The 46,786-nt window shown below is 71.2% G+C and carries 46 protein-coding genes and 1 pseudogene (1 of these 47 only partly in view); 24 read left to right on the forward strand and 23 right to left on the reverse strand.

Annotated features, from left to right (window positions below):
• Nucleotides 1-131: the 5' portion of a CsbD family protein gene (locus tag QMG73_RS22470; RefSeq protein ID WP_281898707.1), read on the reverse strand. The gene continues 64 nt to the left of window position 1, outside the view; the window shows 131 of its 195 coding nt (coding positions 1-131); the start codon lies at nucleotides 129-131; the stop codon falls past the left edge of the window.
• A gap of 477 nt (nucleotides 132-608) precedes the next feature.
• Nucleotides 609-1,346: an SDR family NAD(P)-dependent oxidoreductase gene (locus QMG73_RS22475; RefSeq protein ID WP_281898708.1), complete on the reverse strand. Its 738-nt coding sequence runs from the start codon at nucleotides 1,344-1,346 to the stop codon at nucleotides 609-611.
• Between the two features lie 333 nt (nucleotides 1,347-1,679).
• Between QMG73_RS22475 and QMG73_RS22480 the strand changes: the two genes are divergently transcribed.
• On the forward strand, nucleotides 1,680-2,240 hold the full coding sequence (locus QMG73_RS22480; protein WP_281898710.1) for a histidine phosphatase family protein: 561 nt from the start codon (nucleotides 1,680-1,682) through the stop codon (nucleotides 2,238-2,240).
• On the opposite strand, the gene QMG73_RS22485 is transcribed toward QMG73_RS22480, so the two are convergent.
• From QMG73_RS22485 to QMG73_RS22495, 3 genes are all read right to left on the reverse strand, one after another.
• A complete protein-coding gene (locus QMG73_RS22485) occupies nucleotides 2,224-2,676 on the reverse strand; it encodes an Lrp/AsnC family transcriptional regulator (protein ID WP_281898712.1) in 453 nt (150 codons plus the stop codon). The genes QMG73_RS22480 and QMG73_RS22485 overlap by 17 nt on opposite strands.
• A gap of 170 nt (nucleotides 2,677-2,846) precedes the next feature.
• Nucleotides 2,847-3,974, reverse strand: a complete 1,128-nt coding sequence (locus QMG73_RS22490) for an acyl-CoA dehydrogenase family protein (RefSeq protein ID WP_281898714.1) — start codon at nucleotides 3,972-3,974, stop codon at nucleotides 2,847-2,849.
• A 20-nt stretch (nucleotides 3,975-3,994) separates the two neighbouring features.
• Nucleotides 3,995-4,717, reverse strand: a complete 723-nt coding sequence (locus QMG73_RS22495) for a TetR/AcrR family transcriptional regulator (RefSeq protein ID WP_281898715.1) — start codon at nucleotides 4,715-4,717, stop codon at nucleotides 3,995-3,997.
• Nucleotides 4,718-4,808: 91 nt separating this feature from the next.
• On the opposite strand from QMG73_RS22495, the gene QMG73_RS22500 reads away from it, so the two are divergent.
• On the forward strand, nucleotides 4,809-6,302 hold the full coding sequence (locus tag QMG73_RS22500; protein ID WP_281898717.1) for an MFS transporter: 1,494 nt from the start codon (nucleotides 4,809-4,811) through the stop codon (nucleotides 6,300-6,302).
• 46 nt (nucleotides 6,303-6,348) lie between these two features.
• Here the strand turns inward: QMG73_RS22500 and QMG73_RS22505 are convergent, their stop codons facing one another.
• Entirely contained in the window at nucleotides 6,349-7,449 is a 1,101-nt protein-coding gene (locus tag QMG73_RS22505) for a M24 family metallopeptidase (RefSeq protein ID WP_281898719.1), read from the reverse strand.
• 143 nt (nucleotides 7,450-7,592) lie between these two features.
• Here QMG73_RS22505 and QMG73_RS22510 point away from each other — a divergent pair, with 143 nt between their 5' ends.
• On the forward strand, nucleotides 7,593-10,859 hold the full coding sequence (locus tag QMG73_RS22510) for a discoidin domain-containing protein (RefSeq protein ID WP_281898721.1): 3,267 nt from the start codon (nucleotides 7,593-7,595) through the stop codon (nucleotides 10,857-10,859).
• Between the two features lie 23 nt (nucleotides 10,860-10,882).
• Nucleotides 10,883-11,860, forward strand: a complete 978-nt coding sequence (locus QMG73_RS22515; RefSeq protein ID WP_281898723.1) for an aldo/keto reductase — start codon at nucleotides 10,883-10,885, stop codon at nucleotides 11,858-11,860.
• On the opposite strand, the gene QMG73_RS22520 is transcribed toward QMG73_RS22515, so the two are convergent.
• Both QMG73_RS22520 and QMG73_RS22525 read right to left on the reverse strand, forming a co-directional pair.
• Nucleotides 11,844-12,191 carry a hypothetical protein gene (locus QMG73_RS22520; RefSeq protein WP_281898725.1) on the reverse strand — a complete coding sequence of 116 codons (348 nt, stop codon included), beginning with the start codon at nucleotides 12,189-12,191 and terminating at the stop codon, nucleotides 11,844-11,846. The genes QMG73_RS22515 and QMG73_RS22520 overlap by 17 nt on opposite strands.
• A gap of 30 nt (nucleotides 12,192-12,221) precedes the next feature.
• On the reverse strand, nucleotides 12,222-13,253 hold the full coding sequence (locus tag QMG73_RS22525; protein ID WP_281898726.1) for an alpha/beta hydrolase: 1,032 nt from the start codon (nucleotides 13,251-13,253) through the stop codon (nucleotides 12,222-12,224).
• 50 nt (nucleotides 13,254-13,303) lie between these two features.
• On the opposite strand from QMG73_RS22525, the gene QMG73_RS22530 reads away from it, so the two are divergent.
• The 3 genes from QMG73_RS22530 (at nucleotide 13,304) to QMG73_RS22540 (ending at nucleotide 14,822) form a co-directional block, all read left to right on the forward strand.
• Nucleotides 13,304-14,056 carry a methyltransferase domain-containing protein gene (locus QMG73_RS22530; protein WP_281898728.1) on the forward strand — a complete coding sequence of 251 codons (753 nt, stop codon included), beginning with the start codon at nucleotides 13,304-13,306 and terminating at the stop codon, nucleotides 14,054-14,056.
• A gap of 122 nt (nucleotides 14,057-14,178) precedes the next feature.
• Entirely contained in the window at nucleotides 14,179-14,496 is a 318-nt protein-coding gene (locus tag QMG73_RS22535; protein WP_281898729.1) for a helix-turn-helix transcriptional regulator, read from the forward strand.
• Nucleotides 14,493-14,822 carry a hypothetical protein gene (locus QMG73_RS22540; RefSeq protein ID WP_281898730.1) on the forward strand — a complete coding sequence of 110 codons (330 nt, stop codon included), beginning with the start codon at nucleotides 14,493-14,495 and terminating at the stop codon, nucleotides 14,820-14,822. Before QMG73_RS22535 ends, QMG73_RS22540 begins: the two co-directional genes overlap by 4 nt.
• Nucleotides 14,823-14,828: 6 nt before the next feature.
• Here QMG73_RS22540 and QMG73_RS22545 read toward each other — a convergent pair whose 3' ends face one another.
• Nucleotides 14,829-15,467: a GTP cyclohydrolase II gene (locus QMG73_RS22545; RefSeq protein WP_281898732.1), complete on the reverse strand. Its 639-nt coding sequence runs from the start codon at nucleotides 15,465-15,467 to the stop codon at nucleotides 14,829-14,831.
• A gap of 77 nt (nucleotides 15,468-15,544) precedes the next feature.
• On the opposite strand from QMG73_RS22545, the gene QMG73_RS22550 reads away from it, so the two are divergent.
• A complete protein-coding gene (locus QMG73_RS22550) occupies nucleotides 15,545-16,282 on the forward strand; it encodes a PIG-L deacetylase family protein (protein WP_281898734.1) in 738 nt (245 codons plus the stop codon).
• A gap of 187 nt (nucleotides 16,283-16,469) precedes the next feature.
• Here QMG73_RS22550 and QMG73_RS22555 read toward each other — a convergent pair whose 3' ends face one another.
• From QMG73_RS22555 to QMG73_RS22580, 6 genes are all read right to left on the reverse strand, one after another.
• A complete protein-coding gene (locus tag QMG73_RS22555; RefSeq protein ID WP_281898735.1) occupies nucleotides 16,470-17,891 on the reverse strand; it encodes a glycoside hydrolase family 30 protein in 1,422 nt (473 codons plus the stop codon).
• An 805-nt stretch (nucleotides 17,892-18,696) separates the two neighbouring features.
• Nucleotides 18,697-19,950, reverse strand: a complete 1,254-nt coding sequence (locus QMG73_RS22560) for an adenylosuccinate synthetase (protein WP_281898736.1) — start codon at nucleotides 19,948-19,950, stop codon at nucleotides 18,697-18,699.
• A 12-nt stretch (nucleotides 19,951-19,962) separates the two neighbouring features.
• Nucleotides 19,963-20,859: a hypothetical protein gene (locus tag QMG73_RS22565; protein ID WP_281898737.1), complete on the reverse strand. Its 897-nt coding sequence runs from the start codon at nucleotides 20,857-20,859 to the stop codon at nucleotides 19,963-19,965.
• 14 nt (nucleotides 20,860-20,873) lie between these two features.
• Complete coding sequence (locus QMG73_RS22570; protein WP_281898738.1) at nucleotides 20,874-21,626, reverse strand: NUDIX hydrolase; 753 nt, start codon at nucleotides 21,624-21,626, stop codon at nucleotides 20,874-20,876.
• Between the two features lie 74 nt (nucleotides 21,627-21,700).
• The gene (locus QMG73_RS22575) at nucleotides 21,701-22,306 is read right to left on the reverse strand and encodes a response regulator transcription factor (RefSeq protein WP_281898739.1); all 606 of its coding nucleotides are present in this window, start codon (nucleotides 22,304-22,306) and stop codon (nucleotides 21,701-21,703) included.
• A 5-nt stretch (nucleotides 22,307-22,311) separates the two neighbouring features.
• A complete protein-coding gene (locus tag QMG73_RS22580) occupies nucleotides 22,312-23,451 on the reverse strand; it encodes a sensor histidine kinase (RefSeq protein WP_281898741.1) in 1,140 nt (379 codons plus the stop codon).
• Between the two features lie 63 nt (nucleotides 23,452-23,514).
• Here QMG73_RS22580 and QMG73_RS22585 point away from each other — a divergent pair, with 63 nt between their 5' ends.
• Nucleotides 23,515-24,639, forward strand: coding sequence for an LGFP repeat-containing protein (locus tag QMG73_RS22585; protein ID WP_281898743.1), 1,125 nt, complete (start codon nucleotides 23,515-23,517; stop codon nucleotides 24,637-24,639).
• A 98-nt stretch (nucleotides 24,640-24,737) separates the two neighbouring features.
• Complete coding sequence (locus QMG73_RS22590) at nucleotides 24,738-25,265, forward strand: hypothetical protein (protein WP_281898744.1); 528 nt, start codon at nucleotides 24,738-24,740, stop codon at nucleotides 25,263-25,265.
• A gap of 60 nt (nucleotides 25,266-25,325) precedes the next feature.
• Here QMG73_RS22590 and QMG73_RS22595 read toward each other — a convergent pair whose 3' ends face one another.
• Nucleotides 25,326-26,252, reverse strand: coding sequence for a porin PorA family protein (locus QMG73_RS22595; RefSeq protein ID WP_281898745.1), 927 nt, complete (start codon nucleotides 26,250-26,252; stop codon nucleotides 25,326-25,328).
• A 71-nt stretch (nucleotides 26,253-26,323) separates the two neighbouring features.
• A complete protein-coding gene (locus QMG73_RS22600) occupies nucleotides 26,324-26,818 on the reverse strand; it encodes a MarR family winged helix-turn-helix transcriptional regulator (RefSeq protein ID WP_281898747.1) in 495 nt (164 codons plus the stop codon).
• A gap of 84 nt (nucleotides 26,819-26,902) precedes the next feature.
• Between QMG73_RS22600 and QMG73_RS22605 the strand changes: the two genes are divergently transcribed.
• On the forward strand, nucleotides 26,903-27,478 hold the full coding sequence (locus tag QMG73_RS22605) for an NADPH-dependent F420 reductase (RefSeq protein WP_281898748.1): 576 nt from the start codon (nucleotides 26,903-26,905) through the stop codon (nucleotides 27,476-27,478).
• Nucleotides 27,479-27,490: 12 nt separating this feature from the next.
• Here QMG73_RS22605 and QMG73_RS22610 read toward each other — a convergent pair whose 3' ends face one another.
• The 4 genes from QMG73_RS22610 to QMG73_RS22625 all read right to left on the reverse strand — a co-directional run bounded on the left by QMG73_RS22610 (nucleotide 27,491) and on the right by QMG73_RS22625 (nucleotide 31,028).
• Nucleotides 27,491-27,685: a hypothetical protein gene (locus QMG73_RS22610; RefSeq protein WP_281898749.1), complete on the reverse strand. Its 195-nt coding sequence runs from the start codon at nucleotides 27,683-27,685 to the stop codon at nucleotides 27,491-27,493.
• Nucleotides 27,686-27,777: 92 nt separating this feature from the next.
• A complete protein-coding gene (locus QMG73_RS22615; RefSeq protein WP_281898750.1) occupies nucleotides 27,778-28,125 on the reverse strand; it encodes a DivIVA domain-containing protein in 348 nt (115 codons plus the stop codon).
• Between the two features lie 165 nt (nucleotides 28,126-28,290).
• Entirely contained in the window at nucleotides 28,291-29,637 is a 1,347-nt protein-coding gene (locus QMG73_RS22620) for an MFS transporter (protein WP_281898752.1), read from the reverse strand.
• 659 nt (nucleotides 29,638-30,296) lie between these two features.
• The gene (locus tag QMG73_RS22625; protein WP_281898753.1) at nucleotides 30,297-31,028 is read right to left on the reverse strand and encodes a monooxygenase family protein; all 732 of its coding nucleotides are present in this window, start codon (nucleotides 31,026-31,028) and stop codon (nucleotides 30,297-30,299) included.
• Between the two features lie 235 nt (nucleotides 31,029-31,263).
• Between QMG73_RS22625 and QMG73_RS22630 the strand changes: the two genes are divergently transcribed.
• The 4 genes from QMG73_RS22630 to QMG73_RS22645 are packed head-to-tail and all read left to right on the forward strand — an operon-like array spanning nucleotide 31,264 to nucleotide 34,283.
• Entirely contained in the window at nucleotides 31,264-32,058 is a 795-nt protein-coding gene (locus QMG73_RS22630) for an alpha/beta fold hydrolase (RefSeq protein WP_281898754.1), read from the forward strand.
• Nucleotides 32,059-32,068: 10 nt separating this feature from the next.
• Nucleotides 32,069-33,340, forward strand: coding sequence for an MFS transporter (locus tag QMG73_RS22635; protein WP_281898755.1), 1,272 nt, complete (start codon nucleotides 32,069-32,071; stop codon nucleotides 33,338-33,340).
• Nucleotides 33,341-33,346: 6 nt separating this feature from the next.
• Nucleotides 33,347-34,057, forward strand: coding sequence for an alpha/beta fold hydrolase (locus QMG73_RS22640; protein WP_281898758.1), 711 nt, complete (start codon nucleotides 33,347-33,349; stop codon nucleotides 34,055-34,057).
• Complete coding sequence (locus tag QMG73_RS22645) at nucleotides 34,050-34,283, forward strand: 2TM domain-containing protein (protein ID WP_281898759.1); 234 nt, start codon at nucleotides 34,050-34,052, stop codon at nucleotides 34,281-34,283. The genes QMG73_RS22640 and QMG73_RS22645 overlap by 8 nt, the downstream gene beginning before the upstream one ends.
• Here the strand turns inward: QMG73_RS22645 and QMG73_RS22650 are convergent.
• Nucleotides 34,245-35,432: an aminotransferase-like domain-containing protein gene (locus QMG73_RS22650; protein ID WP_281898760.1), complete on the reverse strand. Its 1,188-nt coding sequence runs from the start codon at nucleotides 35,430-35,432 to the stop codon at nucleotides 34,245-34,247. The two genes, QMG73_RS22645 and QMG73_RS22650, sit on opposite strands and share 39 nt — an antisense overlap.
• The gene (locus tag QMG73_RS22655) at nucleotides 35,429-38,560 is read right to left on the reverse strand and encodes a BTAD domain-containing putative transcriptional regulator (protein WP_281898762.1); all 3,132 of its coding nucleotides are present in this window, start codon (nucleotides 38,558-38,560) and stop codon (nucleotides 35,429-35,431) included. The genes QMG73_RS22650 and QMG73_RS22655 overlap by 4 nt, the downstream gene beginning before the upstream one ends.
• Nucleotides 38,561-38,764: 204 nt before the next feature.
• Here QMG73_RS22655 and QMG73_RS22660 point away from each other — a divergent pair, with 204 nt between their 5' ends.
• From QMG73_RS22660 to QMG73_RS22700, 9 genes and pseudogenes are all read left to right on the forward strand, one after another.
• Nucleotides 38,765-40,153 (forward strand): MFS transporter, encoded by a 1,389-nt coding sequence (locus QMG73_RS22660; protein WP_281898764.1) that lies wholly within the window; start codon nucleotides 38,765-38,767, stop codon nucleotides 40,151-40,153.
• Nucleotides 40,154-40,632: 479 nt separating this feature from the next.
• A complete protein-coding gene (locus QMG73_RS22665) occupies nucleotides 40,633-41,223 on the forward strand; it encodes a sulfite oxidase-like oxidoreductase (RefSeq protein ID WP_281898782.1) in 591 nt (196 codons plus the stop codon).
• Nucleotides 41,193-41,936 (forward strand): annotated as a pseudogene (locus QMG73_RS22670) (ferredoxin reductase); the annotation flags it as partial. The gene QMG73_RS22665 and the pseudogene QMG73_RS22670, both read left to right, overlap by 31 nt.
• A gap of 140 nt (nucleotides 41,937-42,076) precedes the next feature.
• Nucleotides 42,077-42,337, forward strand: a complete 261-nt coding sequence (locus QMG73_RS22675; RefSeq protein ID WP_281898766.1) for a DUF6510 family protein — start codon at nucleotides 42,077-42,079, stop codon at nucleotides 42,335-42,337.
• Nucleotides 42,334-43,002: a phosphotransferase gene (locus QMG73_RS22680; protein WP_281898768.1), complete on the forward strand. Its 669-nt coding sequence runs from the start codon at nucleotides 42,334-42,336 to the stop codon at nucleotides 43,000-43,002. The genes QMG73_RS22675 and QMG73_RS22680 overlap by 4 nt, the downstream gene beginning before the upstream one ends.
• Nucleotides 43,003-43,038: 36 nt before the next feature.
• Complete coding sequence (locus QMG73_RS22685) at nucleotides 43,039-43,800, forward strand: SDR family oxidoreductase (RefSeq protein ID WP_281898770.1); 762 nt, start codon at nucleotides 43,039-43,041, stop codon at nucleotides 43,798-43,800.
• A complete protein-coding gene (locus QMG73_RS22690) occupies nucleotides 43,797-44,789 on the forward strand; it encodes a phosphotransferase family protein (protein WP_281898772.1) in 993 nt (330 codons plus the stop codon). Before QMG73_RS22685 ends, QMG73_RS22690 begins: the two co-directional genes overlap by 4 nt.
• Nucleotides 44,790-44,791: 2 nt before the next feature.
• Entirely contained in the window at nucleotides 44,792-46,003 is a 1,212-nt protein-coding gene (locus tag QMG73_RS22695) for an acyl-CoA dehydrogenase family protein (protein WP_281898773.1), read from the forward strand.
• Nucleotides 46,004-46,033: 30 nt separating this feature from the next.
• On the forward strand, nucleotides 46,034-46,747 hold the full coding sequence (locus QMG73_RS22700) for a TetR/AcrR family transcriptional regulator (protein ID WP_281898783.1): 714 nt from the start codon (nucleotides 46,034-46,036) through the stop codon (nucleotides 46,745-46,747).
• Nucleotides 46,748-46,786: the final 39 nt, after the last annotated feature.

Consider the following 46,786-nt stretch of genomic DNA (forward strand, 5'->3'; position numbering starts at 1 on the left):
GCCTTGGAAGCGGTCTTGTCGCGCTCGCCTTCCGCCTGAAGACGCTCGTCGTCAGTCGCGTCGCCGTACCGCTCCTTGGCCTCGCCCTTGAGCTCTTCGGCCTTGTTGCGGGCCTTGTCAGTGAAGCTCATTCCGTCACTCCTTCCGAAGTAACCGCGTACCCCGACAAGGTGCCCGTCTTTCCGCCGCCGAAACCTCTCCCCTTCCTGTGCAGCCTGCCACATCCCGTAACGCATCCTAGGACGCTAGCCCAGTCCCGTCGCCCCGTGGGGCGACGGGCGTGCGGCCCCGCGCTCCCGGCCCCGCCGGGCGCCGCCGCGGCCGGCCCCGCCGGGCCCTTTTCCCGCCGATCAAGGGCGAATGCACGTGGTTGGATCGCTTTTCCGCGTGCGTTCGCCCTTGATCCACGCGATCACCCTTGATCGGCGTCGTTGATCAGGGGCGGCGCGCGCTTGGCGGGGCGCCAGCGGCGCCCTTCCGGAAGCGTGCGGCGGCCGCTTGCACCGCGCGCTGGTGGCGGCCCGCAGCGCACAGTGCGCCTCGTGCTGTGTGCACTTGTGGTAGCTCTGGCTACCACAAGTGCGCACAGCACGGCCGGATGCCGCCGATCAGCGCAGGTTCAGGCCGCCGTCGAGGACGACAACCTCGCCGGTGATGTACGCGTGGTGGACGAGCATCGAGATCAGATCAGCCACGTCGGACGGCTGAGCCGCGCGCCGCATCGGGCTCGATGTCCTCCACAGCTCCTGCGCCGCCGTCCAGTCGGCGGTGAGCGGCGTATCGACGAGCCCCGGCGCGACCGCGTTGACGCGTACGTCGGGTCCGAGGGCCGCCGCCAGCAGCTTCGTGACATGGTTGAGCGCCGCTTTGCTGGCCGCGTACGCGATCGAGCTGCCCTTCGGGCGGACGCCGGCGTGGCTGGTGACGTTCACGATGCACCCACCGGACTCGCGGAGCGCCGGCAGCGCCGCCGTGCACAGCAGCCAAGGAGCGACCAGGTTGACGTCGAGCAGCCGGCGCCAATCGTCGGCGGTCAGCCCCGACAGGTCCGCGTGCGGCACCGGCCAGCTGATGCCGGCGTTGTTGACCAGTACGTCGAGGCGGCCGTGCTCCCCCAACACCCGCGGCACCAGCCCGGCCGCAGCCTCGTCGTCCGCGAGATCGGCCTGGTGGTACGACCCGCCGAGCTCCTCTGCCAGTGCGAGCCCCGCGGCCCGGCTCGACCGCGAGTGGACCGCGACCGCCATCCCGTCCGCCGCCAGCCGCCGCGCCGTCGCCTCCCCTATGCCCGACGCCGAGCCCGTCACCAACGCCACCTTCCGCACCTCGCAGATCTTGCCAGCCACGGCATCGCCTCCTCCCCCGTCCTCCCGAACGAGCTGCTGTGAACGTTTTGGGCGGCCAGAGCAGCCCAAAACGTTCACAGCCCGAGCAGCCGCAGCATGGGATGGGGCGATCCGGGCGCCGCTGGCGCCCGGATCGCGCGACACGACGCCAGACCGCACCTTGGCGGCGTCGATCAAGGCCATCTGCATGGATCAAGGGCGAATGCACACGGGAAAGAGATCCAACCGCGTGCATTCGCCCTTGATCGGCACGGAAAGGGCCGGGTGGTGCGCGGTACTACCCGTACAGCGTCCTAGGAGGCTGGGTTACGGGATGTCTGGTTGACTGGGGCCGTGGGGGACATTGTTCTGGTCCGGCATGGGCAGACTGAGTGGAGTCTGACGCACCGGCACACGTCGTACACGGACATCGACCTGACGCCCGACGGCGAGCGCCAGGCGCGCGACCTCGCCGAACGGCTGGCCGGCAGGACTTTCGCCGCTGTTCTCAGCAGCCCGCGCAAGCGGGCGCTGCGCACCGCGGAGCTGGCCGGGCTCGCCGTGACGAGCGTCGACGACGACCTCGCCGAGTGGAACTACGGCGAGTACGAAGGCATCACCACCGACGAGATCCAGCGGACCCGCGATCCCGACTGGAACCTGTGGACCGACGGCGCGCCCGGCGGCGAGTCACCAGAGCAGGCCGGCGCGCGGCTAGACCGGGCGCTGGACCGGGCGAGGGCGATCACCGGGGACGTCGCGATCGTCGGGCACGCGCACGCCCTGCGGGTGCTGGGTGCGCGGTGGGTCGGGCTGCCGCCGTCCGGAGGTGGACTGCTGCGGCTGGACACCGCCACGCTGTCGGTACTGGGCCGAGAGCACGGCCGCCCGGTGATCCTCAGCTGGAACTGTTGATCCGGGGCGGCCGGCCCTCGTACGGCGTGGACAGGACCACGGTCGTGCGGGTGGTGACGTTGGCGGCGGTGCGGATCTCCTGGAGCAGGCGTTCGAGGTCAGCGGGGCTCGCGACCCGCACCAGGAGCATGTAGAAGTCTTCCCCCGCCACCGAGTAGCACGAGTCGATCTCGGGCAGGTGGGAGAGGCGCTCGGGGGCGTCGTCGGGCTGCGACGGGTCGAAGGGCCGGATCGCCACGAACGCGGTCAGCGGCAGGTCCAGCGCCTCGTACGAGACGCGTGCCGTGTACCCCCGGAGGATGCCGCGCTGCTCCAGCCGCCGTACCCGCTGGTGCACCGCCGATACCGACAGTCCCACCTTGTCGGCGAGGTCGGTGTACGACAGGCGGCCGTCCGCGGTCAGTGCCGCGACGATCGCGCGGTCCGTCTCTTCCACGGCCAGAAAAATACACGGGTCAGGCCCGGGTGAACTCCATTACCCAGTTGGATTCCCAGGTGTGGCCGCCGTCCGCGGAGTACTCCTGCTCCCAGCGTGGCGAGGTGGGGAACTCCTCCCAGTCGTCGCTGCCGGCGAAGAGCGTGGCGAGGTACCCCTGACACCAACTGTCAGAGGTGGCGGGAGATCACCAGTCGCTGGATCTGGTTGGTGCCCTCGACGATCTGCAGCACCTTGGCCTCGCGCATGTACCGCTCGACCGGGTGGTCCTGCACGTACCCGTACCCGCCCATCACCTGCACCGCGTCCGTGGTCACCTTCATCGCCATGTCGGTGGCGAACAGCTTGGCCTTGGCCGCCTCCGCCGAGTACGGCCGGCCGGCGTCGCGCAGCCGTGCGGCCGCCAGGGTGAGCGCGCGCGCCGCCGAGATGCCGGTCGCCGCGTCGGCGAGCATGAACCGCAAGCCCTGGAAGTCCAGGATGGACTTTCCGAACTGCGAGCGTTCCCGCGCGTACCCGACCGCGTAGTCGAGCGCCGCCTGGGCGAGACCGACCGCGCAGGCCGCGATGCCGAGCCGCCCCGAGTCGAGGGCCTCCATCGCGATCCGGAAGCCGTCACCGAGGTCGCCGACGAGGCGGTCGGCCGGTACCCGGGCCTCGTCGAAGACGATCTGCGCGACCGGGGACGAGCGCAGGCCCATGGTCTTCTCGGCGGCCTGCGGCAGGATGCCCGGTGTGGCGGCGTCGGCGAGCAGGCAGGAGATGCCGCGCGGGCCCGGGCCGCCGGTGCGGCAGAAGACGTTGTAGAAGTCGGCCTGGCCGGCGTGCGTGATCCACGCCTTGGTGCCGGTGACGACGAACGAGTCGCCGTCGCGGGTAGCGCGCGTGGTCAGGGCCGCCGCGTCGGAACCGCCCTGCGGCTCCGACAGGCAGTACGCGCCGAGCAGCTCGCCGCCGAGCATGTCGGGCAGGAGCTTGCGCAGCTGTTCGCCGCCGTGGGCGTACACGGGATAGCAGGACAGGGTGTGCACGCTGACGGCCTCGGCGGCGGCCAGCCACCGACTGGCGAGGACCTCGATGACCTGGAGGTACACCTCGTAGGGCTGGGCGGCGCCGCCGTGCTCCTCCGGGTAGGGCAGGCCGAGCAGGCCGGCGCGCCCGAGCGTGCGGACCACCTCGCGCGGGAACTCGCCGCGCGCCTCGAAGTCGGCGGCGCGCGGTGCGAGCTCGCCGTCGGCGATCTCGGTCGCGAGACCCAGCAGCTCGTACGCTTCGTCGGTCGGCAGGAGGCGCTCCATGCCGCCCATCTTAACGCTCGTTAGGGTGACGGTGGGGGCAGGCGCGCCGCCACCCCGTCGAGCACCAGATCGAGCCCGTACTGGAAGCTGCGGTCACGGGTCAGCCGCGGGTCCTCGTCGCGGTGCCGGGCGTACAGGTCGACGATCCGCGGGTACGGCTCGGCGATCTTCTCCACGTCGACGTACGCCTTTGCCACCCACTCCCCCTCGTCCTGGCCGGCGCGGGTGAGCATCCGCAGCCGGGCCGACTCGGCGGTGGCCACCCCCATCACGTACCCGCACAGCGTCTGGGTCGCGCCCTCCGCCACCTCCGGCGTGGCACCGGCCTTCTCGAAGAGGGCGAGCAGGGCCTCGGACAGCCGCATCATGGCCGGCCCGCCGTACGCGTACCCGGAATCGCTCATCAACGGGCCGAGCCAGCTGTGGCGCAGCATCACGGCGCGGATGCTGTGCCCGCACAGCATCGCGGCGGCCCGCCACCCGGCCGAGTCGTCCGGGTCGGGCGATTCGATCTCGCCGAAGACCTGGTCGACGACCAGGGCGAGCAGTTGCTCCTTGTTGGCGACGTGCCAGTACAGCGAGGTGGCGCCGGCGTTGAGCTTGGCACCGAGCCGCCGCATGCTCAGCGCCTCGACGCCCTCGGAATCGAGCAGCGCGAGCGCCGCGGCCACGATCTGCTCGCGGCTCAGCGCCGGCTCGCCGCGGCTGCGCCGCTGCGGCCGCAACCACACGTCGTACGTCACCGCACGAGCATAACTGGACTGGTACACCGTTCGAGTTAGTCGTACAGTGTGCGAGTCAATCGCACACCGTTCGAGTTGATGGGGATCTACCGTGTCCAACGCTCACCCGCGCCGATGGTGGATCCTCGGCGTGCTCTGCCTGGCGCTGCTCGTGCTCGGCGTCGACAACATGATCCTCAACCTGGCCATCCCGTCGCTGATGCGCGACCTGGGCGCCTCGCCGGCCGACGTCCAGTGGATCATGGACGCGTACATCCTGGCGTTCGCCGGAGCGCTGATCACCGCCGGCGGCCTCTCCGACCGGTACGGGCGCAGGCTGGCCCTGGTGGTCGGCCTGAGCGTGCTGGGCGCCGGTTCGGTGCTGGCCGCGTTCGCGAGCGACCCCTGGCACCTGATCGCCTGCCGGGCGATCATGGGCCTGGGCGCCGCGTTCGCCATGCCCAGCACGCTGTCGATCCTCATCACCGTCTTCGACCCCAGCGAGCAGCGGCAGGCCATGGCCGCCTGGACCGTCGTCGGCATGGTCGGCGTCGTCGCCGGCCCCACGCTCGGCGGGCTGCTGCTGGAGCACTACTGGTGGGGCTCGGCGTTCCTGGTCAACGTGCCGATCGCCATCGCCGGAATCATCGCCGCGTTCGTGCTGGTACCCGAGTCCCGCGGACCGGCCCGCCCCGCCGACCCGGTCGGGGCGCTGCTGTCCCTCGCCGGCATGGTCGCGCTCGTGTGGGCGATCATCTCGCTGCCGCACGACGGCTGGTCCGGCCAGGTGATCGGCTCCCTCCTGGTGGCCGGCGCGGTCGGTGCCGCGTTCGTCGCGTGGGAGTCCCGCCGCGAGCACCCGCTGCTGCCGCTGGGCATGTTCCGCGACCGGCGATTCAGCGGCGCGAGCCTGTCCGTGGTACTGCTGGTGTTCGCGACCGGCGCGCTGCTGCTGGCGCTGACCCAGTACCTGCAGTTCGTGCTCGGGTACGGGCCGATGAAGGCCGGCCTGGCGCTCGCGCCGTACGCGGTGGCCGTGGCAATCTGCAATGGGCTCGGCGCGACACTCGGCAAGAAGCTCAGCAACCGCACGCTCACCGTCGCCGGCATGCTGGTCATCGCCGCCGGGTTCGCGGTACTCGCCGCGATCGGCCCCGACGACGGCTACCCGATGCTGATCGCCGGCCTCGTCGTCATGGGCATCGGCGCGGGCCTCGCCGGCCCAGCGGTCTACGCCTCGCTGATGGGCGCCATCCCCCGCGAGCACGCCGGCGTGGGCTCGGCGGTCAACGACACCGTGCAGCAGGCCGGACTCGCGCTCAGCGTCGCCATCCTCGGCAGCGTGCTGTCCGGCGCGTACAAGGGCGCGCTCCCCGCCGACACCGCCATCCCCGAGTCGGCCCGCGCCTCCATCGCGGACACCCTCGCCGTGGCGACGGCGACCGGCAACCCAGCCCTGGCCGCGACCGCCCGCGAAGCCTTCGTCTCCGCAATGTCCATCGGCAACATCACCGGCGTCGTGTGCTGCGTAGCCGGCGCCGCACTAGCGTTCGCCGTCCTCCGCGACCCCACCCCACCCACTGACCCACGGCAGGTCGAGGCGTGATCAGGGCGTCCCTCAAGTCGCTAGAGCGACTTGAGGGACGCCCTGATCACAGGAGCACGAGGTCGGTGGGTAGCGTGTTTAGGCGGTCTGCGCCGCCGTCGACGACCGCCACTATGTCCTCGATGCGCGCGCCGTGGCGGCCTGCCAGGTAGATGCCGGGCTCCACGGAGAACGCCATGCCCTCGGCCAGCGCCAGCGAAGACCCGTCCACGATGTACGGGTCTTCGTGGCCGTCCAGGCCGATGCCGTGGCCGGTGCGGTGCAGGAACGCCTCGCCGTAGCCCGCCGCCGCGATCACGTCGCGGGCGGCCGCGTCGACGGCGCCGGCGGTCACGCCCGTGGCGACCGCCGCCACGGCCGCCTTCTGCGCGGCGTGCAGCACGTCGTAGTACTCGATGAAGTCGGACGGCGGGCGACCCACCGCGTAGGTCCGGGTCGAGTCCGAGCAGTAGCCGGACGGCATCGTCCCGCCGATGTCGACGACCACCAGGTCACCGGCCTCGATCACGCGGGCGGAGGTTTCGTGGTGAGGGCTGGCGCCGTTCGGGCCGGACGCCACGATGACGAAGTCGACGGTGGCGTGCCCGGCGTCCCTGATCGCGTTGGCGATGTCAAAGCCGACCTCCGCCTCGGTGCGGCCCGGCCGCAGCCACTCGCCCATCCGGGCGTGCACGGCGTCGATCGCGGCGCCGGCCTCGCGCAGCGCCGCCACCTCCGCCGGCGACTTGCGGATCCGCAGCGGGGCGAGGACCTCGCCCGCGAGCCGCTGCACGGCATCGGGCAGCGTGTCGCGCAGCGCCAGGGCGTGCATGGCCCACATCCGGTCGGAGAGCCCGACGCGCGCCACCGCGCCGCCGAGGGCCTTCACGACCAGCGGGTACGGGTCGGAGCCGTCGGCGTGGTCGACGATGCGTACCCCGGTCGCGGGCGCCGGTGACGCCTCGGCCGCCGGACGCTCCAGGCGCGGCACGATCAGTGTCGGCTCGCCGTGCGCTGGCAGTACCAGGCAGGTGAGCCGTTCCAGGACGTGGGCGTGGTAGCCGGTCAGGTAGCGCAGGTCGGAGCCGGGCGTGACGAGCAGGGCGTCGAGGCCGGCGGCGGCGGTGGCGCGCTGGGCCGCGGCCAGGCGATCGGGTGGATACAACACGCCAGGAGCCTATCGGGCTTGCTTCGCATCGATCGCCATATGTACGCTCCGCCTTACGCATCACGTGAGCGCGGCCGGGCGGCGTTGCTCGCGGCACCGGCTCTTGCCGGCCCCCACCCGGTCCCCCTCATGAGAGGTACGCGATGCGCAGACCCCTGTCCTTCGTGCTGACCGCTGTCCTTGTGGCCAGCCTCCTGGCGTCGCCAGCCAGCGCCGCCCAGACCATCGGATACCCGTCCTTCAACGGCCCGGCGATCCCCGCCCCGCCGGTCGGGTACTCCACCGGCAACACCATGCAGGCCATCTACGACGCGGAAGCCGGCGGCACCGACTTCTGGATGGACCGCCTGCTCGGCCGCACGGGCAGCGACCCGGCCGACGCCGACGGGGGCATCCTGATGACCCGCGGCCGCGGCGTGTTCATGAAGTTGCACACCCCCGGCACCATCGGCTTCGGCGGGCGGGTCGCCCACTTCGAGAGCCTCAGCGACCAGAGCGCGTACACGGTCGCCATCACCCCCGGCACGTTCACCGAGCAGGTGGGGCAGCGCTGGCAGGGCCCCTCGCACTGGCGCAGCGTGCACACGTCCGGCTCGGTGCGGGTGAACCAGACGAAGTTCATCACCGACAACAACGTGCTGGTGACGAACATGTCGATCACCAACACGGGCACCGCCTCGACGACGCTGCAGCTGCGGGCCACCTCGCCGTACGCGACGACCGCGAGCGGCACCGAGCTGACCGGCCAGCGCGCCTCGTTCAACAGCCTCACCACGCTGTTCCCCCGGCTGGGCGGCGACAGCGGGTTCGCGGTGTCCAGCGGCGGGCTCAACCGTTCCGTCACCGTCGGCGCCGGGCAGACCGTCGAGGCCAAGGTCGTGATGGGCTTCGTCACGAACGAGATCCCCGCGTCGCTGTCGGAGTACAACACCTACCGCGGGTTCAGCAACGCGACCGCGTTCGCCACGCACGTGCGGGCGTACAACCGCTGGTGGGCCGAGAACATCCCGTACATCGACGTGCCCGAGGGCGCCATCAAGAAGAACATCTACTACCGCTGGTGGCTGATGCGCTTCAACAGCTTCGACGGCGACCTGCCGGGCCAGACGTACCAGTTCCCGACCTCGACCGAGGGCGTACTGGGGTACAACAACTCGATCGTGCTGACCCAGCCGATGCACATCGACGACCTGAAGTACCTGCGGAACCCCATGTACGCCTACGGCAACTGGCTCAACGTCGGCACGGTGTCCCGCAACGGGCGGTACATGGACAACCCGGGTGACCCGGCCAACTGGTCCAACAGCTACACCCAGTACATCTCCGAGGCCGGCTGGCGGGCGTACCAGATCCACGGCGGGCAGCCGGCGATGCTGGCCAACTTCGCCCGGTACGCCGAGCAGGACGTCAAGGGCCAACTGTCCTTCTACGACCACGACAACGACGGTGTCATCGAGTACGACTGGGGCGCGCTGACCGGTAACGACGCCGACGCGGTGTCGTTCCACTGGCGTTCGGGCTGGCTCGACCGGGCCGAGGGCGCCTACGTGTACAGCAACGCGATGGCGGCCGTGCAGGCGTACCAGGCGATCGGCAACACCGCCAAGGCGAACGAGATGCAGACGATCGCCGACCGGGTGCGCAACGGCATCATCAACCAGCTGTGGAACCCGAGCCGGCAGATGCTGGAGCACCGGCACGTGTCCAGCAACGAGTTCGTGCCGTGGAAGGAGATCAACAACTTCTACCCGTACGCGGTCGGCCTCATGCCCAACACCGACCAGTACAAGCAGGCGCTGCGGTTGTTCGACGACCCGGCCGAGTACCCGATCTACCCGTTCTACACGGCCAACCAGCGCGACAAGGCCGCCTCGGGCACCGGTAGCAACAACTTCTCCACCATCAACTCGACCGTCCAGTTCCGGCTGCTCGGGTCGGTGCTGCGCAACTACCCCAACCAGTGGATGAACAACGAGTGGTACAAGAAGCTGCTCTACTGGAACGTCTGGGCGCAGTACATCGGCGGCAACACGTCGTGGCCGGACGCCAACGAGTTCTGGGCCAACTGGAACGGCAGCTCCATCACGTACCGGTCCTGGATCCACCACAACATCCTGGGCAGCAGCAACTGGACCGTGATCGAAGACGTCGCCGGCCTGCGGCCGCGTAACGACGCCCAGATCGAGCTGTGGCCGATCAACGTCAACTGGTCGCACTTCGCGGTCAACAACCTGCGGTACCGCGGCCACGACCTCAGCATCGTCTGGGACGACCCGGCCGACGGCGTGACCCGCTACTCCGGCGTCCCGCAGGGGTACTCGGTCTACATCGACGGCAACCGCGCGTTCACCGTCAACTCGCTCACCCGCGCGGTCTACAACCCGGCCAACGGCTCGGTGAGCCTGCCCGCCGGCGGCACCGTCGCGTTCAACACGTCGGTCGCCGGGCTCGGCACGCCGCAGCAGGTGGAGCTCTCCGGCCCGCGGATCACCGACATCTTCGCCAAGGCGGGCGTCGACATCACCTCCACCCTGCCCAACCTGGCGCAGGGCGCGAGCACGACCGCCTCGTACACCACGTCGGGCACGTCGACCGGGGCCGCCATCGACGGCTTCACGATCAACGACCCGATCTGGGGCTCCAGCGGCTCGCCGAACGCCACGGACTGGTACGAGCTGAACTTCAACCAGGTCCGTACGGTCGACGAGGTGCGGCTGCACTTCCGCGACAGCCGGCCGCAGAACGCGACGTACCGGGCGCCGTCGTCGTACACGGTCCAGTACCTCAACGGCAGCACGTGGACGAATGTCGCCAACGCGGTCAAGACACCGGCCGCGCCGCAGGGCAACTACAACCTCGTCCAGTTCACCCCGGTCAGCGCGCAGCGGATCCGGATACAGATGACGCACGCGTCCGGCTCCAAGGCCGGGCTCACCGAGGTGAAGGTGTACAACCGGGGCGGCGGCGGTCCCAACCCGGAGCCGAACCCGAACCTGGCGCTCCAGGCGACGCCCAGCGCGTCGTTCACCTCGTCGTGGGAGTCGGTGGCCGCGATCAACGACGGCATCGACCCGCCGTCGAGCAACGACACCGTCAACCCGCGCTGGGGCACCTGGCCCAACGAGGGTGAGCAGTGGGCCGAGCTGACCTGGCCGTCGGCGGTCAACCTCGGCCGCGCCGAGGTGTACTTCTTCGACGACAACCAGGGCATCGACATGCCCGCCTCGTGGAAGCTGCAGTACTGGAACGGCAGCGCGTACGTCGACATACCCGCCACGTATCCGCTGGCCGCCAACCAGTACAACGTGGTCAGCTTCTCGTCCGTGAACACGACGCGCCTGCGCGTCGTGTTGCAGAGCGCGGCCGACTCGGTGGGCCTGTTGGAGGTGAAGGCGTTCGCCCCCGCATAGCAGGTCCGGCATAGGCTGGGATCATGGAGTACGTACGACTCGGCTCGACCGGTCTCAAGGTGTCCCGCGTCTGTCTCGGCATGATGAGCTACGGCACGTCACGATGGCGAGACTGGGTGCTTGACCCTGAGGACGCCGAGCCGGTCGTACGGCGCGCGGTGGAGCAGGGCGTCACGTTCTTCGACACCGCCGACATGTACTCCGACGGCGCCAGCGAAGAGGTCACCGGCAAGCTGCTGCGTGACCTCTTCGCCCAGCGCGACGACTACGTGCTGGCTACGAAGGTCTACAACCCGATGGGCGACGGCCCCAACGACCGGGGCCTGTCGCGCAAGCACATCCTCGCCGGCATCGACGCCTCACTGCGCCGGCTCGGCACCGACCACGTCGACCTGTACCAGATCCACCGCTGGGACTACGAGACGCCGATCGAGGAGACCATGGCGGCGCTGCACGACGTGGTGCGCGCCGGCAAGGCCCGCTACATCGGTGCCTCCAGCATGTGGGCGTGGCAGTTCGCCAAGGCCCAGCACGTGGCCGCCACCAACGGCTGGACGCCGTTCGTGGCCATGCAGAACCACTACAACCTGGCGTACCGCGAGGAGGAGCGCGAGATGATCCCGCTCTGCCTCGACCAGGGCGTCGGCGTCATCCCGTGGAGCCCCCTGGCGCGCGGCATGCTGGCCGGCGGGCGCGGCCGGAGCACCACCCGCGCCGGCAGCGACGAATACGCCCGGCTCCTGTACGCCGAGGCCGCGGCCGCCGACGACGCGGTGGTCGACGCGGTGGTCACGGTCGCCCAGCGCCGCGAGGTGCCGCCCGCCCAGATCGCCCTAGCCTGGCTGATGCGCCAGCCGGCCGTCACCGCCCCGATCGTCGGCGCCACCAAGCTCGGGCAGATCGACGACGCGGTCGCCGCCGCCAACCTGACGCTCAGCGACGAAGAGGCCACCGAACTGGAGTTCCCCTACCGGCCGCACCAGATCAGCGGCCACTCCTGACCTCTTCGACGACGCTGGTGCCCTTGCCGGGCTTGGACTCCCACTCCCACACCTCGTCGAGGCGCAGCCGGCCGTCCGGTAGCACCTCGATCGAGGTGTGGCAGTGCCCGCCCGACGTCTCGCCGTCGGCGTTGAGCTGCACGTACCGGATGTCCAGGGTGTCGCCGGCGCGGGTGCCGACCAGGTAGCCGTGGCGCACCGCCCCGCCGCGGTAGGTGGCCCACACCTCGCCGTCCCGCTCCCGGTACTCGAAGATCGTGTCCGCCCCGACCTCGCCGCCCACGTTGGCGACGGCGGCGAAGCTACGCCCGTCCAGCGAAGGTGCCGTCATGATCACGATCTTAAGACAGGTCCGCGGGGGTCAGCCTTCGTGGGCCAGTCGCTTCGCGAGCCAGGCCAGCGACATCGGGTACCGGTAGTCGATGCCGGCGTGGGTGGCGTCGAACAGTTCGAAGTGGATCCGGTCGTCGGGCACGCCGATCCGGGCAAGTCCCGCCCGGAATTCCGCCGCGCCCAGATCGAGGAACCACTCGTCGCGGGTGCCCGCGTCGATCCAGATCGAGCGCACCGACCGCAGCGCCTCCGCGTACCGGTCGACCATCCGCACCGGGTCCCAGTCGAGCCACCGCTGCCACACCTCCGGCAGCAGCGCGCCGGTCTTCTGGTCGAACGGCAGCTCCGGCGTACCGTCGGGGCGCGCCGAGAAGCAGGCCGCGCAGCCGAGCAGGATCAGCAGGTGGCTGTCGGCCTCCTTCGTGAACGAGGTCCGCGACCGGAAGTCGGCCCACCACCGCTGGATGTCGTGGTCGTACTCGCGCAGCAGCCGCGCCGCCTTGCCGAACGTCGGGACGTAGCTCAGCTCGTACAGGCTGTCGCCCGCGTGCGTGGCGAACGCCCCGAACAGGTCCGGCCGCAGCATCGGCGTGATCATCGCCCCGAACCCGCCCGACGACTTGCCGGTGATCGCCCGCGCCTCCCGGTTGGCCAGGGTGCGGTACCGCGCGTCGACCCACGGCACCACCTCGTCACACAGGTACGAGTGGTACGCCCCGGTGCCGGGCGAGTCGACGAACTGCGAGCCGCCGTACGCGGTCCACGCGTCGACGAACACCACCACGCACGGCGGCGCCTCACCGGAGGCGAAGACGGCGTCGGCGGTCTCGATGAACGGCTGCCGGTACGGCATCCTGTTCGCCCACATGCCGACGTGCCCGGTGTACCCCTGGATCACGTACACCGCCGGGTACCGCACGGCGCTCTCGTCGTAGCCGGGTGGCAGGTACACCCAGATGGGCCGCCGATGCGGGTCGCCGAGCGGGTTGTCGCGCAACAGCTTGGAGTCGATGGCGACGCGGTCGAGGCGGCCGGCGAGCTCGGCGTCCCAAGGCAGCATGCACACAAGTCAATCACCGTTCCTCCTCATCCGCGTGCTGAAGTGGACGCATGACGACCCCTGATCCGATCGCCTACATGGATGCCGCCGCCGCCACACCCGTGGGCCTGGCCTACAAGCGGCGCTTCGTCGACGCCCTCGACGTGCGGCCCGGCCACACCGTGGTCGACGTCGGCTGCGGGCCCGGCACCGACCTGGCCGCGCTCGCCGACGCGGCCGGCACCGGCGGCTCGGTCATCGGCGTCGACCGCGATCCCCGGATGCTCGACGAGGCGCGCCGCCGGCTCGCCAGCCGACCCACCGTCGACCTGCGCCCCGGCGACATCGAACGCCTGCCGTTCGCCGCCGCCAGCGCCGACCGCGCCAGGGTGGACCGCGTCCTCCAGCACGTGCCCGACCCGGCGGCCGCGATCAGCGAACTGCACCGGGTGCTGCGCCCGGGCGGGCGGTGCGGCATGGCCGAGCCGGACTGGCACACCCTCGCCGTCGCCGATGAGGACGAGGAGACCAGCACCGGCTTCGCCGACTTCGTGGCGAGCGGGGTCCGCAACGCCACGGTCGGCCGGCACCTGGCGCGCCTGTGTGTCGACAGTGGACTGCGGGTGCGCTCGGTCGAGCCGATCGCGGTGCTGTTCCGCGACTTCGCCGACGCCGAGCAGATCCTCGGCCTGCGCCGCAACTGCGCCCGCGCCGTCCAGGCCGGCAAGCTGGCGCGGGAGCGGGCCGAGGCCTGGCTCCGGCGCCTCGCCGACGGCCCGGTCGTGGCCGGCTTCACGTTCTACCTGGTCACCGCCGACAAGTAGATGGGCTACCGCGACGCCCGTCGCGGTAAAGGCCGATGCGCACGGCGGGCATCGCGGTAGCTCAAAGTTTGATCTGGAAAGCCCTCTGGACGCGCTTAAACTACATAGGTAGGCTAAGGCGCATGGAACCGCTCGGACGCATCGGCAAGGCCACCGTCGACGTGCTGGCCGTGCTGATCGACAGCGACCAGCCGCGCTGGGGGCTGGAGATCATCAAGCTGACCGGGCGGCCGTCGGGCAGCGTCTACCCGTTGCTGGACCGGCTCGAACACGCCGGTTGGGTAACGTCCACCTGGGACGACGACAGCGACCGTCGCGGGCCGCGCCGCCGGATGTACCGGCTGACGGCCGACGGGGCGGCGGAGGCCCGCCGCGTCATCGCGAGATCCGCCGCGAAGTCCGCGGCCTGGCGCCCGTCGTCGCCCCGGGCCGCACAGTGAAGATGTGGGCCGCGCTCGCCCTGGTGCGCTGCGCGGCGGCGCTGCTTCCCGAACCCGACCGGCGTGCCCGCTACCGCGAGCAGTGGCAAGCGGACGTGCTCGCCGCGGCCGACCTCGACCTGTCCCCGCTCCACCTCGCACTCGGCGCGGCGATCGCCGCCGCGCGGATATCCCGGAAAGGAACCAACGTCATGCTTCCCATCGGTCCCCTCGCCCTCGCGATCCGCGCCGTCGGCGGCTCCCGTGCCCGCCAGCGGGCCGCCGCCCTCGCGGTGCTGTCCGCCCTCGTCCTGCTCGGCGGCGTCACGATGCTGATTACCGGCTGACGCCCTTCAGCTGGCGATGGGCAGCTCGATGGTGTGGCGGGTGTGGCTGACCTTGGTGGACAGGTAGCGGGCGTTGGCCGCCGACAGGTGCACGCCGGTCGGCACCCGCTCCTCCACCTGTACGCCGAGGGCGTCGAGCTGCAGCGCCTTGTCGGGGTTGTTGCTCAGCAGCCGTATCCGGTCGGCGCCGAGCGCCCGCAGCATCTGCGCCGCGGCGGCGTAGTCGCGCTCGTCCTCGCCGTGGCCGAGAGCCAGGTTCGCCTCGTACGTGTCCATGCCGGCGTCCTGCAGCGCGTACGCGTCGAGCTTGGCGTACAGGCCGATCCCCCGGCCCTCCTGCCGCAGGTACAGCAGGAACCCGCCCGCGTCGGTGATCCGCTCGACCGCCTCGCGCAGCTGCGGCCCGCAGTCGCACCGCTGGCTGCCGAACACGTCTCCGGTCAAGCACTCGCTGTGCGGGCGTACCAGCGGGGTGGCCGCCGAGCGCCAGTCGCCGAGGCCCAGCGCGAGGTGCTCCTTGCCGTCCACGAGTCCGGTGAAGGTGAACACCTCGGCGCTGGTGCGGTACCCGTCCGGGAAGGCCAGCGGCACCGTCACCCGGGTACGCACTCCGGCGGGGCGCACGCCCAACATCGTGTCTGCCATACCCGAAACGTAGCCAGCAAAAGTTGTAGCTTCAACCTAATCTACGGTGGCCTCGGTCACTCGGTAAGTTCGGGTTCATGACGAACCCGCTGGAACCGCTCACCGAAGGCTGGGAGCGCGCGCTGGCCATCGTGGCCCACCCCGACGACCTCGAGTTCGGCGCCGCCGCAGCCATCGCGCGCTGGACCGACCAGGGCAAGCGCATCACGTACTGCCTGGTCACCAGCGGCGAGGCCGGCATCGACAGCATGCCGCCCGAGCAGACGCGCGGCGTCCGCGAGGAGGAGCAACGAGCCTCGGCCGCCGTCGTGGGCGTCCACGACGTCGAGTTCCTCGGCTTCCCCGACGGCATCATCGAGTACGGTGTGCCACTGCGCCGCGCCCTGACAATGGTGATCCGCCAGCACCGTCCCGAGATCGTGATCACGAACAACTTCCGCGACACATGGGACGGCGCCGTGATGCTGAACCAGTCCGACCACATCGCGACCGGCCGCGCGACCCTGGACGCGGTCCGCGACGCCGGCAACCGCTGGGTCTTCACCGACCAGCTCAGCGACGGCCTGGAGCCGTGGGGCGGCGTCCAGCAGGTCTGGTGCTCCGGCTCACCCGACGCCAAGCACGCCGTCGACGTGACCGACACCTTCGCCCGCGGGGTGGAGTCGTTGCGCGCCCACGACGCGTACATCCGCGGCCTCGGCGACGGCGCCTTCGACCCGGAGGAGTTCCTCGACGGCATGGGCCGCGCGACCGGCACCCGCCTGGGCACCCGCCACGCCGCCCAGTTCGAGGTCTTCCCCCTGACCCTCTTCTGACCGCCCGCCACGCCGCCACGCGACGCGTCGCCACCCCCGACACGTCGATCAAGGGCAAATGCACGTGCTTGGATCTCTTTTCCGCGTGCATTTGCCCTTGATCCATACGATTGCCCTTGATCGGCGCGCACCGCGCAGGGCGCGGCGACACACTCGCACCGCCCGGCGCGGCCGGGGGCGGGTGTCGTTAGCGGAGGACGAGGGTGGTCAGGGAGCGTGGCGGGAGGTCGACGGGGAGGGTGCGGGTGCCGCCGCGGGTGTAGACGTTCGACGTCTGCTCCAGCGAGTGTGCCTCGTCGGTCAGGTACGTCTTCGCGCGCTGGACCTTCGTGTCCGTACGGAACGCCGTGGCGACGCTCGCCGCCCCGGTGTTGAGCAGCTCGACCACCATCGACCCGTCGCGGTTGCGGAAAGCGGTCACCTTCACGCTCGGGTCCACCGCCTGCGCCTCGGTGCGCACCGCGCCTGGCCGGATGAAACGCGAGTACGCCGCGAACGCCCACAGCCGCTTCGACACCCGGTACCCGTCGCCCGAGTTTGGCAGCTGGATGAACGCCCGAGTGGCACCCAGCGACATCCCGACCCAGTACACGTACGCGGACGCCTGCGCCTCGGCGAACGACTGGTGGATGCTCTCGGCGATGGTGATGCCGGCCCAGCCGCTGCCGTCGTCCCACGCCTCGTTCCAGGTATTGCCGGTGGGGTTCCACTCGGTCATCCAGGTCGGCTTGTCGGTGGGCAGCGGGGTGTCGGGCCGGCTGGCGTACATGTGCCCGGTGTGCGTGGACACGTACCGCCGCGCGACCGGGTCGGCCTCGATCGACGCGGTGTACGGCGCCTGGTGGTGCCAGCCGAACGAGTCGCAGCACACCAGCTCCGTGCCCAGCCCACTGCGGCGCAGCGTCGGCCCGAGTACCTTGACGAAGTCGGTGGCCTGCTCCGGCGTGAAGCGCATGGAGGCGTACGACGCGGTCCAGTCCGGCTCGTTGGTAAAGCCGATGTCCGTGATCTTGATGCCTTCCTGCCGGTAGAAGCGCAGGTACTGCACGAGATAATCGGCGTACGCCTGCCGCCAGTCACCGCTGGCGCACGCGGTACCCGGCACCCCGCACAGCTCGCCGCCCTGGATGTCGACCCCGTTGGTCTTCATGTACCCGGGCGCGCTCCACGCGTCGGCGAAGACCCGCTTCACCCCGTACTTCTGCGCCTCCTTGATGAACCACACCTGAGCGCCGTCATCACCGTCCCACTCGTAGGTCGGCGTCGCGTCCGGGCCGCCCGGGTCGGCCGGCGCGATGGTCTTCATGTGGTCGTATATCTCGTCGGTCGACGATCCGATGCCGGTGCGCACGATCGAGGCGCCGGCACCCTTCTCGCGGTCGAACAGTAGGTCGAGGACGGCCTGCGTGCTCTCCGGCGAGAGTCCCCGGTCGCCGCGCAGGATGGTCGCGCGCTGGAACGCCGCAGCGAGGCCGAGGCCGTCGATCGGCTGCAGGCGCTGCCGGAAGCTGATGGTGCCGCCCGGTTCGGCGGCGCTGGCGGGTGTCGCGGCGACGGACAGTACGGCGCACGTGACGGCCGCACAGGCGACCGCCTTCTTGAGCTTCATGAGGCTCCTCGCGAGTTTCCGAGAATGTTCCGGAGATAACGTATTGTCGATCCGACAGGCTCGTCAACGGGGCGGGCTGGCTCCGACCGGTACCGCTCTCGGCCACGGCGCCGCCGATGTGCCCAGCTGCCCACACCAGCGCGGCGCCGCCGGGCGGCGGCCACCCACGAGGCCCGCGTCGCGCGTTGGCCGGCCCGCGCACGACGCGGGCCGCAAGACCACGGGATGCCGCGATATCGGGGAAGATGTTGCTTCCAACCGACTCGGACCGCACGAAAACCCGGAACTTGCTGTATCAGCGTCAGCGGACGGGTCTGGGCGTGCCGCGCGGCGCCGAGGGGTCCGTCCCCAGGAGCACCACGGTGTGGACGGGCGCGAAGGGTCTAGCCACGACCCGAGCCTCAACGGCGATCGGGCCGGGCAGGCGGGCGGCCGGCGGCGGCCAAGCGGGCCGGCGGGCCGGGCTGGCGGCCAGACGGCCGCGATCAAGGACATCCGGGTCGATCAAGGGCAAACGCACGCGGAAAACTGATCCAACCACGTGCATACGCCCTTGATCGACGCAACCGGCGCGGCGACACGCCGTACCGCGCCCGCCGGACGGCGCCCGCGCGCCGATCGGAGATCAAAGCACGTGCGTTCGCCCTTGATCGGCGGGAAAGCGGCGCGGAGCGAGCCCGCGCGAGCCGCGGCGGGTTTGCGCGGAGCGAGCCCGCGCGAGCCGCGGCGGGTTTGCGCGGAGCGAGGCCGGACGGGCCGTTCGGAGCGAAACGGCGCGAGGCCCGCGGCGGGCGTGTGGGGGCGGTTACGCGGGGATGAGGGTGGGGGTGGGGCGTTTGTCGGCGGCTGTCGGGCCGTGGGAGGTCAGGACGACCGGGGTTCGCAATGCTTCCGCGACCGCCGCCGGCCAGTCGGTCGGTGGATCGGTGTACACGGGAATGGTTGTGGTCAGGCGGCGGGTGAGGGCCTCTTGGCGGTCGAGGTCGCCGGGCGGGCCGGGTTGGAGGCGCTCGGTCCAGTCGTAGGCGGCGCACATCCGCAGCGCCGGGCTCACCGCGTCCAAGTGTGTCAGCGCGATCCCGTCGACACCTCCCGCGACCTCGAGAGCGTACCGGTGGGCGACCGCGTCGAAGTGCCCGAACCGGAACCGCCCCTGCCACGGGTTCGTCGGGTTGTGCGGGTCGGTGAGCGGCAGTGTGGGGTCTTCGGTGACCAGCGGCCCCGGGCCGTGCCGGGTGGTCACCACGCGCAGCACGCCGAGCCGGGTGGCGCTTCCGGCCAGGCCCGCCTCGGAGAGCAGCGTGTCGGCGTTGGCGAACGTCGTGGTGCTCCATGTCGTGTACGGGTGGAAGCCGTGCCACTCGTCCAGCAGTACGCCCTGGGCGCCCTCGAACACCACCGGGCCGGCGGCGAGCAGCGCCTGCAGATGGGAACCGTCCACGATGGACACCACGGTCGCGAAGGCCCGGTAGGCGTCGAGCGCGGCGTCGACGGGTGGGGCGTCGAGCGGGCCGACGTCGGCGGTGAGGCGGTCGCGGAGCAGGGCCAGCTTGTCGCCGAGCACCGCCGGGTCGCGGCAGTCGGCGACCCGTGGGGCGTCGGCGGGGTGGGCGAGGTGATAGGCCATCGCCTCACCCACCCCCTTGCCGCAGGAGCCGTGCCGGTCGGCCCCGCGGGCGATCTCCCGGGCCCGGCCCGCGGCCCGGTGGTACGGCGTGGCCAGCAGTGCCGCGCCGTCGATGGTCAGCCGGTCGAACGGGTCGGCGACGCCCACCGCCGCGAGGTGGTCGGCTTCCGCCGCCAGGGCGAGCGGGTCGACGACCATGTACCGCGACAGGTGGGTGCGCACGCCGGGCCGGAACGACCCGGCGCCGAACTGGGCGAAGGTGTGGTGGCGCCCGTCGGGCAGGACGACGGTGTGCGCCGCCTGGCCGCCCCCGTTGTAGCGCACCACCGCCGTGACCGGCCGCCCGTCGATGCCCTGGGCGCACAGCCAGTCGACGACCGTTCCCTTGCCCGCGTCGCCGTACCCGAGGTCGGCCACCATCACGTGTCTCATACCGATCGCACCTCAGACCCAGCGCATCCCGGACAGCGCTCGGGAGACGGCGGGGCTGGCGCCGGTACCCAGGTCGGCCAGGTCGTCAAGGCCGCCGTCGAGGTCGACGGTGCCCTCCCCCAGCCCGACAGTGAGCGCGATCGTCTCGCAGACCGCGTCGAGGTCGTCGAGCTCGACGGCGTTCTGGCCGAGCAGGTCGCGCCAGAAGTCGAGTATCGTCCGGCTGCCGGCGTAGCTGGACCCGGCCGGCAGCAGGTAGTACGTGTCGTACTTCTCCCGTACCTCGGCGACGATCCGCTCCAGCGCCACGTCTTCACCGGGGTTGCCGCCGATGACCCGGCGCACCTCGCGGGCCTTGACCCGGTCGTACGCCATTTCGTCACCGATGATGAACAGGTATCCGCGGCGGCCGCGCCGTTCGAAGCAGTCGATCGACGTATGCCGGGCCATGAAGTAGAGCGCCAGCTCGTACGACTCGGTCTGCTGGCCGCCGCCTCCGCCTTCGAGCACGATGCGGCCGAGGTCGTCGTCCATCCGGTTGTCCGATTCGAACTGTCCGATCTGGAGCGGAACGCGATCGCATGTGGCGTCACCGATCGCACCGAACATGATCTGCGGGTCGCGGGCGTATCGCTTGCGCTGCAACAGCCCGAGCAGGTTCGGCAGGCGGCTCTGCAGGACGCGCGGCACCCGCCGCATCGAACCGGTGACGTCGAACAGCACCGAGATCGCCAGCGAGTCGGGGTGCTCGTCCGAGTCGCGGCTCTCCCGGAACGCGTCGCGCGGGTCGAGCCTGGGGTGCACCGTGCGGGCCCCGCCGTCGCTGTACGCGAACGCGCTGCGGCCCGTTGCCCGCCGGTACCGGTCGGCTGCCTCGTAGACGTCGGTGGACCAGATTCCACTGCCCATTGTGGACCTCCCTGTTATCGTGCGGTTTCTTCGGTGGCTGGACGCAGCAGCGCCGGGTGCAGCAGGCGGGCGTCGCCGGCGCGGTACAGCCGGGCCCGGGGACCGCCGCGCGGGCCGCCGTGCTCGGTGGTGGCGCCGGTGCTCTCGACCAGGCCCGGCACGGAGAGCACCTTGCGATGGAAGTTGCCGGCGTGCAGGGGGTGGCCCCAGACGGTCTCGTAGACCGCGCGCAGGTCGGCGATGGTGAACTCCTCACCCAGGAACCGGGTGGCGAGCGGGGTGTACTCCAGCTTCGCCCGCGCGCGCTCCAGCCCGTCGGCCACGATCCGCTCGTGGTCGAACGCGAGCCGGCGGCTGGGCAGCGCCGCGAGCGGCAGCCACTCGGCCTCACCCGCGTCGGTGCCGGCGGACGGCTCGGGCAGGTCGGGCGCGAAGGCCAGGTAGGCGATCGAGACCACCCGCATCCGCGGGTCGCGGCCGGGGGTGCCGTAGCTGGCGAGCTGTTCGAGGTGTACGCGGTGCAGGTCCTCGCCGCCCAGGCCGGTCTCCTCGGCGAGCTCGCGTCCGGCGGCGGCGTCGAGGTCCTCGGCCGGGCGCACGAAGCCGCCGGGCAGCGCCCAGAAGTCCGCGTACGGCTGCTCAGCGCGCCGGACGAGCAGCAGGTGCAGGGCGCCCTCGCGGATGGTGAGGGTGACCACGTCGACGGTGACCGCCACCGCCGGGTAGGCCCGCGGGTCGTACGCCGCCAGGTACTGCTCCTCCGACACTACCGTAATCCCTCTCAGGTTGAGAACAACTCACTCTGAGAATAACCCCAGGACTCCATCGCCACAAGGACGGTTCAGTCGTAACGCTCGGCGCGGGCGAAGCGGATCAGCTCCGAGCGGCGGCGCCGGCCGACCTTGAGCCGGATGCTCTCCAGGTGGCGGTTGACGGTACGCACGGAGATGCCCAGCTCCCCGGCGATCTCCAGGTTGTCGTGGCCCTTGGCGACGTACCGCAGAACCTCACGCTCGCGGGCGGTGAGCCGCCCGGGGCGCTGGAACTCACCGACGAGGCGCGCCGCCAGCTCCGGCGGCAGGACCGGGCCGTCGCGGACGGCGCGGATCGCCTCGGCCAGCTCCGCGGTGGCCGCGCTCTTGCTGACGTACCCGTGTGCGCCGGCCCGGATCGCGGCGAGCACCTCGTCGGGGCTCGCCTGCGACAGCACCAGGATCCGGACGGCGGACGGGTGGCCGGCCAGGTACTGGACCAGATCGAGGCCGCTCTCCCCCGCCAGCCGCAGGTCGACCAGGACCACCTCGGGCCGGTGCGACTCCACCAGCGCGCGGGCGGCCGCGCCGTCCGCCGCCTCGGCGACGACCACCGCCGAGCCGGCGCGTTCCAGGCTGGCGCGTACCCCGTCGCGGGTCACCGGGTGGTCGTCGACCACCAGGACGCGTGTCACGGCGGTCATCGCGGGCCCGGCGGCGCGTCGAGCAGGCCCGCCGGCAGCCACAGCTCGACCTCGGTGCCCTTGCCGAGCCGGCTCCGGAGCTCCACCCGTCCCCCCAGCCGTTCGACCCGCGCCCGCACGCTGACCCGCAGGCCGAGCCGGCCGGCGGCGGCGAAGGCGGCCTCGTCGAACACGAACCCGGTGCCATCGTCGTGCACGCTGACCGTGACACCGTCGGCGTCGCGCAGCACCACGACCCACAACCGCGTGGCGCCGGCGTGCTTGACGACATTGTCGACCGCTTCCCGCACCGCCGCCAGCACCTCGGTGGCGGTGCCCACGGGCAGCGTCACCGCACCGCTCGACACGAGGCTCGTGGGCAGCGCCACCCCGGCCAGCACCTCCTCCAAGGCGTCGTCGAGCAGGCGGGTGCCGGTGGGCAGGACCGGCTCGGGACGGGCCAGCGTACGCAGCGCGGTCTCCTGGCGTTCCAGGTCGGCCATCAGCGCGCGCACGTCTCGGGCCGCCACCGACGGCCGCTCGACCAGGTCGGTGCCGCGCCGGCGGATCTGTGCGAGATGTTGCAGGACGTCGTCGTGGATCCGCGCGACGAGGCGTTCGCGCTCCGCCGCGCGCCCGCGGTGCTCGGCGAGGTGCCGAGAGAGACGTCCGAACTGGAGGGTCGCGGTGCCGACCGCGAGGCCGAGCAATGGGTACGCCAGCGCGGCGGCGACCAGGTGCAGGGCCTGCAGGTACGACAGGTCCGCCGGCGGGGCACCGTTGACCGTGTACGCCACGGGCAGCGCGAGCCCCAGCAGGCACCCCGCGCCCAGGCCGCCCCGGACGCCGTGGACGACGCCCCAGGCCGCGACGGCCGCCATCGGGTACGCGCCGGCGAACCAGGAGTGGTTGGTGAGCACCTGCTGCGCCGGGTGCAGGTGGCCGGAGACGATCAGCAGTCCCGCGGCCACAGCGAGGTCGGCGGCGAGTACCGCCGTGGTGCGGCGGGGCATCGACATGGTCAGCCAGGCGGTCCACGCGAGCGTCCCGGCGACTGCGACGGCAGCCAGCAGCGGGCGCTGGACCTGACCGCTGACGACGGCCAACGCGGCCATCCAGGCGACCGTCAGCCAGCGGAAGGCCAGCACCAGCAGCATCGGCGCCGGATGGGACTTCGTGAATATCATTGTCCGGTGGGCGGTCAACCGCAGGGTTCTCCGGTGGGAATCGCCGAGATCGCGGGCGCTCAGCTCGCTTGGTGGCAGTTGGGGTTCCGGGCACGCCGGGCGGTGCTGCGCGCGGCCCGGCGGGAAGGCGCACCCGTGCCGCCATGGGTGTGGGACGCCGCCCGCGGGTGGGCCTGGCAGGTGCTCGCCGCGCCCTGGTGGTGGCGGTCGGCGAAGGCAGCCGCCGGTAGCGCGCTGGCGCTTCCCGCGCTCGCCCTGCTCTTCCAGGGCACTCTCGGGCAGCCGGACTGGGTGTCGGCCGGCGCGGCGACGGTGGCCGTGCCGCCGCTGGTGGCCGGCTGGGTCTGGCACAACACCCGACGGGCCCGGATCATCGCCGGCCATGCGCGCGACCTGCCGCGGAGAAGGGCCGGCTGGCGGCTGGCCGTAGCCCTGCTGGGTACGGCTCTGGCCGCGACGGCTCTCGCCCACGCGGTCGCGCGGGACCGTGCCGCCCGGTATGACTGCCCGGCCTCCACAGTGGACCCTGCGGTCCACCGGTGGTGGGTCGGTGTCGGCGGCCGTGTCGCGGTCGGGTGCCCGGTCGGCGACACGCGCGTGGCCGCCAATGGCCAGCGGTACACGGTGTTCGGCGACGGCGACGTGCTCTTCGAGGTGCCGGCGACCGGTGTTGCCCGGCTGGGCCCGGCAGTGGCGGCCGCGTGGCTCGGCGCGGGTGGCCGGTACGGGCCGCTGGGGTACCCGGTCGACGTGATGCGCGGCGACGGCCCGGTCACCTATGTGGACTTCGAAGGCGGTCACATCGCCGGGCGGGCGGACGGGCCGGCGCGCGTGGTGCTCGGCTCCCCGTACACGCCCTCGCACGCCGCGGGCGGGCCGTGCGTACGCCACGCACGGCCGTGCGTCACGGTGGCCGAACGCGCCGGTGGCGTGATCCGACTGGCGTGGACGGCCGGGCCGGCGGACGCCTTCAACGTCTCGTGGTGGCGCGTCGGCGACCCGCACACGCACCGCCGCGAGGTCGCCGGGCTCGCGTTCAGCCTGCCGGTGCCCGTGCCGGGTGGCCGGTTCGGCTTCGCCGTGCAGGCCTGTGACAAGCACTTCCTACGACCGTCCACATGCACCGAGTACAGCGACAACGTCATCGTCGATGGGTAACCCTACCCAGGGTCGTGGGTCGGATTGGACGTGTCGGGCCGGGCCGCCGGTTCCGACAATTCCCTGTAGAGGAGTCCGGTCCGGAAGGGGAATCGCCAATGTCACGCCGCCTACCACTGCTCGCCGCCGCGCTCGCGCTCGGCCTGCTGTCCACGCTCGCGGTCTCCGTCGCACCGGGACGTCCCGGTGCCGCGCCCGCCGCCGCGGTGACCCCGCCGCCGTCGTACCCGTCGTGGTGCGCGATGCTCGACCACACCACCGGCGGAATCAGATGGACGGTGGTGGGCGTCGAGTCCGTGGCCACCACGCGCCTGATCTTCTGGCACGGCAGGTTGCCGGCCGCGCCGCATCAGTACGCCGGCAGCCGGCTCGCCAAGTGCACCAACGGCGCCGAGTACTGGAGTGTGCAGGACATCGAACTGCGCACGGCCGGCACGGACGACCCGGTGTGCACGCGGTCGGGCAGCTTCCAGCGGCCGGGTACCCGCGACGTGTACCGGTACGTCGGTGAGGGGCCGGGCCGCGACGGCGGCGCTGACCGGTACCGGTACTGGCGGATCGAACGGGCCGGCTCGGGGATGGGCCCGTTCGACGAGGTCTACCGGTGCGGCGGTCAGTCCGGGTAGCGCGTCCGGTGTCAGCGGCGGGGCCCAGGAGTTGTCCATCCTGGACCCCGCCGCCGGCGGTCAGCCCAGCGGCACAGGCTCCCGGGCGGCGCGCCGGGCGCGGAGCGACGCGCGCAGTACCAGGGTCGCCAGCGCCAGTCCGGCGCCGAACAGGGTCAGCGGCACGACGGTACGCAGGATGAAAAGGCCGTGCCCGGCGGTACCGGCCGTTTCGCGCAGGGTGGCCGCCGACTCGGCCGAGTAGCTGGCGTCCAGGTCGAATACCGTGACGGGCGGCAGCGCGAAGTCGCCGATCTTGATGACCGCCTGGGTGACCTGCTTCTGCCGTACGTCGAGCACGACGGATGTCTCGCTGTCCACCCAGTACGTCGTGTCGCTTGTGGAGGTCAGCGTCACCGGCAGGCCCTGCGGTATCGCCCGCACGGTCGCCGGATCGCGCACCTGCCCGGATGAGTGCGACGTGTAGACGTGCGCCTGGCGGCCGGCGAACTCCTCGGTGCCGCGGTACCGTGCCGTCACCAGCGTCTGGGTCAGGAAGTCCCACCGCTCGTAGTCGCGGGCCCGCGGTGGCAGCGGAAATCCGAGCACCAGGCCCTGGTGCGGCTCCACCTGGCTGCCGGCGGGCGCGGTCGCGGGCAGGAACGTGCGGCGGTCGACTGCCCAGGAGTGCGTCGTGGTCTGCAGCAGCGCGTTGCCCGGTCCCTCCACGGTGGACTCGTTCACCACGACGGCGGCGTCGCTCGTGGCGGAGGCGACGTAGACCCGGTTGGTGATGGCGACCGGGATGTTGGCGCGAATCGCGTTGCCCAGGTCGCCAGCCTGGATCGCGGTCATGTCGACCAGCGTGGCGGTGCCGGTGAGGCGCACCGAGCTGTCCAGGTTGGCCGGCAGCTTGAGCAGCGCGGGAACGGCCAGTGGCCGCACCGACGCGCTCGCGGCGATCAGCAGTACCGCTCCGGCGGCGGCGAACGCACGTGCCTTACCCATGCTGGTCTGCTTAACACCGGGTGCGGCACGGGGTAACTACGCCGGATTGACACCCCGAACCCTGGTTGTTGTCACTCCGCGTCGTACCGCGTATACAGCGCCGCCCGCGCACCGTCGGGGTCGAGCCGGCTCAGGATGGCGTCGGTGATCTCCCTGAGCTGGGTGACCTGCTCCGGGGCGAGGGCGTCGATGACGTTCTGCCGCACCGTCTCCACGTGACCGGGCGCACTGTCGCGCACCTTCTGCCAGCCGGCCTCGGTGAGCCGGGCGTTGGTGGCCCGCCGGTCGTCGGCGCACGGGAACCGCTCCAGCAGCCCGCGCGCTTCCAGCCGCTGCACGACGTGCGACAGGCGGGCGAGCGTCGCCCCGGTGCGCTGCGCCACGGCCGTCATCCGCAGCGTGTGCTCGGGAGACTCCGACAGCATCGCGAGCACGTAGTAGTCGAAGTGGGTCAGCTGCGCGTCGCGCCGCAACTGGCTGTCGAGGACGCCGGGCAGCAGCTCCATCACCGTCACGAGCCGCACCCAGGCCCCGAGTTGCTCCCGGTCGAGCCACCGCGTGTCCATGCTCACATCATACCGCAAAAGGTTGTAGTTACAACTAGCCGCCCTGTAAAACTAGTTGTAGGTACAACCAACGAGGAGGACATCATGGCTCACGTGAGTGTCATCGGCACCGGCAACATGGGGCAGGCCATCGCCGGCCTGGCGACCAAGGGCGGCAACACCGTCGAGGTGTTCGGCAGCTCCGACGCCGACAAGCACGTCACCGGCGACATCGTGGTACTGGCCGTGCCCTACCCGGCCGTCTCCCAGGTACTGGCCCAGCGCGCCGAGCAGCTCGCCGGCAAGATCGTCATCGACATCACCAACCCGCTGAACTTCGAGACGTTCGACGCGCTGGTCGTGCCCGCCGACAGCTCCGCCACGGCCGGGATCGCCGCCGCGCTGCCCTCGTCACGGGTGCTCAAGGCGTTCAACACCAACTTCGCCGGCACCCTTGTCGCCGGCACCGTCGACGGGCAGCCGACCACCGTACTCGTGGCCGGTGACGACACCGACGCGAAGGCGCTGGTGACCGGGCTGGTCAGCGCGGCCGGCCTGCGCGCCGTCGACGCCGGCGGCCTCACGCGCGCCCGCGAGCTGGAGGCGATCGGCTTCCTGCAGATCACGCTGGCCGCGGCCGAGAAGGTCTCCTGGACCGGCGGGTTCGCGGTCGCGCGCTGACCGCCGGCGCGGTCACAGCAGGGACGGACCGCGCTCCGGCACCTCGATATCGTCGGTCTCGCCGTGCGGGCACATGCAGACGCCCTGCTCAGCGACCAGCCTGGCCCGCATCGGCGTGTATTCGTTCTTGTCCAGAGCGGGCAGCGGCCGTCCACATTGATCACACTGTCGGACACCGGTGCCCGCGCCGAGGCGGCTTGCCGTCATTCGGATCTCCTTTTGGGGGATCGGAGTCGTAAGCCTCCACGATCCCCTCCGCGCCCCGTGCGCGCCACCCCGCCGGCGGCTGGTGAGCGAACTCACCAGCCCTGCGGCACATGCCCGTTGCCGTAGCCGCCGCGGCCCTGCACCGGGATCTGGGGCGGCATCTGCTGCGGGTGCGCCGGCTGTGCCGAGGGCGTTTGCGCGCACGTCGCCGCGTGCTGCACCTGCCACTGGTGCAGGGCGTTCTTGACCCGCACCGCGTCGGTCATGGCCGCGTCTCGCTCCTGGTGCAGGCGGCTCATCTCGTCGGCCACGTGGCGCAGGAAGGCGTAGACCTGCTCCGGATCCAGGCCGCCACGGCGGCGCGAAGCCGCCGCGAAAGTCGCGTCACGCACGTCCTGCGGGCGCAGCCGACCGGCTGGTCCGCCCGGGCCAGTGGACACGCAGCTCACCTCACCACCGAACAGCCGGGGCGGGGGTGACCACCGGCAGGTCCACTGTAGTCGACCGCAGCGGGTTGGCGCTGCAACGCAACAAGCCTGACCTGCGGTATCCCGGCCCGGAATAACACTGCAATTAGGACCTTCAGTGCGATCCGCTCAAGATCGTCAAGCCTGCTCCGGCGTCCGCAGGAGCACACTGGCGGTCGCGGTGGCGAGTACCAGCACGGCGGCGGCCAGCACGCTGACGCGCAGGCCGTGCGCGAAGCCGGTCCGGCGCGCGACGAGCGCGCCGAAGACCGCCACGGCGAGGGCGCCGCCGACCTGGCGGCAGGTGTTGAGCACACCCGAGGCCATGCCGGCACGCTCGGCCGGCAGGCTGTCGAGCAGCAGGGCGGTGAGCGCGGGTACGGCGATGCCGCCGCCCACACCGACGGGGATCATCAACACGGCGAGCCATACGGTCGGCGCCTGGGCCGCGCCCGCGTACAGGATCAGCAAACCGGCCGCCATGAGCGACTGGCCGACGATGATCGGCAGGCGCGGACCGTAGCGCTCGGCGAGCCGAGCGGCGGCCAGGTTGCAGGCGGCGACCAGCGCGGTCATCGGCAGGAACGCGAGGCCCGTTTCGAGGGCCGACCAGCCGCGCTCCTGCTGCAGGTACAGGCTGAGCAGGAAGACTGATCCGTAGAAGCCGACGTTCAGGGCGAAGCCCACCGCGAGCGTCACCGGCACCGTGCGGAACCGGAGCAGGCCCAGCGGCACCATCGGGTGAGCGCCAAGAGCCTGAGCCGCCACGAACACGCCCATCGCCAGCACCGCCACGGCCAGCGCGCCCAGCACCGGGCCGGCACCGAAACCCTCCGCACCGCCCTCGATCAGGCCGAACGTGAGCGCACCCATCGCCAGTACGGCGGCCACCTGACCGGTCCAGTCGAACGGCACCGCTCGCCGCGGCGACCGCGCCAGCCGCGTGAGCAGCAACAACGCCGCGGCACACACCGGTACGTTGACAAAGAAGATCATCCGCCAGCTGGCCAGGCTCAGCAGGCCACCCAGTACCGGTCCGGCCGCCGAGCCCACCGCGCCCCCGACCGCCCAGATCGCGATCGCCCGGCCGCGGCGCGCCTGGTCCGGGTACGCCTCGCGGATCAGCGCCAGCGATGCTGGCATCACCACCGCGGCGCCCGCACCCTGCACCAGGCGGGCCACCACGAGCACACCCAGGCCGGGCGCCAGCCCGCAGGCCACAGAGGCGGTCACGAACACCGCCAGCCCGATCGCGTACGCCCGACGGGCGCCGACGCGATCCGAGTACACGCCAGCCGAGAGCAGGAGCGCGGCGAACATCAGCGTGTACCCGTCGACGACCCACTGCAGGCCGGTCATCCCGCCGCCGAGGTCGCGCCCCATCGCGGGTAACGCGACATTGACGACGAGCGCGTCGAGCGTGACGACGAAGAAGCCGAGCAGGCCGGCGAGGAGAGCGGATTTCTGGGCAGTCGTGGTAGTCATACGGTCGCCTGCCAGGTGCTGGCAGGACCCCCCATCGCGGTATTCGCGCACGTGGCGCCCCCAGCCACGGAGCCCGCAACGAGATCCGCGACTTCTTGATCTTCGCCGTCCCAAGATTACTCCCGACGAAGCGGACCCGCCCGCGTCCCACATCACACCGCACTCTCGCCCCGCCAGCGTCGCCGCCGCGGCGGCGCGGCGGCGCGGCGTCCGGCCGCCCTCTGCCGCCGATCAAGGGCGAATGCACGTGGTTCGATCTCCTTTCGCGCGTATTCGCCCTTGATCGATGCGAATTCCCTTGATCGGCGCGCCGCCGCCCTCAGCGCCGGCCGAGGCGGCGTTGCGGGAGTCGCGGCGTCCGTCGAGGCCACGGCCCGGCCGGTCCCGCGCAGAGAGGCGTTGCGACTGGAGCAGCAGGCGCTGTGAACACTTGTTGCTGCTGGAGCTACAACAAACGTTCACAGCGCGAGGGATCCGCTACGCGGACCCGGACAATCCGGCCGGGCAGCGGGCCGGCTGCGGCTTTCCGCCGATCCGCCCAGTGCCCAATCTTGGCGCTCGACCGTCGCTCTGGTGGCTTGCCAGGGATCGTCACAATCATCGGCCTTCGGCGGCTGGCACCCTAAGCACCAAAGCTGACGGACGTCGATGAATACCGATTAAGATCCATAGAGTTCGGTCTCGGAGATGGCCGGGTTACCGCTGTCGGAGCGTCCGAGGCGGGCCGCGGAGCCGAACATGGGTCCACGGGCGCGCCGGAGCCCGGCGAACCGCCCCAAGCCGAGCGGCTTTGGCACATCGTCGTAGACGGCCTCGATGCCGCCCCTCACCGAGTAGGTCTCGTGCCAGAAGCCGGTGCCGCCGGAGTCCTGAAGGAAGGTCAGCCACCACTGCCGGTGTGGCTCGGAGCGGGCGAAGGCGAGTAGTGAGGGCAGGTCGCGCCAGTACTGGCGCATGCCCATGTTCATCGGGAAGAACGAGTAGTACACGGGCTCGTGCAGCAGTAGTCCGTCGGGTTTGTCTGCCACCGACTGGCTGATCTTCCGGCCGAAGCTGAAGAACGTCCGGATCCCGTAAAGGTGGTTCACCCGCATGCCGAGGTACAGGACCAGGAGGTCAGGGTAGGCGGACAGATCGACGGTTTGCCGGTTCACGCTGGTTGGCATCGCGAGCTCCTCGGCGAAGGTGGTGAACACGCCGTCCGTTGGCAGGACGGCGACCACAGTGGACAGTAGGTCGAGTTGATGGTGCTCGGAGAAGGCGGCCCAGGGAAGGCCGCTGACGACGATGTCGGCCTGGCTGAGCCCCCGCTGCGCCACCGCCGCGGTCGCCACTCTGGCCAACGCCGGGCCGCTCGGCGCGAGCGCGCCGATCGTCAACGGATCGCGCACGAACTTGAGGATGATCGACACGGCTCAGTGCCCGGCGTTCACTGTGGACGGCCAGCACAGAACGTGGACCCGCGGGCTTTTCTCTGACCTCATTCCCGCACCGTAGGTCGACCTACTTGACGAGAACGGAATTGGTCCTGGATCCGCCGGTCCGGCTTCGTTCAGTGCCCATCAAGTAGGCGTTCGTACGGTGAGCCGGCTGGTCAACGAACTGAGACTGAAGGGATCCACACTGATGACGACCACCCGCCGTACACTGCTGGCCGGATCGGCCGTGGCCGCAGCCGGCGCCGCGCTCGGAGCGCCCGCCGCGCAGGCATACTCAGGGCGCGACGGCACGCGAAAGCCCACCGTGGTGCTGGTACACGGCGCGTTCGCGGACGCCTCGGGCTGGAACGCCGTCGCCGGGCGGCTCATCCGCGCCGGTTACCCGGTCATCGCCCCGGCGAACCCGCTGCGTGGTGTGGCCGCCGATTCCGCCTATCTGGCCAGCGTCCTGGCCACCATCGGCGGCCCGCTGGTGCTCGCCGCGCACTCCTACGGTGGCATCGTCGTCACGAACGCCGTGACCGGCAACACCAACGTCAAGGCGCTTGTCTACGTGGCCGCGTTCGCGCCGGAGCAGGGTGAGACGCTACTGGGCCTGCAGACCAGGTACCCGGGAAGCAGGCTCAGCGAGACGGCGCTGGACTTCCGTCCGCACGGTGCGGGCGTCGATGGGTATATCAAGAAGGCGGTCTTCCGCGATGTGTTCGCCGGCGACGTCCCCAGGGCGACCACCGAGCTGATGTGGGCCGGTCAGCGCCCCGCTGACCTGCGCACGTTGCAGGAGCCGTCCGGCGTCCCGGCCTGGAAGGCGACTCCTTCCTGGTACCTCGTGGCGCGCGACGACAACGTGCTGCCGGCCGCGGCGCAGTGGTTCATGGCACGGCGGGCCGGTGCTCGCACCGTCGAGGTGGGCGCCTCGCACGTCGCGATGATTTCCCAGCCCGCCGCGACGGCCGAGCTCATCATGCGCACCGCCTGCTGAGGACGAGACAATGCATCAGCGCGCGTACGCAGGCCAGTGCAGCGCCGAGGAGGTGCGGCACACCCCGCTGATCCGTAACCCGAAGCTGGCGTTGTTGGCGCTGGCGTTGGGCACCTTCGCGATCGGCACGGGCGAGTTCGGCAGCAACGGCATCATCCAGCTGTTCGCATCGGATCTGGCCGTGTCGATCCCGGTCGCGACGTACGCGATCACCGCGTACGCCGTCGGGGTGATGGTCGGCTCTCCGGCCATCACCCTGCTCGCCGCCCGGGTCAACCGGCGCACCTTGCTCCTCGGCCTGATCGTGCTGTTTCTGGTGGGCAACGGGCTCTCCGCGCTGGCGCCGAACATCGCACTGCTGGTCGTCTTCCGGTTCGTCGCGGGCAGCGTGCAGGGCGCGTTCTTCGGCGCCGGCGCTGTCGTCGCGGCGTACGTGTACGGGCCGGGCAAGGGCGGCAAGGCGTTCGCCACCGTGATGGGCGGGCTCACCGTCGCCACCGTCTTCGGGTCGCCGCTGGGCACCTTCATCGGCCAGCACGCCGGCTGGCGGGTCATGTACTGGACCGTGGTCGCCGTCGGCCTGCTCGCCGGCGCCGCACTGGTGGCCTGGCTGCCACGCACCGACGACCTGCGCGGCGGCTCCATCACCAACGAGCTGGGCGCGCTGTGCCGAGTCAACGTGTGGCTGACGGTCACCGTCGCGGCGCTCGGCATCTCCAGCATTTTCGCGGTCTACACCTTCATCGGCCCGTTCATCACCGACGCCGCGAGACGCGACGCCTCGCTCATCCCGATCGCGCTCGCCGTCTTCGGCATCGGCATGGCGGTCGGCAACCACCTCGGCGGACGCGCCGCCGACCGGTACGAACACCGCGGTCTGATCTGGGGTTACGGCGGGGTCCTCGCGGTGCTGGCACTGATCGGCGTGGCCGGCGGCGATCTGGTCATCCTGCTGCCGTGCCTGTTCGGCGTCGGCGCGACCATGATGTTCGCGATCCCCACCATCCAGGTCCGGCTGACCGCCTTCGCCCCGGACGCCCCGACCCTGATGGGCGCGCTCAACCTCGCCGCACTCAACCTGGCCAACTCGCTCGGCGCGATCGGCGGCGCGATCACCCTCGACGCCGGCTGGGGCACCCTGTCCACCGTCTGGGCCGGTGTCATCCTCACCACCGCCGGCCTGCTGCTCTACATCGGCATCGTGGCGCGGCTGAAGCCGGCGCCCGCACAAACTCGTGCCGGTGCGAGGCCCGTTTCTCATGTCGTCCAAACGAGAGGTTGATGAATCGTGAGCAGGAAACCGACTATCGTGCTGGTGCACGGGGCCTTCGCTGACGGCAGCGGGTTCCGCACGGTCGCTGAGCGGCTGGTCGCCGCCGGCTATCCGGTAGCCGTCGCACCGAATCCGCTGCGAGGGCTCGCCTTCGACGCGGCGCAGGTGCGGGCGCTGCTGGACAGCATCGACGGGCCGATCGTGCTGGTCGGGCACTCGTACGGCGGTGCGGTCATCTCCGCGGCCGCCGCCGGAAACACGAACGTGAAGGTACTGGTCTACCTGGCGGCGTTCGTGCCCGAGGCGGGCGAGAGCGTACAGGCGCTGGTCGAGAAGTTCCCGGGCAGCACCGTGGGAGAGTCCCTGAAACCGGTGCCGCTGCCCGGCGGCCAGGTCGACCTCTACATCGACCCGAGGGTGTTCCACGCGCACTTCGCGGCCGACCTGCCGGCCGGGGAAGCCGCGATCCTGGCGATCACGCAGCGCCCGGCCACCGGTGCCGCCCTCGGCGAGCCGGCCTCAGGCCCGCAGGCATGGCACACGATCCCGACCTACCACCTGATCAGCGGCGCGGACCGGATCATCCCACCAGCGGCGCAGCACTTCATGGCCCAGCGCTCAGGCGCCACCGTCGAGGTGGTCGAAGGCGCCTCGCACCTGGTGTTCGTCTCACACCCGGCCATCACGGTGGCCCTCATCGACAAGGCGGCGACCGAATATGCGTAAGAACGACAACGCGATGAGCTGGGGCCTACGCATCCACGTCCTCTGCTACCTCGCCGGCAACCTGATCCAGGTCCTCGTGTGGTGGCTGTTCACTCCGGAACAACACTTCTGGCCCATCTGGTCGATCCTGGGCTGGGGTGCCGGGCTGGTGGCCCACATCTGGGCGGTCCGTGCGACGTCCCGCCGGTCAGAACGCCTGGGCGAGCCGGCGGACCGCCTCCCGTAGCTCCTGCGGGGTGCGGTCGCTGTAGGCGAACCGCAGATGCCGGGCCGAGGACCGCTGCCGCGGGTCCGCGGCGAAGAACTCTCCCTGCTGGTAGACGACACCGTTGGCGGCCGCCCGCCGAAACAGGGCCGCCGGGTCGAGGCCGTCGTCGGTGAGCCGCGGCCACAGGAACAGGCCGCCCTCGGGGGCCTGGATCTCGAAGGCGCCCGGGAGGTGTTCGTGCAGGGCGTCGACCAGTACACCCGCGCGTTCCCGGTACAGGGCGGTGGCGTCACCCACCATCCGGTCGAACCACTGGTTATCGCCGGTGACCAGCCGTTCGACGATTCCCTGGGTCACCGAGGACGTATGCACGTCGAGGCGGTTGCGCAGCCGGATCACCGGGTCCACCAGGTGCGCGGGCAGTACCAGCCAGCCCACGCGCCAGCCGGGGCCGAGGGTTTTGGTGAAGGTGTTGACGTGGATCGCCCGATCCGAGTCGTTGAAGACCGCCACCCCCTGGTCCCGGCCGGCGAACCGCAGCTCACGGTACGGGTTGTCCACGATCACGTAGAACCCGTGCCGCTCGGCGAGCTCGATGAGTGCCTGCCGCTTGGCGGCTGACAGGCTGACCTGGGCCGGATTGTGGAAGTCAGGCACGGTGTAGGCCGCGGCGATCCGCTCACCCGCGGCCAGCCTTCGGGCGAGATGTTCGACGTCGAAGCCGTCGGCCTCGACCGGTACCGGCAGGATCCCCGTCGTCGAGACCTCCAGGGCCCACAGAAAGCCCGGGAATACCGGGTCATCGACGGCGACCGTGGCGCCGCGTTCGACGACGGTCAGCACCGACAGGCTGAGGCCGTGCATGCCACCATTGGTCACCACGATCCGGCCCGGGTCGACACCTTCGCGGTTCGCGATCCAGTCCCGCAACGCGGCGAACCCGTGCGCCGGCGAGTACTGCAGGCTCGCGATCGCGGCGTCGGGGTCCTGCCACAGCTGCGCCGACGCCCGGGCGATCGCCTCCACCGGCAGCGCCTCGGGTGCGGGGATGCCGCCGAGCAGACGGATCGCCTTGACGGCGGGTGCGGTCAGGCTGGCGTCGACGAAACCCTTCGGCGCCGACAGCCCGCGGGCCAGAGTGGACAGTCGATCCCCGGTGGCCGTCAACGGCCCTCCTCATCGAGTTCGGCGAGCAATCGTCCGGCACGTCGCGCGAACAGGTGGGCGCCACACGCGGTGGATTGGGTGTACGCCTGCTCGGCGGCGGCCCGAACCGCGGTGACGGGTTCACCACGAGCCTGCGACAGGCGCGCCCTGAGCAGCAGAAGCAGTCCTTCGGCGTAACGCTGGCCGTAATCCCAGAGCGCCCGGTCCGCGCGGTCGAGGGCGGCTGCCGCCCGCTCCGGCAGCCCGGCGGCCAGCCACATCTCCGCGATCAGCCCGTACTGGTAGGCGATACCCCACTGCGGCGGATCGAGCAGGCTGGCGACCAGGAGCTCCTCGGCCTCGGCCGCGGCACCGGCCGGATCGTCGCCGGTGAGGGCCCGGGCCCAGCACCAGTTCTGCCGGACGTAGTGGTCGATCTGGGAACGCAGGCGGGCCAGGCCGGCGGAGACCCACCGTTCGCCGGCACGTCGTGCCACGGCGGCGTCACCGGCCATCGAGGCGATCATCGTCGTGTAGTAGACCCAGACCGAGGCCGCGTACGGATCACCCGGGCTGTCCCAGGTATCGACGAACGCCAGCGCCGTCTCGACATCACCGTGCAACGCCGTCGTCACGGCCCGCCATCCGGGCCCTTCCCCGGGAATGCTGCCGTCGCGCCGCAGCGGTGTTTCCTCGTCCGGTGCGACAGCGGCGCCGTCCTGCTCGGTGAACGACCGGTACGCCTCACCGATATTGCCGATGTCCCACTGATGCAGGCCCCACGCCTGCCGGCCGTAACGCCGGATGGCCGGATCGGAGGACCCCTGCCCCTGCTCGCGCATCCGGCGGGCCAGCCGCCCGCGTTCCTTCTCCATCGACGTGAAGGCGCCCATCAGCCGGATGAAGAGGAAGTCGGCGGCCTCCGCCTCCCGGCCCAGGGTGTGTGCCAGGTATTCGGCCCGCTCCAGCAGGTCGAATGTCGAGGCGTCGTAGCCCGAATGCCTCCGCACCACGATCGCGAGCAGCGTGAGGGCGGCCAGCTCCAGCTGCGGCAGACCCGAGGTCCGGGCGACCCGCACGGCCGAACGTAGCTGCCGATCAGCGGCCTCGAACGCGAGCTTGTTCGCCGCGCAGCGCCCGGCCCGGATCAGCGCCTGCGCGGTGCGGCCGGGATCGGCGAGCGGACCGGCTGCCCACAGGTGGTAGGCCAGGCGTTCCGCGGCGGCCTCGTCGTCGGCGTGGATCTGCTCGAGCGCATCCGCGACACTCAGATGCAGCCGGGTGGCCCGCTGCTTGGTCGTCGTCTCGGAGACCGACTCGCGAACCAGGTCGTGGGCGAAACGCAGCGACGACGGATCCTCCGGCCCGGGTTCGAGCAGCCCGAGAGCCTGCAGCGGCTCCAGACGATCCAGGCAGTCCGCGATCTGCACACCGGCGGCGCGAGACAGCAGCCGCAGGTCGATGTCACGGCCGATGAGCGCGGCGACATGCAGCAGGTCGCGGGCGCGGTCGTCGAGGCCGGTCATCCGGTCACGGACGACATCGCGCACAGTGGACGGAACCCTCGCCGGTGCGTCCGGGCCCCCGTCGCCAAGCGCGCCCGCCTCGCTGAGCAGCCGGGACAGCTCCCGAACGAAGAACGGATTACCGGCGGTACGGGCATGGACAGCACTGGCGACACCGTCACCGGGATCGAGGCCGGCCTCGTGACGGATCAGTTCGGCCACGTCGCCCAGACCGAGCGGGCCGAGCCGGAACCGGCGATGGCCGGGCAGCCGGCTGGCCGCGGCCAGCACCTGCGAGAGCTCCGGGCTCAGCACGGGTGCGCGGTCACGGAGCGCACCGATGATCGCGGTGCCGTGCGGCAGCCGGACCGCCAAATGGGCGAGCAACTGCAGCGAAGCCATGTCGGCCCACTGGAGGTCATCGAGTATCAGCAGAGTCGGTCGCTGCGCCGATGCCTGACCGACAAGAGCGACGACCTGCTCGAACAACCGGAAGCGGGCGTTGCCGTCGGGAACCGCCCGGGTGGCGTCGTTTCCCGGCTCGAGGAGGATCCCGAGCTCGCTGGCCAGCCACTTCTCCCGCGCCGGGGCGGGCAGGCTCCCGACGATTGTGCCCAGCGCCTGCTCCCACGGCCACATCGACGGTGTGCCGTCGCCCTCCAGGCACCAACCCCAGACGACGAGCGCACTGTCGCGGGCCGCCCCGGCGGCGGCCTCCTCCAGCAGGCGCGTCTTGCCGACGCCCGGTTCTCCCTCGACGATGCCGATCGCGGTGCGGCCGGCGATCGCACTCTCCACAGCGCGTCGCAACACAGCCAGTTCCTCGACCCGGCCGACAAGGAAGGGTGCCGCCGGGGCCCGTACCCGGTCATCGTCACCAACCGGAAACGGTGACGGCAGCGCCAGCACCCGCCGATGTGCGGCCTCCAGAGCCGGACCGGGGTCGATGCCCAGCTCGTCGGCGAGGCGGTCGCGGACCCCGCGGAACACCGCCAGCGCCTCCGCCTGGCGTCCGGCGGCGCCGAGAACGCCGACGAGACCGGCCTGCACAGGTTCGTGGAACGGCGCCATCGACGCTGCCAACTGCAGAGCCGGGAGTACCCGCTCCGGCCGGCCCGCCGACACGGCCAACTCGGCCGCTTCCGTGCACGCGTCGTAGAACTCGTCATCGAGCGCGGCGAAGACGGCGGCCGCCGCCGTCCCGTCGGCGATGCCGTTGCCTGCCGGGCCGTGCCAGAGCCGGAGCGCATCGACATAGTGATCGAGCGCCGCCTCCGGATGACCCTGGGCCAGAGCCGTCCTGGCCACTTCGACGTGTTCCCGGAAGGCGACGAGATCCAGCGTGCCCGGACCGGCGGTGAACAGATAGGAGTTGCCGCGACGGTGCAGGAAAAACCCGGTGCCACGGGCGGGAAGCAGCGGCTCCAGGATCCGCCGCAACGCCCCGACGTACTTCTGGATGACATTCAGGGCGCTGGCCGGGACGTCATCGCCCCAGATCAGGTCGATCAGCTCGCTCGTGCTGGTCGGCCTGCCGACCCGGGCCAGCAGCAGAGCCAACAGGAAAGCCTGCTGCCGGGGGCCGGCGTCCAGCTCGGCACCGTCGCGCCACAGGCGCAACGCCCCGAGCACCTGCAGAAACACCGAAGAACGGCCAGCGGAGGGATCCTCGTCGCCGGGCCGGACGGAAGGGACAGGTACCGCCAAACTTCTCGAACCCCGTGTGACCTATGTGGACGAGCTGGATCCTACCCCGCCCGTAGGTCGGCGCCGCCACACCGAGATGGCGCGCGAAACAATGCGCCGAGATCATGTACGGCAACGTGCGAACCCTTCGGAAAGGCGGCCATGACCGACGTCCGACTCCCCCTCCGCGCGCTCGGCCCGTTCGCCACCGGCTCGATCGGCATGGGCATCTGGGTCACCGTGCCGGGCCTGTTCCTGCTGTACTTCCTGACCGACGTCCTAGCCGTACCACCGCTCGCGGCCGGCCTCGTGATCCTGGTGCCCAACATCATCGACGTCGTGCTGCACCCGTGGGTGGGCCGGCTCTCCGACACCGACCTGGCCCGCCGCGGCCACCGGCGGCGACTGATGTTCACCGGCTGCCTGGTGGTGCTCGCCTTCGTGGCCCTGTTCGCGGTGCCGGCCGGCCTGCGCGGAATCCCCGCCGCCGTCTGGGTCGCGGTCGTCTTCGTGGCCGGCAACCTGCTCTACTCCTGCTACCAGGTGCCCTATCTGGCCACGCCTGCCGACCTCGACATCGGATACCACGAACGGACCCGCCTCATGGGCTACCGCAACGTGGTCATCACGATCGGCGTCCTGCTCAGCGGCGTGACCGCACCCCTGCTCACCGGCGACGATCCCGGCGTCGGCGACTACACGCTGATGGCCCTGATCCTCGGCGCGGCCATGCTGGTGGCGATGGTGGCCGGCATCACCGGCGTAACCCGCCTCAAGCAGGCCGCGCCCGGCACCCCACCCGAGCCCGGACACCGCACCGGCCTGCTGGTAGCACTACGCGACCGGCAGTTCCGCGCGCTGACCGCCTCGTACCTGACCGTGGCAATCACCATGAACCTGGTGCTCGCCGGCATGCCCTACTTCGCCAAGTATGAACTGGGCCGCGCCACCCTCACCACCGTGCTCGTCGCGGCGTTCATGGCGCCGGCCGTCCTGGCCACACCACTCTGGGTACTGGTAGCCCGTCGCATCGGCAAACAACGCGGCCTGCTCGCCGCCCAAGCCGGATTCGTAGCCGGCTCGCTCGTGCTGGCACTGGGCAGCGCCGCGGGCCTGCCCGTCCTCATCGGAGCCGTGGCGGTGCTAGGCATGGCGTTCGCTGCCATGCAGCTGATGCCGCTGTCGATGGTGCCCGACGTCATCGCCGCCTCCGGCCCCGGCGGCACCGCACGCGCCGGCAGCTACACCGGCCTGTGGACCGCCGCGGAAGCCACCGGCGGCGCGCTGGGCCCGTACGCGTACTCGGCCTGCCTGGCCCTGGGCGGGTTCGTCGCCAGCACCGCGGACGAGCAGACCACCCAGTCCCCCGGCGCGCTGGCCGCCGTCCGTTACGGCTTCACCCTGGTGCCGGCCGCGCTCATGACGGTCGCCATCATGCTGCAACGGCGATACACCCTCGACAACACCGCCAACACAGGCTCCAGCGGGCTTGGCCTACGGGACCATTCGATGCAAACGGTACTGCCCGGAGAACCGTCAGATGCCACCTGACCAGCGGTTTTGTGATCGCGCAACCCCGTCTCCTTCCCCAGCGCCGCCGCCCGCCCGTGACGGCATGTCGCCACGCCCTGCGCGCCTCCCGCCGAATGCACATGGTGGGCTCTTTCCGCGTCCGTCCGCCGCCAGATCAGCCCGGCACGGCGTGTCGCCACGCCCTGCGCGCCGATCAAGGGCGAACGCACGCGGTTGGATCTCTTCTCCGCGTGCATTCGCCCTTGATCCATGCAATTGCCCTTGATCGGCGCGGAAAGGGAAGCGCGGAGAGCCGCGGCACCGCGCGGAGAGGGGCAGCGCGGAGAGGGGCAGCGCGGAGACGCTCGGTCGCGGGGCAGGCTTGATCGGCGCGGAGAGGGGGCAGCGCGGACGTGGCGGAGAGTCGGGACCGGCCGATGCGGCGAAGGCTGCGGGCGGGTCGGGTGGAGTGGGCCTGCACGGCGCGCGAGCGTGCGAGGATGGCGGTCGTGGGAATCGTGACGCCCGGCTTTCGCGGCCGGCCCCGCTCGTCCGGGCCCGAACTGCCGCCCGGGCAGTATCTGACAGAGGACTTCCCGGTGCTTTCCGCCGGCCCGACGCCGCGGGTGCTGACCGACCGGTGGGAGTTTGTCATCAGCACCGAGGCCGGCCAGGAGTACCGGTGGAGTTGGGCCGAGCTGATGGCCCTGCCCAGCGAGACGCCGACCGTCGACATCCACTGTGTCACCAAGTGGTCCAAGTTTGGCACCGCTTGGCAGGGCGTGTCTCTCGACACTTTAATGTCCGATGTGGACACGGCGGCGGACTTCGCGCTCGTGCACTCGTACGGCGGCTACACTACCAACCTGCCCCTGGAAGATCTGCTCAACGGGCAGGCGTGGATCGCGTACCGGTACGACGGCGCCGACCTCGCCCCCGAGCATGGCGGCCCGGCGCGGTTGCTGGTGCCGCACCTGTACTTCTGGAAGTCCGCCAAGTGGGTGCGCGGCATCCAGCTCCTGCTCGACGACGAGCCCGGCTTCTGGGAAAGCGCCGGCTACCACGACTACGGTGACCCATGGCGCGAACAGCGCTACCAGGGCGACTGACGTGGCGGGTCGCGCGGCTGATCGAGGCGCGCGACGAGACGCCCACCGCCCGCACCCTCGTGCTCGACGTGCCCGGCTGGCCCGGCCACCTCGCCGGCCAGCACGTCGACGTGCGGCTGACCGCTGACGACGGATACACGGCTCAGCGCAGCTACTCTATCGCCGCGCCCGCCGACGGAGACCGCGTCGAGCTGACCGTCCAACGTGTACCGGACGGCGAGGTTTCCCCGTACCTGACAGAGGTTTTCTCGAAGGGTGACCCGGTCGAGATGCGCGGCCCGGTCGGTGGCTGGTTCGTCTGGCGGCCCGCGGACACCGCGCCGGTGCTGCTGGTGGCCGGCGGTTCGGGCATTGTGCCGCTGATGGCGATGGTGCGGGCCCGGCGGGCGGCCGGCAGTCGGGTGCCGTTCCGGCTCATCTACTCGGTGCGCACACCGTCCGATGTGTACTATGCCGACGAGCTACGGCGCCGCGCTCGCGACGACGGCGGGCTGGACGTCACCTACGCGTACACGCGAGCCGTGCCGGAGGGCTGGCGGGAGCCGCCGCGCCGGCTTGGTGTCGCGGCCGTCAACACCGCGGGCTGGCCGCCCGATCTGGAACCGGCCTGCTTCGTCTGCGGCCCTACCGGCTTCGTCGAGGCCGTCGCCGACATCCTCGTCGCGCTCGGTCACGACCCCCGCCGCGTCCGCACCGAACGCTTCGGCCCGACGGCAGGCCCCGCGGAAAGCCCGACGGCCAGCACCGCGGAAAGCCCGGAAGCGAACCCCGCCAGCGCCGCGAAACGCCCGACCGCGAGCCCCACCGAAGGCCCGACAGCAGAGCCCGCGCCAGGGCCCAAGGAGGCTAGACCATGACAGATCTCTATACCGACGGCAACGCGCTCGCCGGGCCGCTGCGGGAGATATTCGCGGTCGACGTCACGGCCGCGACCAGCCAGTGCGCGTCGTGCGGCCAGGCCGGGCCGGTGGCGACCCTGCGCGTGTACGACCACGCGCCCGGGCTCGTCGCGCGCTGTCCGGGCTGCGAGGAGGTGGTGCTGCGCCTGGTGCGCGGCCCGTCGGCGGCGTGGCTCGACATGCGCGGCGCCGTCTTCCTGCGCGTGCCGCTGTGACGGCGACTCGCCCGGCGGGGCCGCTGCTCGGCGCGGGACGGGAAGCGGACGTGTTCGCCATCGATGAGGCGCGCGTGCTCCGCCGGTACCGGAATGGCGGTGACGTGACCGCGGAGGCCGCCGTGATGGCCCATGTCGGCGGCCTAGGGTATCCGGTGCCGCGCGTCTTCGAGGCGCGCGGCGCCGACATGGTGCTGGAGCGGCTGTCTGGCGGGACGATGCTGGCCGCGTTTCAGGATGGCGCGTTGGGGCTCGACGAGGGCGCCGGGATGCTCGCCGACCTGCACCGTCGCCTGCACGCCCTGCCGCCGCGGCTCGGCCGGCGGCCGGACGACCGCGTCATCCACCTCGACCTGCACCCCGAAAACGTCATTGTCACGCCCACCGGCCCGGTCGTCATCGACTGGCGCAACGGCACCGAGGGGCCGGCAGACCTCGACGTCGCGGCGACCGCCGTGATCCTGGCGCAGGCGGCGCTCGACCCCGCGCTCGGTCTCGCGGATCTCGCCCGCGCGCTGCTCACCGGGTTCCTCGGCCGGTTGGGCGCGGTGCCGCAAGACGCGCTGGACGCCGCGATCGCGCGCCGGGCGTGCGACCCCACCATGGGCATCGCGGAGCTCGACCGCCTGCCGGCGGTCGCGGCGCTGATCCGCGTGGCATGCTGAGGCATTCGCGGCGTCGGCAGAGAGGGCGGAGCCAGGGTGGAGCGCAGGCTGGAAGGGAAGGTCGCGCTGGTCACCGGCGCGAGCAGGGGCATCGGGTACGCGGTCGCGGAGCGCCTGGTCGCCGAGGGCGCCCGGGTGTGCGTGACCGCGCGTAAGCCCGATCCGCTCGCGGCGGCGGTGGACACGCTCGGCGGTTCCGGTCAGGCGATCGGGGTGGCCGGCAAGGCCGACGATCCCGAGCACCAGGCGGCGGCGGTGGCGGCGACGGTCGAGGCGTTCGGCGGGCTCGACATCCTGGTCAACAACACCGGCATCAACCCGGTGTTCGGGCGGCTGGTCGACACCGAGGCGGCCGCGCTGCGCAAGATCTTCGAGGTGAACACGATCGCGGCCATCACCTGGACCAAGCTGGCCACGACGGCGGGGCTCGGCGAGCGGGAGGGCGCGGCGGTCGTCAACATGGCCTCCATCGCCGGCTTCGGCGTCACACCGGGTCTCGGCGCCTACGGCGCCAGCAAGGCCGCGCTCATGCACGTGACGGGCCAGCTCGCCGCCGAGCTCGCTCCGGCGGTACGCGTCAACGCGGTCGCGCCGGCCGTGGTGAAGACCGTCTTCGCCGCCGCCCTGTACGAGGGCCGGGAGGACCAGATCGCCGCCGGCTACCCGCTGGGGCGCCTCGGCGTACCGGCCGATGTGGCGGGCGCGGTCGCGTTCCTGGTGTCGGCCGACGCATCCTGGATCACCGGCCAGACCCTGGTCCTCGACGGTGGGAGGACCCTGCTCGGAGGTCTCGAGTGACCCTTCCGGGGCTCGATCTCGGGAAGCTGCGGGAATACCTCGGCAGCGGCGAGCTGACCGCCGAGGTGATCGCCGGCGGCAAGTCCAACCTGACCTACCTCGTGCGCGAGGGCGACCGCACCTTCGTGCTGCGGCGGCCGCCGCTCGGCCACGTGCTCAGCACCGCGCACGACATGGCCCGGGAGTACCGGGTGCTGACCGCCCTCGCCCCCACGGCCGTACCGGTCCCCCGCACGCTCAGACTGTGCACCGACCCGGACGTGCTCGGTGCGCCGTTCTATCTGATGGAGCACGTCGACGGCGTCGTCTACCGCTCCGCGAGGCAGACCGCCCAGCTCGGCGCCGAGCGGGCGCGCACCCTCGCCTTCACGCTCATCGACGTGCTCGCCGACCTGCACGACGTCGACCCCGGCGCGGTGGGCCTGTCGGACTTCGGGCGCCCCGACGGGTTCATGGCCCGCCAGGTACGCCGGTGGAAGAGCCAGCTCGACGCCTCCCGCAGCCGCGACCTGCCCGGCGCACAGGAGCTGCACGACCGGCTCGCCGCGAGCGTGCCCGCTCCTGCGGGCGCCGGCGTCGTGCACGGCGACTACCGGCTCGACAACGTCATCGTCGGCACCGACGGCAGGGTCGCCGCGGTGCTCGACTGGGAGATGGCCACGCTGGGCGACCCGCTCGCCGACCTGGGCCTGCTGCTCGTGTACTGGGACGGCCTCACCGAGTTCGCCGGAAGCATGGTGTCCACGGCGATCCACCCGGACGCCGGGTTCCCGACTGGGCGCGAGATGGCCGCCCGGTACGCCGAGCGCCGCGGCGCTGACCTGTCCACACTGGACTGGTACGTGGCGTTCGGCTATTTCAAGCTCGCGGTCATCGCGGAGGGCATCCACTACCGGTACACGAAGGGCCAGACGGTCGGCGCCGGCTTCGACCACATCGGCGAACTGGTGCCACCGCTGCTGGCGCGCGGCCACGCCACATTGGAGTGACAATGGACTTCGCGTACGACGCCGAGACCGAGGAGCTGCGCGGGCGGCTGCTGTCCTTCATGGACGAGCACGTCTATCCGGCCGAGCCGGTCTTCGCCGAGCAGGCCGCCGCTGGTCCACAGTGGACCACGCCGCCGATCGTCGAGGAGCTGAAGGCGCACGCCCGCCGCGCCGGCCTGTGGAACCTCTTCCTGCCAAAGGTCAGCGGCCTCGGCAACGCCCAGTACGCACCGCTGGCCGAGATCACCGGTCGCAGCCCGTACCTGGCGCCCGAGGCGCTCAACTGCGCCGCCCCCGACACGGGCAACATGGAGCTGCTGGCGGAGTTCGGCACGGCGTCCCAACGGGAGCGGTGGCTGGAGCCGCTGCTGGACGGGACGATCCGGTCCGCGTTCTGCATGACCGAGCCCGACGTGGCCTCGTCCGACGCCACCAACATCGCCACCCGCATCACCCCGGACGGCGACCACTACGTCGTCGACGGGCGCAAGTGGTGGTCCAGCGGCGCCATGAACCCGCGCTGCGAGATCTTCATCGTCATGGGCAAGACCGACCCAGCCGGCCCGCGCCACCGCCAGCAGAGCATGATCCTGGTGCCCCGCGACACGCCCGGCGTGGAGGTGCGCCGCGGCATGACCGTGTTCGGGTACACGGACGGCCCACACGGCGGTCATGCCGAGGTGGTGTTCGAGGCTGTCCGCGTACCAAAAGAGAATGTGATCGGTGCGGAGGGCGACGGATTCGCGATCGCTCAGGCCCGTCTCGGGCCTGGGCGCATTCACCATTGCATGCGGTTGGTCGGCATGGCCGAGCGCGGCCTGGAGCTGATGTGCCGGCGCGCCAACGAGCGGGTGGCCTTCGGCCGCCCGATCGGGCAGCACGGTGTGGTCGCCGACTGGATCGCCGAGTCGCGCGTGCGCATCGAGCAGGCCCGCCTGCTGGTACTGAAGACGGCCTGGCTGATGGACACGGTGGGCAACAGGGGCGCGCACACCGAGATCCAGGCCATCAAGATCGCGGTACCGCAGATGGCCGAGTGGGTGCTCGACAAGGCGATCCAGGCGCACGGCGCCGCCGGGGTGAGCCAGGACTTCCCGCTCGCCCAGTTGTGGACGGCGGCGCGCACGCTGCGGCTGGCCGATGGGCCGGACGAGGTGCACCGCTCATCCCTTGCGCGCAAGGAGCTGGGCAGATACCCGACACCACAAACGTGAGGAGAGACCTACTCTGGTTCACAGGTGACCATGCTCGAAGGGGGCGGCGTGTCGCAGTGGACCTCGATCGAACGAGGCATACCGGGTTCGCGTTCCGCGACGGCACCGGATCGGAGGCTGCCCAGGGGCCGCCACGACCTGCCGCGCGAGTTCGTCGCCCGCACCCAGCGCGACCGTCTCATCGACGCGATGGCCCGCACGGTGGCCGAAAAGGGATACGCCAACACGTCCCTGGGTGACGTGTGCGCCGCCGCCGGCGTGTCGACACGCGCGTACTACCAGCACTTCGTCGACAAGGAGACGTGTTTCCTGGCAGCGTTCGAGCTGGGCGTCGAGCTGATGCAGAAGAGCGTCGCCACCTCGTACGGCCAGCCCGGCCGGTGGCCCGAACGCATGCGTCGCGGCCTCGGCACGCTGCTGCACATCCTGGCCGCCGAGCCCGCGTTCGCGGCGCTGGCCGTGGTCGAGGTGCTGGCCGCCGGGCCGCGCGCGCTCGCCTGCCGGCGCGCCCTGCTGGCCAGCTACATCGACTTCTTCGCCGCCGCGCCGCGCCGGGCGGGCCAGCCCGAGGTGCCGCAGGTGGCGGTCGAGGCCATCATCGCGGGCATCTACGGCGTCATCTTCGACCACGTCTCGACGGGCCGCACGGCGGAACTCCCCGACCGGCTGCCGGCGCTGACGTACGTGGTCCTGGCACCGTTCATCGGCCCGAAAGCCGCCGCGACGGCAGCCGGCTTGTCGTGATCAGGGCGTCCCTCAAGTCGCTCTAGCGACTTGAGGGAC

The organism is Phytohabitans aurantiacus (assembly GCF_027923225.1).
In the GTDB taxonomy this organism is placed as follows: Bacteria; Actinomycetota; Actinomycetes; order Mycobacteriales; family Micromonosporaceae; genus Phytohabitans; species Phytohabitans aurantiacus.

Excerpts from the sequence above, each read along its gene's own strand:
- QMG73_RS22490 (WP_281898714.1), bottom strand. The coding sequence starts at position 3,974 with ATGGAGCGCCTCCTGCCGACCGACGAAGCGTACGAGCTGCTGGGTCTC.
- QMG73_RS22510 (WP_281898721.1), top strand. The coding sequence starts at position 7,593 with ATGCGCAGACCCCTGTCCTTCGTGCTGACCGCTGTCCTTGTGGCCAGC.
- QMG73_RS22515 (WP_281898723.1), top strand. The coding sequence starts at position 10,883 with ATGGAGTACGTACGACTCGGCTCGACCGGTCTCAAGGTGTCCCGCGTC.
- QMG73_RS22520 (WP_281898725.1), bottom strand. The coding sequence starts at position 12,191 with ATGACGGCACCTTCGCTGGACGGGCGTAGCTTCGCCGCCGTCGCCAAC.
- QMG73_RS22525 (WP_281898726.1), bottom strand. The coding sequence starts at position 13,253 with ATGCTGCCTTGGGACGCCGAGCTCGCCGGCCGCCTCGACCGCGTCGCC.
- QMG73_RS22530 (WP_281898728.1), top strand. The coding sequence starts at position 13,304 with ATGACGACCCCTGATCCGATCGCCTACATGGATGCCGCCGCCGCCACA.
- QMG73_RS22535 (WP_281898729.1), top strand. The coding sequence starts at position 14,179 with ATGGAACCGCTCGGACGCATCGGCAAGGCCACCGTCGACGTGCTGGCC.
- QMG73_RS22545 (WP_281898732.1), bottom strand. The coding sequence starts at position 15,467 with ATGGCAGACACGATGTTGGGCGTGCGCCCCGCCGGAGTGCGTACCCGG.
- QMG73_RS22550 (WP_281898734.1), top strand. The coding sequence starts at position 15,545 with ATGACGAACCCGCTGGAACCGCTCACCGAAGGCTGGGAGCGCGCGCTG.
- QMG73_RS22555 (WP_281898735.1), bottom strand. The coding sequence starts at position 17,891 with ATGAAGCTCAAGAAGGCGGTCGCCTGTGCGGCCGTCACGTGCGCCGTA.
- QMG73_RS22560 (WP_281898736.1), bottom strand. The coding sequence starts at position 19,950 with ATGAGACACGTGATGGTGGCCGACCTCGGGTACGGCGACGCGGGCAAG.
- QMG73_RS22565 (WP_281898737.1), bottom strand. The coding sequence starts at position 20,859 with ATGGGCAGTGGAATCTGGTCCACCGACGTCTACGAGGCAGCCGACCGG.
- QMG73_RS22580 (WP_281898741.1), bottom strand. The coding sequence starts at position 23,451 with ATGCTGCTGGTGCTGGCCTTCCGCTGGCTGACGGTCGCCTGGATGGCC.
- QMG73_RS22590 (WP_281898744.1), top strand. The coding sequence starts at position 24,738 with ATGTCACGCCGCCTACCACTGCTCGCCGCCGCGCTCGCGCTCGGCCTG.
- QMG73_RS22595 (WP_281898745.1), bottom strand. The coding sequence starts at position 26,252 with ATGGGTAAGGCACGTGCGTTCGCCGCCGCCGGAGCGGTACTGCTGATC.
- QMG73_RS22600 (WP_281898747.1), bottom strand. The coding sequence starts at position 26,818 with ATGGACACGCGGTGGCTCGACCGGGAGCAACTCGGGGCCTGGGTGCGG.
- QMG73_RS22605 (WP_281898748.1), top strand. The coding sequence starts at position 26,903 with ATGGCTCACGTGAGTGTCATCGGCACCGGCAACATGGGGCAGGCCATC.
- QMG73_RS22610 (WP_281898749.1), bottom strand. The coding sequence starts at position 27,685 with ATGACGGCAAGCCGCCTCGGCGCGGGCACCGGTGTCCGACAGTGTGAT.
- QMG73_RS22620 (WP_281898752.1), bottom strand. The coding sequence starts at position 29,637 with ATGACTACCACGACTGCCCAGAAATCCGCTCTCCTCGCCGGCCTGCTC.
- QMG73_RS22630 (WP_281898754.1), top strand. The coding sequence starts at position 31,264 with ATGACGACCACCCGCCGTACACTGCTGGCCGGATCGGCCGTGGCCGCA.
- QMG73_RS22635 (WP_281898755.1), top strand. The coding sequence starts at position 32,069 with ATGCATCAGCGCGCGTACGCAGGCCAGTGCAGCGCCGAGGAGGTGCGG.
- QMG73_RS22645 (WP_281898759.1), top strand. The coding sequence starts at position 34,050 with ATGCGTAAGAACGACAACGCGATGAGCTGGGGCCTACGCATCCACGTC.
- QMG73_RS22660 (WP_281898764.1), top strand. The coding sequence starts at position 38,765 with ATGACCGACGTCCGACTCCCCCTCCGCGCGCTCGGCCCGTTCGCCACC.
- QMG73_RS22675 (WP_281898766.1), top strand. The coding sequence starts at position 42,077 with ATGACAGATCTCTATACCGACGGCAACGCGCTCGCCGGGCCGCTGCGG.
- QMG73_RS22695 (WP_281898773.1), top strand. The coding sequence starts at position 44,792 with ATGGACTTCGCGTACGACGCCGAGACCGAGGAGCTGCGCGGGCGGCTG.
- QMG73_RS22700 (WP_281898783.1), top strand. The coding sequence starts at position 46,034 with ATGCTCGAAGGGGGCGGCGTGTCGCAGTGGACCTCGATCGAACGAGGC.